This is a genomic window from Bradyrhizobium stylosanthis, assembly GCF_001641335.1.
Classification (GTDB): Bacteria; Pseudomonadota; Alphaproteobacteria; order Rhizobiales; family Xanthobacteraceae; genus Bradyrhizobium; species Bradyrhizobium stylosanthis.
In genome coordinates this window covers 115,343-173,013 of the sequence record NZ_LVEM01000008.1, presented here as the reverse complement: position 1 = coordinate 173,013, position 57,671 = coordinate 115,343, and the positions used below count along the sequence as shown (strand labels likewise).

The following is a 57,671-nucleotide window of genomic DNA, read 5'->3' as shown; positions in this document are numbered from 1 at the left end:
AAGCTGACGCGTCCGGCTTCGCTGTGGGCGTAGGCAACCGCCTTGCAGGCGTAGCTGCGCCCCGCGATCTTCAGGACGGTGCACTTACCGGACATGTGCGCGAGGATGTCGATCAGCGGCAGGCGATGCTCGATGCGCTTCGGAGCCTCCGCTCTCTGCTCCGCTGCCGGTGGGGTCCCGGGCGTCTGGGCGGCGCAAGGGGCCGCAAACGCAAAAAGCGCACCGGTGAGCAATAACCCGGGCCGCCGCCAACGTAAAAAACCCAACCGATCAATCACGCAATCCCCGCTGCCGGGTCGAGCGCCGCGGCGAAGAAAAGCCCGTCCGGCCAAACCCTTAACATGCTTGTCCCGGCCGCATAGTGACATTGAAGCCAGCACCGATCAATCGGTTGAACGAGCGGCAAAAACCCGTTTGCCTGTTTACTTAACAGCGTTGAAGCTTTACAGGGCCGGAATCGGCTGGCATCGCCCCTTTCGCTCGGCAGAGCGGCCGTCCTCCGCCAGGTCGGGCTGGTCACGCGGGCGTTGATATAATGAGTTAGGAACAACTCGTGATGCTGTGCGATAGTCTATGTTCTGCAGCTCTGGCTCGGGCCTTGCATACCTGCGGGACGGCGGCCCAAGGGGGCAGTCAGGCTGACCGACTGCATGGGATTGCGACGGGCTGCACCGGTTTCGAACGCGGAATTGAAGGGGCGATGATTGACTTGAAATCGAACGCAACCGTAATCTCGCTCACTTATGGTAGTTAAGGCCGATTCTCACATATAGAAATGGAATTTCAGGTGTCTAAGACCAAGAACAAGACGGTCGCCAGCTTCGGATCGCGCTTGAAACAGCTGCGTGAAGAGCAGTCGATGACGATCACGGAGCTGGCGAGGCGGATTGACGTCACGCCGCCCGCCATCTGGCATTGGGAAAAGCGCGGCAGGGTGCCCAAGCCCGCCACCATAAAGGCTGTGGCAAGGGTGCTTAACGTCAGCTCCGAGTTTCTCGAGAACGGTGTCCACGTCGTGAGCAGCCAGGACCAGGGGCCTCTGGATCAGCTTTCGCGGCGGCCCGACGACATGAACCTCGAGGAGCTGATCCGCGCCATCGAAGCAAAGGGCTTTTCCGTCCGGATCTCTTCGGCCCGCGATCGCGAAAACTAGAGGATGCGGGAGCCGTTTGGTTGAACCGGGCTCCCTTCTTCAATCGTCGCGAGGAGCCTCGCGCCATCCGTGCGTCGAGCACCGAGTGCTCGATATCTGACGATCCGCCGCTACCACAGGCCGTTTGTGCCGAACCCGCGAGATCGATAGAGGCTGCAACCGCCGCGTCACTCGTGTTGCATCGAAGCGCCTCGCGCTGTCCTGCAAAGGCTTCTTCGTAAGGTCCGCTCACGGAGCGCTGCGGAGCAAGCTGCCGAGGCAACGCCCGACTTGAATGATCTTTCAGCGAAATACTTGGGTACTTCCGGTGTTCGGGTCGTGCCCTTGATCGTGAATTTCCCCCGCCGAACGCGTCATCGCGCGAGTCGTGCGTTGATAAACTCAGATTAAATGTTTAGTTCCTGGTGGCAAAACGCGATAACAGGTGCGTTATTCTCGCGCCAAGGTTTTACAACTTGCGAGTGCGGCCGACGCTCGGTTTTGATGTCGCGATTCGCTAAGCATTTGATCAGATGTGCCTTGTCTGCGCGAAGCCTGATTTGATCGAAACTTCGGAATGCAACCGGAAGTAAGCACTCCAATCCACGTCAGTTGCGCGAGTAAATGCCGGCGGTAAAGCGCTTGTGGTGCGGCTACCGTCGTGTCATACTTTTGTAGTTAAGCGGAATTAAACTCCGCGTAAATTCGATTAAGTCGCCAACTCGACGTTCGAAGGAGGCGCTGCAATGAAAAAAGATTTTAGCACCTTAGACGTTTTGCATTTAGCTCATCTCCTGCCGCGTGCTGTTGAAGGCACAGACGGTCAGGTTCTCCCCGGTAGACATCGCTAATCCTTCTTCTCAAGCGCGTCTGTGCTTGAGCGTCTTCGCGTACGTCAATTTGCTGCACGCCGTTCGGTCCATTTTTTGATGGGGCATTCCGATGGGTATAGCCTGGCGCTGGAACAAGGAAGCTCACAAGCGCTCCGCGTTCGAAACCCTGCTCGACAAGGTCATTCGCGAGATCCTTCCGGGACGCGACAGCAGAAGGCGCCACTGGGGCGGCGCGGCGAAACCGGCGGCAAAACCGCGGCGGCAGAGCTTCACGCTGGAGGCGATCGAGCCGCGCCTGCTGTTGTCTGCGGATCTGACCTACGGTGCACCCGGCAGTGTTCCCGGCGGCATCACCAATGCGACCGATATCAGCAACTACGTCAGCACGCTGACGTCGACGACCTTCGTGCTGAAAGCCGAAGAGAGCAGCGGCAACGCCTTCTGGAATCTCTACGCGACCGGACTGGACGGCAATGCCTCCCCGACGCTCGCTGCAACACACCAGATCACTGCGGCCAGCGACCTCGACGTGAACATCAAGCGCGACGATCTGGGCGTCAGCAATTCGAAGCTCAGCCTGATCGACTTCATCGGCGACAAGGTGACGGTCGATACCGACAGCCTGTCGGTGCTCAACGCCAGGTTCGCCGGTACCAAGATCGACATCGACTTCGCCGGCGGCAAGGATATCGACATCGGCTCGCTGATCGGCATTCAGCTTCCGCTGCCCCTTGCGAACGACCAGGTCGTGTTGAGCGGCAACGGCGGCACCTTCAGCGGGCATGACTTCACGCTGCACAGCTCGTCGGACATCGTGAACGATTCGTCCGGCTTGCAGGTCACCGATTCGGGCGGCACGTTCGAGGTCATATCCGACTCGAAAGTCACCATCGACCAGGGTTCGGTGATCAACGCCGCGAACATCACCCTGAAGGCCGATTCGAAGAGCACTGGCGGATTGTTCCAGGGGCTGCTCGCCGACGCGAAGAGCGAAGTCACGCTTGGCGACGCGACCCTGACCGCCACCGGCGGGACGGTGCAGTTGCTCGCCCATTCCGACGCCACCTTCGTCGAGAGCGGCGACACCTATTTCAGCAACGGTCTGGCCGGTACCGCCGTGCTCAGCTTCGGCGATGCGCTGGTCGACGTGAAGTCCGGCGCGGCCGTCCACGCCAAGGATGCCATCATCGACGCGACCGTGAAGGACGACATCACGGCGAATACCAATTCCGCTTCGGCGACGGTCAAGGCCGTCGTCGTCACGGTCATCGACAATCCGGAGGTCAAGCTTGCGGGAAGCTTCGACCTGAGCGGCTCCTTCGATGCCAAGGCGTCGTCCGACATCAAGATCGTCGCGACGACCGCCCCCAAGGACGGCGGTGCCTCGACGTCCGACGCGGCGGTGGCGGTGTCCGTCGTCAAGAGCGATCCGAAAATCACGGTAACCGGCGGCAGCATCGTTGCCGGCGGCACGGTCACGATCGCGGCGGACAACAAGGTCGATGTCAATGACGCCGCAGCCGGCGACAAGGGCGGCTCGGACGGCAACGGCGCGGGCGCGACGGGGGCCGCTGTCGGCGTCACCGTCCTGTGGGGCGACACGTCGGCCGCCATCACCGGCGGGACCGTGCAGGGTGCCGGCGTCACGCTCTCTTCAACCAGCGACCGTACCGCGACGACGCTCTCCGTTGCAACCGGAGGCGGCTCCGACGACGGCAGCTCGTCCAACCAGTCCAAGCAGCGTCTTGCCGATCCCAATCCCAACAAGGCCAATGACGGCAAGTCCGTCGACAAGGCGAAGACCAGCGATGGCGATCTTCCGTTCGCCGCCGGTGTCTCCGTCGGTGTCGTCACCGGCGATACCACTGCCTCAATTATCGGCGGTTCCGTGATCGCCACCGGCGGCACCGTCATCGGGGTCACCGCCAGCGGCAAGCACACCGTGGCCACCACGGCCGACGGATCGCACAAGAGCGATAATTCAGGCACGGCCGTCGGCGTTGCCGTGGCGATCCAGGTCGTCGACAGCACGAGCTCGGGCTCGATCGGCGGCACGGCGAGCCTCACGGCCGCGCACGTTAATGTGCTGGGCGAGATGCCCACCAGCACGCTCGACGCGGAGGCGACGGCGGGCGCCAGCGGTTCCGGCATCTCTGTTGCCGGTGCGCTGTCAATCAATGTCGCGACTCTCGACGCGAGCGCGATGGTCAGTTCCGGCACGGCGGACGTTCACGGCGCGGATGTTGCGCTGACGTCCAGTTCGACGCTGAGCAATACCTCCAAGGCGCTGGGCAAGTCCGAGACCAGCGGCAACGTCGGCGTCGGCGCCGCCGTGGCCCTCAACATCGTCAACGACACCACGGTGGCGGGGATCGCGAACGGCGCGGGCCTGCTGTCCGCCCACGATCTCACGCTGTCGGCAACGGCAGTCGATACCATCGCCACCACGTCGCAGGCGGGGTCTTCCGGCGGCGTCGCGGTGTCCCCGAGCGTTGCCATCACAATTGCCAATGTCAACACCACGGCATTCATCGGAACGGGCAGCCTGCTCACGCTGACCGGCAAGCTGTCCATGACGGCGACGCAAACCGCCATCGTGACGGAGACCAACGCCAAGGCGGATGCGGCCAGTTCCGGCACCGCGGCTATCGGCGCCTCGCTCGCGCTGGCTGTCATCGATGATTCCGTGACCGCATCGATCGCGCGCAGCGTCACCGCGTCCGGCGATATCGAAGTCAGCGCAACCGGATCGGCTTCGGCCGACACCGAGGCCAGCGCCAGCGCGGCCGGCGCGAAGGACAAGGACTCCGACAGCGGTGGCGACGTCAACAAGAAAGGCGACGACCAGCTGTCCCTGGGCAACAGCCGCGCGCAAAGCGACAACGGCGGCGACGCTACGAAGACCTCCGGCAAGAGCAAGACGCCCGATGCGTCCACGGGCGACAAGGATACCGGCGGCAGCGGCAACTCCAAGGTCCAGGTGGCGGCGGCCGTCGCCATCGACATCCTCACCACGTCCTCGCAGGCACTGTTCCTCGGGACGCCTGCCATCACATCGACCGGCGGCAGGGTGTCGCTGAAGAGCTCGGCAAATACCGACGCCAAGAAGACCAAGGCAGACGGCACGGCGACCGACGCCTCGGCGGCGGGCATCGCCGCCGCGGTTGCGATCAACGTCGTCGACATTACGAACCGGGCATCGACCGGAACGGCGACGGTTGTCGCGCAAACCGGCCTCGATATCGAAGCGACGATGACCAACGTGTCGGGAGACCAGACGCACGAGATAGTCGCCGAGGCCGATTCAGGCGCGACCGGCAACGACAAGGTCAGCGTCGCCGGTGCTCTTGCCCTCAACATCGTTCACAACAACACCGAAGCGTCGGTGGCCGGCGGATCGGTCACGGTGAACGGAGGCCCGATCACGATCAAGGCCATCCACACCGAGATCGACGATGCCAAGGCCGATTCGGAAGCAGAGGGCGGCAAGGTCGGCGTGGGCGCCTCGGTGGCGCTCAATCTCCTGCTGTCGAGCCACACCACGGCGCAGATTGCGGACAATGCCAGCTTCACGGGCACCAATCTCGGGGCCGTCGAGGTCACCGCGGATTCGCACCGCACGGTCAAGACCAAGGTCGACGGCGGATCGCAGGGCGAGATCTCAGTCACGCCGGCCGTCGCATTGGCGCTCGATCTGGATGACAAGTCCGTCGCGCATATCGGCACGGGTACGGGCTCGCTCTCGGGCAGCGGAACCGTCACGGTCCAGGCCACGCACAGCGCGGACTACAACGAGACCGAGGCAAAGGTGGCGGCCGCGGGCAGCAAGGCTGCGATCGGCGCGGGTGTGTCGATTATCGTTGTCGACGGCTGGGCCACGACCGCGGACGTGAATCGCGGCGTTACTGGCAGCCAGATCACCATTCTCGCCAACTCCGATTTCGAGAGCACGGTCGTCGCCAGCGCGAGCGCCAAGGGCGGCAGCACGAGTGACAAGAAGGGCAACGAAAAGACCGACGACCAGCTCCAGAACAACAGCAACACCAGCAGCACCAATGCGCCCACGACCAATACGTCGCAGAACAGCGGTTCCGATGCCAACAGCCAGTCGAGCGGCCAATCGGGCACGGGCGGCAGCAGTGTCGGCATCGCTGCGAGCGTTGCAGTCGACGTCGTCTCAGTCAGCAACACCGCAGCGATCGGCGACAACGCCGTCGTGACGGCGACAGGCGGCTTGCTGAAGGTCAGCGCGTTGAACAATGTCGATGCCAAGGCGAAGAGCGATGCCACGGCGATCGACAAGGACGGCAGCGTCAACATTGCCGCCGCCTTCTCGCTCAATTCCGTGTCGATCTCGAATACCGCGAAGATCGGCGCGGGTGCCAACGTGACCGGAAACGGCATCACCGTCGAGGCGGTGACGCCCGATACGAATGACATCTCGTCCCGCGCGCTCTCTGCGGCGGGCAACAAGGGTGGCGATGTCGCCATCGCCGGCGTTGCCGCCATCAACGTCGTGGACTCCGAAACGCGTGCCTATACGGGCGATGGATCGCATCTGCACGGAGGCACCGGCGAGATCGACATCACGGCCCGGCACGACCTGCGGACCCAGGCGCTCGCCGCATCGGCGGGCTTCTCGGGCAGCGGCGCCGGCATCGGTGTCGCCGTCGCGATCAATGTCATCGGGACGGGCCCGGGCGGTTCGCACACGACCGCCAGCGTTGGCGATCCGGCCGGGGGCGGCACTGCGGCGACGGTCGACGGCACCGGCGCCGTGAAGGTCACTTCGCAGCACACGGTCAACCCGCTGAACGTGGACTTCAGCGATCTTCCCAGTGACATCAGCTCGAAGCTGAGCAGCGTCAACATCCCGCTGACCTCGATTGCGCTGGCGGCCGGCGGCAGCGCGGGCAGCAGCAAGCCGGGTCTTGCCGGATCGGCCAGCATCAACGTCTATAACACCACGACGCAGGCGTTCGTCGACGTCAACGCGACCGTCGGGCAGGGCGCCTCTCACAATGCGTCCCTCGATGTATCGGCCACTGATACGACGACTATCAAGTCGGCTGCCGGCTCGGCCGGTATCGGCGTGAGCGGCACCGGTATCGGCGCCGGGCTCGACCTGTCAATCGTCAGCAAGGATACGCGCGCCTATATCGGCCAGAGCGCGCACGTGACGACGACTGGCCAGACCTCGATCGTCGCAACCTCCAACGAGGACTTGCTGTCGGTTTCGGCCAACGCCGGTATCGGCGGGAGCGGACCTGGTGTGGCCGCCTCGGCCTCGGTCGAGGTGCTCAAGACGCAAACGCGCGCCTATATCGACGGCAACGCGCAGGTGACGCAGGTCGGAAGCGTCAATATCGACGCCAGCGACACCATGAGCATGGTGATGGTCGCCGGGTCCATCGGCTTCGGCAGCAGCGTGGGCGCCGGCGCAGCCATCACGACCCTCGTCCACCAAGATACGGTTGAAGCCTATATCGGCCAGAGCGCGACGGTGACGACGTCGGCAGGGGCCGGCAAGAATATCACCGTCAACGCGCATTCGACGGAAACGGAGGCTGCGATCGGCGCGGCCGGTGCCGGGTCGTCCGGAAGCTTCGCGTTCGCCGGCGCGGGCGTCATCAACATCCTGACCGAGGACACACGCGCGTTCGTCGACCGGTCTGCGACCGTCAATGCCGGCGGCAATCTCACCGTCCATGCCGACGATCAGACCAAGTTCGTGTCCGTGGCGGGCAACCTCGCCGTATCTGCCGGCGCTGCGGCCGGTGCGGGTGCGGCGGTCGCGGTGGTCAACAAGCACACCGACGCCTTCATCGAGTCCGGCGTGCACTCGACGATCGGCGGCAATATCAACGTCCAGGCAACCTCGAAGGAAACGATTACGGCCATCGGCGCCGGCATCTCGGCCAGCGGCAATGTCGCCGTGACCGTCGATGCTTCGGTCAACGTGCTGAACGTCGACACGCGCGCCTTCATCGGCGACGACCCCGATGACGGGATCGCCAGCGCCGGCGCCGGTAACGTTCACGCCGACGGATCAATCGCCATCCAGGCCGACGAACGAACCGAGCTCAATGCAATCGTGGGCGTGGTGGGCTTCTCAGGTTCCGCCGCGATTACCGCGGGTGCGGTCGTCACCGTCACCAACAAGCATACGGAAGCCTTCGTCGGCAGCAACGCCATCGTATCCGCCTCCGGAAACCAGTCGATCCATGCCGCCACGGGCCACCTCGATCCCGTCACCTCGGGCGACGGCGGGACTCAGGGCAAGATCGACACCGGCAGCATCAACGGCTCGCCCAATGCCGACACTCTCGCGGGCCAGGGGCGGGTGGTCTCGCCGACGGTCAGCAATTCCGACGCGCCGACGGTGAAGGATGACGACGGCAACGCGCGGCCGAACAACCCCAGCACCAGCAGCAGCATGCTCGGCGGCAAGGTCAAGATCGATCCGTTCGTCACCGATCAGACCGGCATCACGATCACCTCGACCAACTATGATCAGATCAACGGCCTGGCAGCCGGCCTCGCCGGCGCCGGCAGCGCGGCGGTTGCGCTCAGCGCTGTCGTGAACTCGATCAACGATACGACGACGGCGACCGTCAACGCGGGCGCGCAGGTCACGGCCACTGCCGGCAACGTCAACGTCAGTGCCGCCAGCGACGTGCACCATCTTGCGGTTGCCGCCTCCGTAGCCGTCTCGGGCGGCGGTGCAGTCGCGCCCGCTGTCGACGTGACGGTAATCAGCAACGTCACGACGGCCTCGACGGAGGCCGGCTCGCAGGTGAACGCCTTGGCGGGCGACATCGTCGTCGATGCCAATGCCAAGGAAGACATGTTGCTGGTCGGCTTCGGCATCGCCGGCGCCACGGTCGGCATCGGCGGCGCGGTCAGCGTGCTGGTCGTCAACAACACGACCACCGCGAGGATGGCCGGTTCGGCCGACGCCTGGGGTAGCATTGTCGTGCATTCGACCGACGCGACCGACATCACGATTGTCGATGGCGCGGGCGGCTTCGGGCTCGGAGGCGCGGGTGCGTCGATTGGCGTCATCAGCCTGAACAAGACGACCGAGGCTTACATCGACAGCGGGTCGGCCGCTGCGCACGCGATCGTGCATGCCGGCGGCAACGGCGCCGGCGCGACGGGGATGGTCGGCACCCTGACCGGCGGACAGAGCCCCACCGACTTCGATAGGGCGAACGTCAAGGGCGTCCTGGTCGAGGCGGAATCGCATGAGGACGTGTTCCATCTCAACGTTGCGGCCGGCGGCGGCTTCATTGGCCTGGCTGGCGGTGTGACCGTCACCACGCTCGCAGGTACGACGCACGCCTATATCGACAACGCGGACGTGAACTGGACGAACAACACCGGCACCAGCGACCAGTCGGTGTGGGTCAATGCCGCCAATGACGCACAGGTCGCGACATTCGCCGGCGGTATCGCCGGTGGCGTCGACGCGATGGCCGGTGCCGTCGACATCGGCGTGATGCGCAATAGCATCAATGCCGAGATCAAGTCCGGTGCCAACGTCGCGGCCAACCGTGACGTCAAGGTCAATGCACTCGGTATCAAGGACATCGCCAGTATCGCCGCGAGCGGTGCAGGCGGTATCATCGGACTCGCCGCGTCCGTCAGCGTGTGGTCGGTCGGCACGCAAATGGCCAGCAACTACACCGGCGACGGCGCCGCGCCGCAGCAGAATTCGCTCGCCAAGGGCGGCAGCGGCCCATCGGCCGACAGCGATGCGACGAAGCAGGGCTCGGACGCCAGCGGCAAGCTTTCCGACGCCATGAGCGGCACCGGGGGCAAGTTTGGCACCGGTGGCGTCAATCTGGGCGCAAGCACCATCCAGATTGCGGCCGGCAACAAGCTGACCACTGGCTCGAAGGTCACCTACTACAACGGCGGATCGGCAGGAATCACCAACCTCACAGACGGGAATAGCTATTTCGTCCGCGATACGGGCGATCATCAGACCTTCAAGCTGTACAATACCTTCGATGACGCCAACAACGACACCAACGCGATCTCCTTCGGCGCATCCGCAGGTGGCGCCACGCAGTCCATCGTCGGCAACGTTGGTCTCACCAACGGCAGCACCGACCCCAACACGGCTTCCAATTCGCAGGATCGTACCTCCGCGATCTCGTACCAGTCGCTGAACGGTACCGGTGGGTTCTCGACCAAGGCTCCCAGCCAAACCACGCTCGGCAACGCACTGACCGGACCGACCGTGGGTACCAACGCGGCGATCGGTGGCGGCGCCCACGTCACCGCGGTGAACGGCGACATCTCCGTGAACGCGGTGGAAAACCTGCACATGACCACGACGCAGGGCGGTATCGCCATCGGCCTCGCCGGAATCGGGGCGGGCATCGGTGTTCTGAACATCGCCTCCAACGTGTCGGCGACCGCCGGCGGCATCTTGTCCGCGGGCGGCGCACTTAATATCCATGCCGACCTCTACGAGAAGGTCGACGAGGTCGCATTCGCGGCTGTGGGCGGCGTGATCGGCATCGGCGCCGGCGTTGCCGTGATCAACGACACCAGCACGGTGACCGCAGGTCTGATCGACAGTGCGGTCGTGCACAAGGCGACGGATATCGACATTCATGCCAATGCCAAGCAGGACATCAATGTCCTGTCAGTCGGCATATCGGTCGGCGGTGTCGCGGCGGGTGCGTCCTTCACCAAGGTCGACGTGCATAACGACAGCGCGACGGACGTGCTCGCCTTCATCGGCGACAACGTGTCGATCGGACAGGGTGTCGGCGACAACGTCGGCAGCGTCACCGTCGACGCGGATTCCACTGTGCTGGTCAAGGCCAATGCCTTTGGTCTCGCGGGCGGCGGCGTCGCGCTCACCGCCAATTTCTCGTTCGTGACGGTCACGCCGGATGTGATCGCAAAGGTCGGCGACGGTGCGAACGGCGCCAACATCACGCTCAACGGCACCGGCGACCTGAAGGTCTCGGCCTCGTCGACCGACAACCTCGATGCGACCGTCACGGGCGTCAGCGTTGGCGGCTTTGCGGCTGGCCTGTCCTGGGCCAGTGTCGATGCCAGGCCCCAGGTGCGTTCGAAGCTGGTGAAGGGCAATGTCAAGGCCCGCAACGTCACCGTCGAGACCAACGCCAATGTCGGGGCGCCGGACGATTACGGATCGTCGGCGACGGCATTCGCGGGCGCCGGAGGCGTCGCGGCGGCATCAGGTGCGGTTGCGAAATCGACCAACAGCCCGATCCTCGAGACGGTGGTTGGAAGTGGCGCGACCATCGCAGGAACGGGCGAAGTCAAGATCCTGGCGGAAGGCCATGATCTGGCGGCTGCAAAGGCCAGCGGCGTCGCGATCGGATTCGCGGGGCTCGGCGGCACCTCGGCCGAGGCGCACACCGATGGCGACATCGAAGCCCATCTGGACGGCCAGGTCGTCGGCGCCAACAACACGGCAGGCGCGTCCAATCTGACGGTGCAGGGCAAGTCGGTCGATTCGGCCAATGCCGTTGCGGAAGCCGCCACCGGCGGCATGTATGCAGGCCAGTTGAACGTAACCAACGCAACCGCCAATACGACCGTCAAGGGCTACATTGCATCCACGGGCACGATCAAGGTCAGCTCCAACCTCGACGTCAACGCGCTGTCCCATCCCGAAGCGGACGCGCTGACGAAGGGCACGAGCATCGGCGGCATCAGCGTCGGCGGCTCGAAGGCGACCACGAGTCTGACGCCCGTTGCCACTGCCTATGCCATGGCGGCATCGATCGACGCAGGAGGCAGCATCACGGTCCATGCCGAAGCGACGCCCCAGGGCAAGCCGGCGCCGACCTACGCCGTGGTGGCCGGCAGCGATGCCAACAACACCGTGGAAGTCGATAATCACGGCTTGAATACGGGCGATGCTGCCGTCTTCGACGGAGCGACCCAGTCGGGCCTGACGCAGAACCGCGAGTACAGCGTCCTGTCGGTCGACGGCAACGACCTTTCGTTTGGTTCGCAGTTCAGCGGTGGTTCCAACAATGTCAACGTCGATACCGACACGATCAAGTTCGACGCGCCGCATCACTTCATCACCGGCGACAAGGTGCAGTACATCACGGCCGGCGGCACCCAGATCGGCGGCCTGACCAGCGGCAATCTGTACTGGGTCAAGGTGGTCGACGGCACGTCGATCAAGCTGACGACCTATGACCCGTCGGTCCCGGCCAACGACCCCCTGAAGAATTTCACGCCGTCCGGATCGACCATTACGGTGACCGGCACCAATTACGCGACCAACCTGCCGGTGACCTATCACGCGCCGGCCGCGATGACCTTCTCGAACCAGCAGGTCGACGTCAACGACACGACCAGCGGCGGCGTGGCGGAGCTCCACGACAACACGAATGCCAACAACATCGAGTTTATCGACACGTCCGGCACCGCCGACAACACGGGCAACGACGGCAAGCCGATCCCGTCCGGCTTCAACAACACTGATGAGGTCATCTATCACGTGACCAACGGGGCCGCCATCGGTGGCCTGAAGGACGGGACGACCTATCGCATCTCCGGTGCCGGAGGCACCAACAACAGCATCGTGCAGCTCGATGCCTACGTCAAAGATGTCGCCGTCACCTTCCACAAGAGCGGCAATAACGCCGTCAACGACACGATCACGCGCGCGTCGGGGAGCTGGAAGGATGCGGGATTTGCGATCGGACAGCAGATCACCGTCACCGGCGCAGTCGCCACCAATAACACCACCTATACGTTGGTGGACGTCACCGACGACACGTTGAAGCTCAGCGTCAACAACACCGTCACGGGCGGCGACTTCACCAAGACCATCGAGAGCAACGCAATCGCGCTGGCGCCGACCAAGGCGCAGACTCTGGCGCTGACGTTCATCAACGACGGTGCGGGCGGCAATCTCGACCAGATCCAGCGCAGCTCCGGCAGCTTCCTGGCCGACGGCTACAAGGTCGGGCAGGTGGTGTCTCTGAGCGGCGGTACCACCGCGACCGACAAGTCGACCAACAACGGCAGCTTCACCATCAGCGCGATCTCGGCGGATGGCAAAACCCTCACGCTCAAGGACACGGACAATGTCGTCGCCGCGGGCGTCTTCACCAAGTCCATTGCCGCCGACAAGGCCGCGGTGCACAGCCTCGTCAGGAGCGGCGACCTGCCGATGCAATATTCGACGGACGGCGGCCTTACCCGCTTCAATGCCGACGGACGCACCTTCTACGTCATCAATCCCGAGAACGACGATTCCTTCCAGCTCGCGCTCGCGCCGAACGGTCCGGCACTGACTCTCATTGGCCCGGATTCGCCGACCAGCAACCACAAGATCGGGCCCGAAAGCGTCGACCTGACCAGCACGGCCACCGGCAATCAGTGGATCCGCATGGACATCACCGGCAACGTGACGGGCGCGACCCTCACGGGACCGGGCGGCGTCCCGCTCTCGGTGCTGTCGCCTCCGATCGGCGACGGCAACTCCTCTGCGGTCGCGCGCGGCTCGGGCGGCGGCTTCGTCGGCGTGAACATCAACGATGGCACGATCACCGACAGCCCGACCGTCAACGCCTACATGCAGGCCGGCCTCGCGCACGCCAATCTCGACGTGTCGATCACGACCAACTCGATCACCAGCGGCAGCGCCAGCGGTGCCAACGGCACCGGCGGCCTGGTGGGCGTCGGCGGTTCGTCCGCGACCAGTGATTCGACCAACAAGAGTGAAGTGTGGGTCACCGCCGGCACGCGCATCATTGCCGGTGGCAATTTCAACCTGACATCGAACCTGTTTACGGGGGCCTCGGCCGCGGCACGGTCCACGACCGGCGGCGCCGTGGGCGTTGCCATTACGCACACCCATTCCACCGTCAACAACACCACCACTGCAAAGATGAAGGACGGCTCCGACGTCCTGGCGGGCAACACGGCGATCGTTGCGGCGACGACGGGCACCGCCCAGTCGACCAATTCGGGCTCGACCGGTATTGGCATCGGCGGCGACGGCAATGCCTATGCGACCTCGAGCTCGACCGACGAGACGACCGTGGACTTCGCCACGGCGGCGTCGCTGACGGCGCGTGCGATTCTGGCCGCGGCCACGGTGCCGTGGATGGACGTAGAGGCACGGTCGCGTGGCGACGGCGGCGGCCTGGTTGCGGTCGGCACCGGCTCGGCCGACACGACCATCAACGCCCAGAACAATGTCAATCTGCACGCCAATGCCTCGCTAATGGGTTATGAAGGCGTCGATCTGGTCGCACGCTATTACAATCCCGATCCGAATTCGGCTCCCGACCATCAGGCGGTCACGTCTGTTGCCGATGCGTTCGGCCGTGCCACGGGCCTGTTCGGCTATGTCGACGGGTCGGCCGACAACCACACGACGCTCGGGTCGACCATTCTTGGCGAGCTCCACTCGCTGGTCACGGCGGGTCCGCGAGATCCCAACGACCCGGCGCTGCAGGACATCACGGGCTATAATCACCTGGCGCTCTATTCGGACACGAAGAACGGCAAGATCGGCTTCGTCGACCATGGCGATGTGAAGCGCCGTTCGCTCGCCGCCGGCGGCAGCAGTTCGGGCCCGCAAGATCCGACGGTCACGCGCAAGATCGACTTCAGCTCCGACGTGGTGATCTTCTCCGGGCGCTCGCCCGAGCTGGTCATCAGTTCCTCCGGGAATATCGACAAGGCGGTGAACATCTCCGTGAACGGCGTGTTCGAGCCGCTGTTCGGAAGCAACGCCGTTTCGGGCGGCGTGATCAATGTCGACAACATCGTCAACGACGATCCGGGCGAGGTCTATTTCGACTCGCCGACCATCCTCGGTGGCAACGGCTCGCCGGGTGCGGGCAGCGGGACCTGGGAATTCCGGGATTCCTACCAGCAGGTGCTGATCACCAATAATTCCGGGTTCGATCTCAAGATCAACAACATCGATGTCCTCAATCGCGGTCCCAATCACCCGATCGTGGACTTCGTGCCGTACGACAACACGCCGACGATCAGCTTCAATCTGAAGCGCACCGTCACGCCGACGCGGGTGGAGATCGAGGACTTCGGCAACGCCAACTCCGTGTTGCTGCAGGGAACCATCGAGAACCCGATCGGCACGACCATCATCCGCAATGCCAACGGCAACGTTCGCGCAACCAAGCCGCGTGACCTGACCAGCGCCGATCCGAATGCGTCGCTGGTGCGCACCAACATCGTCGATATCGAGTCGGCGAATGCCGGCGTGGGTGTCGGGGGGCGGGTCAATATCGACCAGGTGGAAGCCGCGGGGTTGCCGGCTGCGACGACCTTCCTGACCGCGCGGGCCGCCACCGACGGGTCGATCTTCCTTGGTCGGAATCAATTCTTCGGCGGCGAACTGGTGCAGTATCACACCAGCGGCACGGCCATCGGCGGGCTGACGGACGGCAAATACTACGTCGTCATCACGTCGCCGGGCGATCTCTCGATCAAGCTTGCGTCCCTGTCCAATCCGGGACTGGCGCTGACGCTTGACCCGAGCACATCGACGCTGACGACCAGTCATTCGCTGACGCCTGCCCAGCGCTTCACGGTCAAGGCCGCGGGCGATGCCAATCTCGACGTGCTCGGCCGGCTGCGCGACGACACGGTCACCGACTACCGCGTCCATATCGACGCCGTGGTCACCGGCGGCACGACCAACATCATCATGCAGCCCAGCGTCGAGGAGACGGGGGTTCCGAATAGTGGCGGCGTCGAGGTGCGGTACAAGGCGCACCCGAATCCGAACGGTGAGATCTACAATACGTTCTTCAACCAGCCGATCGGCTCGCCGGTGCCGGAGAACGTCGGTGCGTTCGCCACGCTGGCGCCCAACAACACGATCAACAGCACGTACGACGTGCGCGCCTTCGATACGGACGGCAATCTGTACAGGCCCGGAATCCAGTCGAACAGCAACATCATTCTCACAGCCGCGCAGCCGACCGCTGGCGACGGCAAGATCATCAACGTCAAGGCGATCACCGAGATCGTCGGCGGCGGTGCGCCGTCGTCGAGCGATAGCCATCATGTCGATGTGCTGACCAACGGCTGGATCGACCTCGCCGAAAAGACGGACGATGTGCGCGTCGGCCGCATCATGTCGACCGCGAACGACGTGACGCTGCATTCGCCCAGGAAGATCATCGATGCGCTGAACGACGGCATCGGCTTCGAGGCCGACGTCACCGCCGTCAATATCACCATGACCGCGGGCGACAGCGGCATCACCGGCACGGCCAGCGACAAGTCCGGCACGGGCGGCATCGGAACCACTGACAACTTCCTCGAGATCAACGTTGACGAGCTCTATGGAACGGGCGCGGGCCTCGGCGTGCTGACCGCCAACGACATCGCGGTCGCCAGCAAGAACGATACGCAGGGCGTTTTCATCACCGAAGTGGTCCGAGGTACCGAGTCCCTGGGTCTGCTCGGCAGCGCTGGTGCACTGCACACGGATGCCTTCGACAAGGAGATCGACGATCTCGAAGTCAAGCTGGTCCAGACCAAGGGCGACGTGACACTCGCCACGGATCCCGGCTCGATCGTCGATGCACGCAACGGTGGCCTCGGCGGCGACACCGCCAACGTCATCGGCAATACCATCAATCTGTTCGCCGAGGGCGGCAATATCGGCAATGCGAACGGCGGCAACGACCTCGAGATCGATTCGCAGGCCTACGGCTATGGTACGATCGGCGCACGGGCGACCGGCAGCATCGATCTCAGTGAAGCCTTGCCGACGACGGCGGTCGGGACGTTCTACGCCCGCAATGCCGAGGTCGTGCTGCTGCAGGCCTTGGGGATCGCCGGCGGCGACGGCGACATCAATGGCAATATCCGCTTTACGGTGCGCGAGAGCGCCGTGCAGGGCGAAGACCTGCACCTGCTGAATTCGGGGAGCGTGCTGTTCCTCGAGAACGCGCCGGAGGCCATGGCGCATGGTCTCGTCAACACGCCCAACGGGTCGATTCTGCTGCGCGTCGCGGATAACGTGACGACGGAAGTCAATTCGCAGATCCTCGCCGCCAAGAACGTCGACATCTACGGCGATTTCCGCCGAACCGGCGAACTCTCCAGCGGCGTGGCGCAGTTCGACAGCGATACGCCGGACGATTCGCCGAAGTACGGCACCGTCATGCACCTGCGCGGCGTCATCGCGCACGGCCCGACCGCGAGCGGATATCTCACCCGGATCTTCGGCAATGCCGATACCGACCAGATCTTCTTCGACGAGACGTGGCTTGGTGGCCTGAGCGGCACGCCGTCCTCGCAAATTCCGGGCGGACAGGGCCAGACCATTCCGACCGGCTTGCTCGGACCGGCTCGCCTGATGTCGTTCTATTCCGGCGGCAATACGCGCGCCTATGGCAGCAACACGCCGACCACGACGACGGCCGGGATCGACGCGAAGGTGACGTTTGCGCCGGATCCCAATGGCGACACCATCACGCGTACGGATGGCGGCACCTTCGCCGGCTTCGCGATCGGTGATGTCATCACGGTTGATTCCGACGACGTCAACAATCCGATTGCCAACAATCGCGTCTATACCGTTACGGGCATTTCGGCGGCGGCCACCGTGCTGACCCTGAGCTCCGCCCGGGTCGTCTCGACGGCCACGAACGTCAACGTCAAGATCAAGAATACCAGGCTCAATCCGTTTGCCCCGACCGGCGACAGCGAAGACTTCTTCGTGGTCAACGAGCTCCAGTCGATGGTGTACACCCAGACCGCTGCGGCGACGGCGTCGAGCGACACGCTGACCCTCGACGGCCAGGCCGGCACCGATACCTATGTCATCAATACGACAGGTACGCAGGGAAAGACGGATGCGCAGGGAAATCCGGTCGACCTCTACAATCGCAACTACGTCATCAACGTGCTCGACAGCGGCGGGCCGACGGACGGCGTCAACAACCTCTCTGTCTACGGCAAGGACAATATCGATCCGAACTTCATCGGCGCGGGCAAGGCGTTCGACGACATCTTCCTGCTCCGCCGCACGACCGACATTCCGCGCGAGACCGGATCCCGTCCGCAGCTCTACGCGAACGAGTCGGCCTTCGTCGCCGTGCTCGACTTTGATCCGACCAAGCCCGGTACGGCCCTCACGCAGGCGCAGGCCTCTGACCAACCGGCCGACGGAAGCGTGCGCTCGGAATCTGTCCAGCGCATCAACTACGACAGTTCGGTCAACGGCCGGCTGATGGTGTTCGGGCAGGGCGGCAACGACTACTTCGCGGTCGACGACGATGCCACGACCACCACCCTGGACGGCGGTGCCGCCAACGACACCTTCCAGATTGGACAGATCTACGGCTATCAGCGCGATGCCAGCACGCATTCGGCGGGACCACTCGGCAACACGCTGGGCGGATCGATCGTCACTGCCGCGGACCTGTTCCCGCAGCTTCCGAACTCGCTCACCCCGCAGAGCATCTACGGCACGGTTGCAACGACACGCGGCTGGCTGTCCGCCGGTGCTACCTCTCCGCTGGTTGCCGAGGGCGGCAGCGGCGACGACACGTTCACGGTCTACAGCAACCAGGCGGTGCTGCGTCTCGAAGGCGACGACGGCAACGACCTCTTCACGGTCCGCGCGTTCGCGCTCGCCCAGACCGATCCCACCAGCGGCGACATCGTCTGGCTCGATCCTGTGCAGCAGATCGCGATGCCGAAGTTGACCAAGGGCTTCTCGACCGCGGCCGAGACTGCGATCCGCACCGGCGCCGGCAGCAACCAGGTGGAATACAACATCAATGCACCGGTTTCGGTCGATGGCGGCTCGGGCTTCGACAAGCTGGTGATCCTCGGTACCGAGTTCGCCGACCATATCGTCGTGACCGAAAAGGGCATCTTCGGCGCCGGTCTGACCGTCACCTACAAGAACATCGAGGTGCTCGAGGTCGATGCTCTCGAAGGCGACGACACTATCGATGTGCTGAGCACGCCGCCCGGCATGGCCGTCCGCGTCATCGGCGGATTGGGCAACGATGCCATCAATGTCGCGGGCGACGTGGCCGGTGACGTGGTGTCGCGCGACATCAACGGCACGAGCTCGACCATCAATCACCGCATCTCGACCGACGATGGCGCATACAAGCCGGTCGTTCCCGACGGCATCTCGCTCAGCGTTTCGCGTCCCGACCAGGGGCAGGTGATCATCGACGAGAACGTTCCGCACGATCTGAGCCCGAGCATCACCGACGTGACGGAAGGTAAGCTGATCAGCGGCAATCCTGCCGACGACGTCTACGGCATTCGCCTCGGGCACATCCCCGTCGTCGGAACATCCGTCTACATCACGATCTCGGCCGCGATGAACCCGGAGGAGGAGCATGTCGCGGCCGGTGCGATCGCCTCCGGCGACATCATCGACACGCTGGGACTTGGCGACAGCATCCTGCTGGCGTCCGGCAACCCGCTTGCCATGGGCGACAAGGACAAGGCCGGCCTGTTGACGCCGGCAGCCTATGCGCGCGACGTCGTGCTCAACGGCACGCTGATCCACGTGCCGGCGCGTGCCATCGTGCTCGTGTTCGACAGCAGCAATTGGGACACGGAACAGTATGTTCACGTCATGGCGGTCGACGATCAGCTCGCCGAAGGCGACCGGACCGTTGCGATCAGCCATACGGTGCTGAGCACCGATCCGACCTTCGACCACGCGATCGTGCGCAACGTCGAGGTCACGATCCACGACAACGACCAGCCCGCCGTCAAGGTGACGCAGCTCGATGCCACGGTCACGGTGCCGGACTTCGTGAAATATCCGGGCTATGGCCGGCCGGTGGACGGCGTGACCAAGGTGCTCGAGGGCACGACCGCTCCGGTCGATCCGCCGCCGATCACCTCGGTGGATGACTATTTCGCGGTCGAGCTTGCAACCCCGCCGACCGGCACCGTTCAGGTGGCGATCAATCCGCAGTATCTCGATCCGAGCGTGCCGAAGGACCTCCGCGTTTCGCTGAGCTCCACGGATGCCCGATTCCACGTTGTTCAGGCTGCGCTGCCCGACCAGGACGGCGTCTACTACATCACCTTCGGACCTGGCGACACCACGCCGGTCATCGTGACGACGCATGCGATACAGCGTCTGCCCACCGAGGATCCGCACGACACGACGATTACGGCGGCCGTGGTCGACACGATTGCCGGGCACGCGACGACGGATACCGCCTATAAGAATGCCGCTGTGGGCATCAATTATTCGGGTGTCCAGCTGACGTTCGCGCAGCATGCCACCGGCGATACCATCACCCGTGACACGGGCAGCTGGATCACCGATGGGTACAAGGCGGGCCAGAACATCATCATCTCCGGCACGCAGACCATCGCAGGCGGCCTCACCAACAACGCCTTGTTCGTCATCAAGAGCGTGGACGTGACCGGCAAGATCCTGACGCTGACCACGCGGCTGACGGTGATTCCGGCCGTCGAGAATCCCACGGCATTGCTGCCTGTGAAGTTCCGCATCAATGGCTCGGGTATCACCCAGAACATCGACGCCCAGGTCTTCGACGACGGCGCAGCGGGCCTCTTCACGCTCGAGAGCGGCGGCGCCACGTTGGTGAGCGCCGGCACGGCCACCCAGGGGCCCGGCGACCCCGACACCTACACGATGCGCCTGACGAAGGTGCCGCTGACCACGGTCAATGTCGACGTGATCACCGACGGACAGACCGACATCATCCCGGACGGCGCCCAGATCACCCTGAAGCAGACCGGCTTTACCCAGACCCTGACCCTGTTCACCAAGGGCAACATCTCGGTCGGCCAGGATCCGTCCACCAGCGTGTGGATGATCAAGCGCGCCCCGGGCTCCGAGCTCGGCAGCTTCATCGCCGACGGCTTCCTGCCGGGGCAGACCATCACGATCACCGGCACCGGCCCGGGTGGCGTGGACGGCACCTACAAGATCGATGCCGCCAAGGGATCGGTGGGCGATCAGTTCATCAAGCTGACCAACGTCGGCGGCGCGGTCCTGCCGAGCGTGTCGGGGACGTTCAACTCCACGGCCGGCCAGACCATCTCGATCACCACCGTCAAGTCGAACGGCGTCTATAACAACGGGACGGTCAAGTATACCGTCGCGGACGAGGCGTTCCTGATGTTCACCGGCAACATCACGGTGAACGGGGCGGTCATCACGCGGTCCGCCATCGGAAGCTTCATCAATGACAACTTTGCGGCGGGCGAAATCATCCGCCTGCAGCGCAATGACGGCACGATCGTGGGCGATTTCACGATCGCTGCGGGCGGCGTGACCGACACGCAACTGACGCTCACGGCTACGACCGGGCTGAGCGGGCAGGCGGGTGACCTCAAGGGCGCCGCCATCAGCAAGATGCTCGATACGCTGGTTCGCACTGACGGCTCGAGCTGGCTCGACAGCGGCTTCTTCGAAGGCCAGCTGGTGCAGATCACGAATCTGGCCGGCGGCAGCCCGGTGCTGGTGAAGATCGATCTGATCACCGGCACGGACGCCGGGAAGCTCGACAAGATGGTGCTGACCGACCATCCGGAGACCGACGGCCTGCATGGCACGGTTGTCGGACCGGTCAAGTATAGCGGCCGTCCGCCCGGAGGTTTGCTGCCGAGCACGCCCATCAACGTCAACATGGTCCAGATGGCTGCACGGGTCGAATTCGATCCGACCAATGGCACATATCCCTGGTATACGCAGGCGACGATCAAGGTGCAGGCGGATCCGTATTTCGACATCCAGCCCGGCCACGAGAACCTGCGCGCCTTCCCGAAGTCAGCTCACACGTTGAGCGGCATCAGAGGCCCGCTTGCGGTCGAGGGCGGCACGACCAGTGCCGACCGCTCGCTGGTGCAGGCCGTGCTGCTGCCCGGCGAGGCCAATGGCCCGTTCTTCAACATTCCGCCGCAGCCGCCGGAGACGCAGTCGATCGACGTGCTCAATGTCTATAGTGACGGCACCCAGGGCGCTGCCACGGGCAAGCTGACATCGACGGCGCTCACCGGCCTCAACATGAACGACGTGGGGCTCGACTTCACGGCGATACTGGGCGGAGCACATCCGTTCGGCGAGAGCGGCGTGTATCCCGGCGGCATCAGCTACGGCTCGATCGTGCTGGCGCAGGACCCGAAGTTCCCTGGCGATCCGACCAAACAAGTATTCCTGACCGACAGCAGCCATTCGACGCTCGAGGTCGTGAACATCTTCCTTGGCCAGGGCAACGACAAGCTCGACATCAACAGCACCCTCATTCCGGGCCCGGACCACAATGCCGACGGCACGATCGGTCTCGTCTCCGAGCATGGTGGGCTCACGACGATCCACGGCGGCGGCAATGCGCCGCTGCAGCTGATCGCCAACAACGGTGGCTATTTCAACACCTATGCGGGCACGCAACCCGGCACGTATCAGCTGGTGCGCTCGGATGGCCTGAAGTGGGCGCTGGACGGCTTTGCGGTCGGTCAGCAGGTGCTGCTGAACGATGGCGGCGTCGTCGGGTCGTACACGATCATTGCCATCGGCGATCCGCCGGCCGGCGAACCGGACGCCTCCCACAAGCCGGGCAGCGCCTTGACGTTGTTCCCCGCGACCGGCGCGCCGCCTCTGACGATCGGCTCCAAGCAGCTGGGCACGATCTCGGTGATCGACCAGCTCGCCGTCGTAACCGGTCAGATCCTCGGCACCCAGACGACTGGGAACCTATCGGTAGCGGGTGCAGCGGGCTTCAATCGCATCACGCGCAGTGACGGCTTGACCTGGGCAAGCCTCGGGTTTGCGGCCGGACAGCAGGTGGCATTCTCGATCGGCGGGCTCCTCGGCACACGCACGGTGCTCGGCTTCGACAACGCGACGGCGACTTCGGGCTTCGGCAGCGTGCTCATCCTCGATGGTCTGTCCCTTGGGGCAGTGGCGCCGACGTCAGGCGTGGTGGCGGTGAGCAGCCGCAACATCGTTTCGTCCAGCGCGGCAACGCCGTTTACGCTGACCAAGACCACGATCTCCCGCAGCGATGGCGGCAACTGGATCAGCGACGGCTTTGCGATCGGACAGGCCGTGACGATCGGCGGTCAGTCAGGCTACTGGCTGGTCTCTGACGACCCGACCGCGACGAAGCTGACTCTGCAGGGGGCCGATCTCACGACGCTGCCCGCGGTGCAGAAGGTCGCGATCGTCCGCATTGGCGGCGACACTATCAATGTCAATGGTAGCAGCGAGGTGGTGACCGGCAATTTCGACGTGACGGCGCCTGTCACACCGGTCGGAGGTGTCGGAGGTGATCCGGCGGGCACGACCAATCGCCTGACCCGCAACGACGGGCACACCTGGGATGGCACCGACAGCGGCGACAGCGCTTTTGCGGTCGGCCAGCAGGTGACCATCAGCGCCACGTTCAGCTTCCCGCAGGTCATCTTCGCGCGCAGCGCGACGGGCGACACGATCACGCGCAGCGGCGGCAACTGGGTAAGCGACGGGTTTACGATTGGTCAGACAATCGTCATCACCGACACGACCAGCAAGAACACCGACCCGAGCAACAGCGGCAGCTTCCTGACCAACAACGGCAGCTTCACGATTGCCAACGTAACGGCGACCGTGCTGACGCTGACGGCGGCCAACACCGTGGTGCCGACCCTGGACTTCGGCGCGACCGAACCGGCCAAGATCTCGCTCTATGGCAACTTCATCGTTACCGGTTTCGCCGATCAAGTCGGCAATACCGGCCACTTCAAGACCTTGTTGGTAAGCGGCGCCGGTCTGCCGCTTCAGACGGCCGTGCCGATGACGGTCAATGTCGACGCGCCGCTCGTCGTCTATGGCGACACGTCGCAGGACGGCGTCTGGTACAACGGCGTCGCCACACAGCAGTCGCTCGGCAAGTTCGCCAACAAGCCGCAGCCGCATATGGACAATGTGTCCTTCACATTGTCGAGCCCGTCGAGCCCGTTGGTCGGGTTCGACAATATCACCGCGCCGGCCGGCACGGTGCAGGTCAGCACCGCCTACACCGGCTTCAACACGGTCTCGGTCTCGGACGATACGTTCGGCAACCTGACGAGGGCCGATGGAACCTCGTGGGTCACGGCAGGCTTCAAGGTCAACGGCCTGGTAACGATCAATGGCGCTTCGGTCGGTACCGTGTACGGCTTCAAGTCGTCCGACCCGCTGGCGCATCCCACCGCGACCGACGTCCTCGTGCTCAACAACCTGCTGCCCGGCTATGCGGCCATCTCGAACACGTCGACCACCCAGGCGGTCAAGGAGTGGAACACCGCGTCGATCAAGCTCGGTTCCGGCCAGTTCGATCCGGGCTTCGTGCCCGAAGGTCTGATCGCGATCGGCAAGACCTACACGTCCCTGGTCTTTGCCCGCAGCGGCGGCGGCGACACGATCACCCGCAGCGATGCCGGCGGAAGCTGGATTGCCGACAAGTTTGCGATCGGGCAGAGCATCTCGATCTCCGGCACAACTTACAATGACGGCGGTGGGGGCCCGAATTACGTCATCACCGGCGTCACCGCGACCCAGCTCACCCTTGCCGCGGTCCAGCAGTTGATTCCGACCGCGCCGAGCACCTTCGAGACCGCGCGCATCAGCATCGATGTGGGCACGATCGCGGTGATCGGAACGCAGTACCAGGTCTCATTCTCCAGCTCGAGCGGGCAGTATTTCATCACCCGCGCCACCGGCAGCTGGCTTGATGACGGGTTCAAGACGCCCGTGACCCCGGACAAGGCCATCTCGATCGCGCTCTATGGCGCAACGATCGAAACCAACGACCAAGTCTACAAGGTCCTGAATGTGACGGCGACCACGCTGACCGTGGACAAGGCCGTTACGCCAGGCGGTTCCCAGTCCGTCGTCATCAGCGGCGGTCCGGTGAAGCGCGATACGCTTTATCTTGCGAACCTGCGGCCCGGCGCGCTCGCCATGCTCAACGGCGACGTTCCGCAAACCAACACGATCGTCGAACGCAATCGGCTCGGCCAGAATGCGGACTTCTTCGTCTTCCCGCTGGCCGCGCAATATCAGTTCGACGGCAACGACGTCATCGATGCGCATGGTCTGTTCGGCGGCATCGCGGACGGGCGTCTGCCGACCGTAGGCATTACGGCTTATGGCGGCCGCGGCGACGACACGATCATCGGCAGCGCGGCGAGCGACTTCCTGGCCGGCGGCTCCGGCAACGACATGATCATCGGCGGACGCGGCGGCGATCAGATCTACGGCGACTCCGGCATCAACGTAGACGTGATCCGGCGCGTGCTGCTGGTCGCCAACGCGGCCGGTACTTCGGGGGCAGTCAATGTCGACACGATCAAGGCCGGCGACGACCTGATCTACGGCGACGCGCAAGGCTCGACCAACACCAACGCATTCGGCGACTATAACGACATCATCTTCGCCGACCTCGGCGACGTGCGTCAGGACGTCTCTGGAGCACGCGATACCACCAAGCCGGTGGACCTGAAGCCGCAGCGCATCGAGACGACGGCGCGTGACATCGCGATCGTCAGCCAGTCGCGCCAGAACGGCGGAAACGACATCGTCTACGGCAACGGCGGCGAAGACGTCCTGATCGGCGGCACCGGCAACGATGCGCTCGATGGCGGCACTGATCGTGACCTCGTCTTCGGTGACAACGTCACGCTCGACCGCACCGGTCACTTCGGCAATTACTCCAATCTCCGCTTCGAGACGCTGAGCGGCACGAAGATCTACAGCACCGCACTGAGCACGGACACGCAGGCGGCCGGACTGGATTACGCCAACGGCATTCCGCAGGTCGATCCGCGCGGACACGGCGCATGGGGCGATTACCTCGTCACCATGTACGACACGCTGCCCGACCTGACCAAGTCGGTGGCCGTCTCGAAGTCCTTTGGCGATGACTACATTGCGGGCGGTTCCCAGGACGACATGATCTTCGGTCAGTCCGGCAATGACACGGCCCAGGGCGACGGATCGATCGACTATGTCTCGCACATCCTGGTCGACAACAACCTTGGCGCAATGCTCGTGAGCTCGAACGACAAGCTGGGCGGACGCGTCGGGGTGTACCAGACCGGGACCAATATCGCTGGCAATCTGTTCCGCGGCTCGGATAATAGCCTGCTGCTGCGCCCGTCATTCGACAGCACGGCCGATGGCCAGGACTACATCGAAGGTAACGCCGGAAACGACCTGCTGCTTGGCAACCAGAACCAGGATGACCTGGTCGGCGGCAACTCCGACATGTTCAGCCTCAAGGATCCGACGTTCAACATTTCCCAGAGCCTGCGCCCGGACGACTCGGACCTGATCTTCGGCGGTTCCGGCGTGGCAGTGGCGCGCAACGGCGCCGGTGACGGCGCAAGCGATGCGAACGGCAACATTACGACGAGCGCAAGCGGTCACGCGAATGACTCGGACGCGATCGTCGGCGATAACGGCGACATCATCCGCCTGGTCGGTGTCAAGGGTATCGTCGCGGATCCGGTCGGTCTCAGGACAGTCGCCAGCTTCACGATGAACGCCGATCTCACCACGACCGCGATCGCGACCACGGTGCAGAGCTTCAACGGCTACCTGCGCTTCAATTACGATACCAGCACCGCGGAAGGGACGGCTTACGACGACGTGGCCAAGATCGTGGTTCGTGCCGTGCGGCTGCTCGACTATTCGCCGGGCGGACCGGACGTCAACGGAGCCGATCCCATCAACCCGTCGATTGCTAAGAACGACATCGGCGCTGCCGACGAAGTTCATGGCGAGTCCGGCGACGACTTCATCTACGGCGAGCTCGGCAACGACTGGCTGTACGGCGAAGGCCAGAACGATGACATCATCGGTGGTTACGGCAACGACTGGATTTCAGGCGGCACCGGCGATGACGGCATCATCGGCGACGACGGCCGGATCTATACCAGCCGCAACAGCCTGAGCGCCGACCCGACCAACATCTCCAAGTACACGAAGAGCGCCGGCGAACCGCTCAACGGCATTGCTCCGCTGCTCTCCGCGGATCCCGATCCCAAGTACAGCAACGGCAACGCGCTGAACGAGTACATCTATACGCCGGGCAACATGCAGACCGACACGATCAACGTGAGCGGCGCATTGAAGAAGACCGTTGACCTGACGCCCTTCAGCGTGGATACGACCTTCAACGGAACCAAGGACGACTTCGCGCTCCTCAGCACGAAGAACAACGGCGCCGCGAGCGACGGCAAGACGAGGTCGCATAGCGACGACATCATCTTCGGCGGCCTGGGCAGCGACTGGATCCATGGCGGGTCGGGGGATGATGCAATTTCGGGCGCCGAGGCGCTGAAGCTCTCCTTTACGCAGATACAGAACCCACTGACCCTCGATCTGACAGGCACTGCCGAGACCGACTACGGCCATCCGTTCAATCCCGGCGACGCGCTGCGCTTCAATCCGGTGGATCCCGACGGCAAGTTCACCCATCCGCACATCGCGAACCGTACGGGCGAGTTCGCGCTGTATGACGAAAACAACCCGATGCGGAAGATTCTCCTCAATGCGGACGGGACTGCCAGCAGCACGGGTACCGGCCTCGAGTGGTTCCTGAACTTCGACCAGACCGAGGGCGTTCTGCGGCCCGGCGGCACGACGCCAGGCAACCAGCCCGTGACGTACGGGCCGGTCCGCGACGACGGCAACGACGATATCTTCGGCGACAACGGCAACGACTGGATCGTCGGTGGCACGGGTCGCGACCACACCTATGGCGGCTGGGGCAACGATCTGCTCAATGCCGACGATGACCTGACGACGGCAGGCGGGCTCAACAACGTTCCGGAAACCGCGCCGACCTATGAGGATCGGGCCTACGGCGGAGCCGGGAAGGACGTTCTGATCGCCAACACGGGCGGCGACCGGTTGATCGACTGGGTCGGCGAGTACAACAGCTATCTCGTGCCGTTCTCCGAGTTCGGCATGGCCACGGTCAGCCGCACGATGCAGCCGTTCCTGCACCACTTCCTGTATGCGGAATCGCTGAGCGACGGCGTTGATGCCACGCGTTATTCCGACCTGAACAGCGGCGCGCTGCCGCCGGTGCCGACCAAGGTCAATGACCCGAACCCGGGCCGTAACGGCGAGCCGGCCGGAGAGCTTGGTCTGGTACTGCAGCAGGATGACGCCTGGCACGCCCAGACCGGTGCGCCGACCGATCCGCAGGCCGGCAACACCCCGGGCACGCAGCGCGACGTGCTGCGGAGCGCGAGCTTCACGGGCAATGGCGGACCGACAGGCATGTTCGCGGCCGCCGGCTCGTGGAGCGTCGTCAGCGCCTCGTACTCGAACAGCCAGAGTTCGGCCAGCGGCGACAACATCAGCCTGTTCGATCTCGATACCTGGCTGCCGACCTATTATGAGGTGCCGGTGACCTTGAAGGTTGGCAGCGGCGGGTCGAACCAGAACAGCTATGTGATCTTCGACTATCAGGCGCCGGACAATTTCAAGTACGCCGGCATCGACGTCACTCACAACACGATCGAGATCGGCCAGCGCTCGGCGTCGGGATGGACGGATCTCGCGACGCTGTCGGTCAAGGGACTCGGCGTCAACAAGCAGACTGCATTCATGTTGGCGGCGAACTATATGACCGCGACGGTCACCTTCAACGGCTATTCGCTGTCGTACACGTTTGCCGGCCCGCTCAATACCGGCATGCTGGGTCTTGGGACCAACAGCTCCCTGACCAATTTCACCACCTATTCGGTGCAGCGGCTTCCGTTCACGCCCACTTACTCGGTCCTCGAAGACCTCTCGGACGGCGTCGCGAACAAGTTCGTGGCGCAGACCGGGACATGGACCACCACCAGCGGGACGAGCGGCCGTTACTTTGCGGTGCCGCCGGCGAACGATGCCGCCTTGTCCACCAGGCCGCTGGCAGTGGCGCCGCTGTCGTATGTCGAGTACTCGGCAACGGTGAATGCGAGCAAGGCCGGTGCGTCGGCAGGGCTCACCTTCGCGTACACGTCGACCAATGACTTCCTCTATGCCGGCATCGTCGCCGGAACCAACCAGGTCGTGCTGGGACATCGCAGCAACGGCACCTGGTACGTCGACGCCGTCGCAAGCACCACCATCACGGCCGGGACCGACTACAATCTGCTCGTCGCCCTGTCCGAGAGCGTAGGCAATAGCGTCAACGTCGTGCTGAACGGCAAGAGTGTCCTGAGCTTCAAGTATAACTTCCTGGTGCACGACGGCGGTCTGGGGCTCTACGCCCGCAACGGCAACGCGTCCTTCGACAACGTGCTGATCCGCGGTGACGATATCGCCTATGCCGGCGGCGGTACGCCGCAGGCGGCTGCGCTCGCGGCGCCTCCGGCAACGGACGTCGCCGTTGTTGCGGCCGATCAGCTGGCGGCCATCGTCGCCGCTGCGAAGCAGGCTTGGGCCGCCGCGCTCGGGTCGGACGACCCGCGTCTGTTGATCCTCGATCAGGTCACGGTGCTGATGGCCGACCTGCCGGATCAGCTGCTGGGCGCGACGACGGGCTACACGATCGTTCTCGATCCCAATGCAGCCGGTTGGGGTTGGTTCGTCGACCCGACACCCGGCGACAACCGGGAGTTCTCGATCAGGCTGTCCGGCGAAGTCTCCGAAGCGGCATCGTCGAGCCCGGCTGCCGGACACATGGACCTGCTCTCGACGCTCGTCCATGAGATGGGCAATGCGATGGGAATGCCGGAAGATCTCGGCGACGACGTGGCCGGGATGACCCTGCGCGCCGGCGAAAGGCGGCTGCCGGAGCCTGCCGGCCATCCGGCACCCGCTTCCGCGGCGGTGCTGCAGAGCACGCCTGCCGCGCAAGTCACGCCGCAGATGACGCTGATCCCGCTTGGGCCGGTAACGGCCACGATCGCGCCGCCGGTACCTGCGGTCGCCAAGGAGGATGAGCCCAGCGGTATCACGCTGATCTCGAACATCCTCCTGAGCCCGATCGCAAGCGCATCGCAGAATGGCGAGGTCCACAGGTCCGTCGGCACAGCCGAGGATCTCGGCAAGTCATTCGTCGCGCTGTCGGCAAGCCTGACGGGTGGCAACCCGAAGAGTTCTACGGTGCAGCAAGATGATCTCTCTTCGCCGGAGCATCACTCCTCGCGGAATATCAATAGCGCGAAGGAGACGACGAGCATAAACTGGCAGAACAGTCTCGATGCCGTTGAGCATCTCGCCTCAGGACCTTCGAACGGTTCGCAGGAGTGGCTCGACGACTTCCTGAACCACGTAGGGCAGGACAAGGCCCAGTGGAATCCGAACGCGAGTCTCCGCGTACGCCCATTGTCGATTAATAATGCGGGCCATGCCTGAGCCCGAAATTGCAAGGGAAGGAGCTTTGTAATGACTGCGCAACTGTTGATCTACGAAACCGTTATTCCGTTGTCCGCCGCGCGTCATCGCGGTTGCGCGGTCGAGATGGCCAGGAACTATGGCTTCAGCAGCAAGACCAATTCGGTGCCTCTGATGGCGGTCGAGTTTCCCGCCGCAGCATCCGAATATGCGATCGTGTTTGCCGGCACCAAGGACAACGTCATGCCGGCCGTCATTCTCGGCGTACGGGACAGCGAGAACCTGTTCCTGTCGGCGGATTCCAAGTGGGACGGCAAGTATGTCCCCGCCTTCCTGCGTCGCTATCCGTTCGTGTTCTCGACCAGCTCCGACGGCGAACGGTTCGTTCTCTGCATCGACGAGGACTATTCGGGATTCAATCGTGACGGTCGCGGACAGAAACTGTTCGACGACGACAACAAGCCGACCCAGTATGTCCAGAACATCCTGACATTCCTGCAGGAATATCAGACCCAGTTCAATCGCACCCAGGCCTTCTGCAACAAGGTGCGCGAGCTGGATCTGCTCGAGCCGATGCAGGCCCAAGTCGAACTCCCATCGGGCGAAAAGCTCTCGCTCGCGGGGTTCATGGCGGTGAACCGGGAGAAGCTGAAGGCACTGTCCGGCGAAAAGCTCGCCGAGCTGGCCAAGACGGACGAGCTCGAGCTGCTCTATCTTCACCTTCAGTCGATGCGCAACTTCCAGGCTCTTCCGTCGCGCCTCGCGGTCGTGAAGGGGGCAGCTCCGCCGGCGGTCGAACCTGGCGACGCCGCGGAGGCGGAATCAGGCGATCGCCTGAATGGGGCGAGAGCATCCGCCTAGAGAGCGGATCACATCGTGCCCCCGTGTGATTGCGACGCCTCATCGGCGATTCCGTCGCGCGCGCCGCGATGCTGTCCGCTATGGCAGCATCGCGGGCATAGCTCCGAGAGCGATGAGTAGCCATGACCACTGCGTCCCCGATCTATTCCTTCACCGAGGACGCAGCGCGGGCGGAGTCGATAGCCTGGGCTAAATTTTCGGCGGCCAAGGACAGTTCCGAGTTTTGCGCGAGCTGGCTTGCAATCCTTTGCATGCAGGTCGAACGGGTGGGCGGGGGGCTCCTGTTGCTGGGGCCCGACAAGGACGGCGGCTACGTGCCGGCGGCGGTGTGGCCGCACCCCGGCCTTGACATGCAATATCTCAGCCCGGCCGCCGAACGGGCTCTGACCGAGCGCCGCGGAATCGTGCTGCCCTCGGAGGGGCTTGGCGCTTTGCGCGAGCACCACGCCTTTATCGGCTACCCGATCGAAGTGTCCGGCACACTGCATGGGGTGGTGGTGCTCGATATCGGGCCCGGCCCGGAAGCTGCGTTGCAGCGGGCCTTGCGGCTGTTGCATTGGGCGAGCGCCTGGCTGATCGACCAGTTCCGCAAGGGCGCGCTGGAGGAGCGCGACGCGCGGCTCGCGCGAATGGGGCTCGCCATGGATATCGTGGCGACGGCCATGCAGGAGCGGCATTTCTCGGCAGCAGCGCTAGCTGTCGCCAACGAACTTGCAGGCCGCCTGGCCTGCGATCGGGTGAGCGTGGGGCTCGAGCGTTCAGGCAGCGTCCAGGTGAAGGCGATCTCGCATACGGCGACGTTCGATCCCAAGATGGACCTTGGCCGGCGCATCGGCAACGCCATGGACGAGGTGCTCGACCTCGACGTCGCGCTCGTGTTTCCCCCGCGTGACGACGTGGAGAGCGCGGCACTCGCGCATGCCGATCTCGCACGCGAGTACAGGGACGTTGCGATCTGCTCAGTGCCGCTTACGGATGACGGACACGCGACCGGCGTCTTGACCCTGGAGCGGACGGCGGGCGAGCCGTTCGATATCGAGACCATCGAGTTGTGCAAGACGGTTGGCGCGCTGCTTGGTCCGATCCTGAAGCTCAAGCGAGACAGCGAGCGCGGCGTCCTGCGCCATGCCGGAACCTCCTTGCATCATGGCCTGGAGCTCCTGTTCGGGCCACGCCATCCCGGCGCTAAGCTCATCGCGCTTTCGCTGGTCGGCGTCATCCTGTTCTTCAGTGTCGCGACGGGGACGTATCGCGTCGCGGCGAAGACGGTGATCGAGGGGGCCGTGCAGCGGATCGCCGCGGCCCCGTTCGACGGGTATATCGCGCAAAGCTTCGTCCGGGCAGGCGACACCGTGCATGCCGGGCAGGTGCTGTGCAAGCTCGACGACCGGGAGCTCAAGCTCGAACAGACGCGGTTGTCGTCGGAGCGCGAGCAGCTCGACCGCAAATATCGGCAGGCGCTGGCGGCACAAGAGCGCGCGAACATGACGATCCTGCAGGCCCAGATCGAACAGGTCGACGCCATGCTGTCGCTGGTCACCGACAAGCTCGCTCGCGCCACGCTGCTGGCTCCCTTCGATGGCGTCGTCGTCGCAGGCGACCTGCACCAGCTTCTCGGAACGCCGGTCGAATTGGGCAAGATGCTCTTCACGGTCGCGCCATTGGACAGCTATCGCGTCATCCTGCAGGTCGAGGAACGTGACATCTCCTACGTGAAGCTCGCTCAACAGGGCGAACTCACGCTCTCGGGCATCCCGCACCGGAGGATGGACTTCTCGGTCGAGCAGATGACGCCGGTTTCGACTGCCCAGGAGGGCCGCAACTATTTCCGGGTCGAGGCGCGGCTCTACAATGCATCCGAACGCGTTCGGCCGGGCATGGAGGGTGTAGGAAAGGTCGATGTCGGTGAGCGCAAGCTGATCTGGATATGGACCCATAATTTCACCGACTGGGTCCGTCTGTCGATTTGGAAATGGCTGTTCTGATTGCGAGGTCGTGGTGAACGCGCCGTTGCTCAGCAATTGGTGGTATCGTGTCGCGGCGCGAAAGCCAAAGCTGCGCTCGCACGCGCGACTTCATCGGCACATCTACCGCGGCGAAGTCTGGTACCTTTTGCAGGACCCCGCCTCGTCGCGGGTGCATCGATTCAGCCCTTCGGCCCGGTTGATCGTCTCGCTCATGGACGGGACGCATTCCGTCGAGCAGTTGTGGGAGCTCGCGAACAGGCATCTGGGCGAGGACGCACCCAGCCAGGACGAGCTCATCCATCTGCTGGGCCAGCTGCACGCCGCCGACCTGTTGGAAAGCGACGTCACGCCTGACGTCGCCGAGCTTTTTACCCGCAGCGAGCGCGAGCAAAGGGCGCGCCATTTGCGCTCCTATGGCAATCCGATGGCGATCCGCATCCCGCTGTTCGATCCGGATCGGCTGCTCAATCGCTGGGCGGGTCTCGTACGGTTTGTCTGGAGCGGCTGGGGGGCCCTCGCGTGGCTGGCGTTCGTGCTTCCGGCTTTCATTCTGATCTGGCCGCATTGGCCGGAGCTCAGCCACAATTTCAGCGACCGCGTATTGGCGATCGACAATCTGTTCATCATTTATCTGGTCTTTCCCGCGATCAAGGCGTTGCACGAACTGGGGCACGCCTCCGCCACCAAGGCCGGCGGTGGAGAGGTCCACGATCTCGGCATCATTCTGCTGGTCTTGCTGCCGGTTCCCTACGTCGATGCCTCGGCCGCCACCGTTTTCAGGTCCAAGTATCGGCGTGCGCTTGTCGGTGCCGCCGGCATGGGCGTCGAGCTCTTCGTCGCGGCGATTGCGTTCTACCTGTGGCTCCTGGTCGAGCCGGGTCTGGTGCGAGCGATCCTGTTTAACGTCATGCTGATCGCGAGCGTGTCGACGCTTCTGTTCAACGGCAATCCGCTGCTTCGCTACGATGCCTATTACATCCTCGTGGATCTCATCGAGATTCCGAATCTGGCGGCGCGGTCGTCGCGTTACTGGGGCTATCTGCTCGAGCGATACCTGCTCGGCGTCTCCGATCTGGAGCGCCCTGAGGCCTCCGGCATGGAGCGGGTATGGTTCTTCTTCTACGGCCTGGCGTCGACGCTCTATCGCATCATGGTGACGATCTTCATCGCGTTGTTCATCGCGGGACAATTCTTCTTCATTGGTGTCATTCTTGCGGTCTGGGCGGTGGCGGCGATGGCGATCCTGCCGATTACAAAGGCGGTGCGGCATCTCCTTGAGAACCCCCGCCTGCGCAAGCATCGCGCCCGTTCCGTCACGATCGCGGCCGGACTGGTGTTTGGCCTGGCTTTCTTTCTGATCGCCGTCCCGATGCCCTACCATTCCAGCGTGGAGGGAGTGCTGTGGCTGCCCGAAGAAGCAATGGTACGCGCCGCCTCGAACGGCTTCGTTCACGAACTTCTGGTCACGCCGGGAACGCTGGTCACCCAAGGGGACCCGCTGATTCAGAGTCGGGAGCCGACGCTTGTCGCGCAATTGCGCAGGAACGAGGCCAAGGTGGCTGAGCTGCAGGCCGAGTATGCGGCGCAATTCGTGTCGGACCGTGCAAAGGCGCAGATTATTCGCGACAAGCTCGAACTCGAACGCGCAAATCTGGGCCTTGCCCGCGAGCGCGCGTCTGATCTCGTAGCGCGCGCCCGCAGCGATGGCGTGTTCGTCGTGCCACAGATGGTCGATATGCCCGGCCGCTACTACCGTCGGGGCGAGCTCCTCGGCTACGTGGTCGGAAACGCGACGCCGCTGGCGCGTGTCGTCGTGCCGCAGGAGGCGGTGGACAGGGTACGCCTGACCACCGATCGCATCCAGGTCCGCCCGGTGGACCAGCCGCGCCTGGTCCTGGAGGGACGCGTGTTGCGTGCGGTGCCCGCCGGCGGCGAATATTTGCCGAGCGCGGCACTGGGCGTGGATGGCGGCGGCGATTTCGTGATTGATCCGCGCGATGCGAAGGGGCCGAAGACGCTGCAGCGGACCTTTCAATTCGACATTGAGCTTCAAGGTCTGGAGGCGGTGGACCATTTCGGCCAGCACGTCTTCGTCCGGTTCGAACACCGGATGGAGCCTTTGGCCGTGCAATGGTATCGCAGCGTCAGGCTGCTATTGTTGACGAACTTCCATGTCTAAGAGCGTTATGGAACTCGATCACCGCGACCTGGCGGTTGGCCGTCCCTATCCAGAGCGCGCGGACCGCGAGCCGGCGGTGCATGATCGGCTGGCCGAATATCTGGCGAAGGGCCTGATCCAGGGCCCGTTCAGGCGGCTGCGGGACCCAGTTCGCGCCTTGATGCCCATCGTCGAGTACGCCGCGGCGCATGAGAACGCATTGCGGATCCTGAGCGACGAGGAGCTGCGCCTGCAGGCGTCCGCCATCCGCGCGAAACTGCGCAATTCGGGCTTTGCACCGCCTCTGGTCGGCCGATGCTTTGCGCTGGTGCGGGAGGCTGCGACACGGACCATCGGTCAGCGGCACTATGACGTGCAGCTGATTGCGGGATTCGGGCTACTGAAGGGCAGACTGGTGGAGATGGCGACCGGAGAAGGCAAGACCATCGCTGCGACGCTGCCTGCAGCGACCGTCGCGCTTGCCGGGTATCCCGTGCACCTCATTACCGTCAACGACTATCTTGCCCAGCGCGATGCAGGCGAGATGAGGGCGCTCTATGAATTCCTGGGCCTGAGCGTGGGCGCCGTGGTGCAGGGCATGTCGAGAGCCGAGCGGCGACGAGCCTATGCGAGCTCGGTGACGTATTGCACCAACAAGGAGCTTGCATTCGACTATCTGCGCGACCGTGTCGCCCTGACGCACCGAAGCAGCAGTCTGCACCTTTCGCTCGGGCGATTGCGCGGCAGCCTGCAGCGCGACGAGGACCTCGTGCTGCGCGGGCTCTATTTCGGCATCGTCGATGAAGCCGACAGTATCTTCATCGATGAAGCGCGTACGCCCCTGATCCTCTCATCGTCGACGGGGGCAGGCGAGGAGAGGCTGCAATGCGAGCAGGGCCTCCGGTTCGCGAGCACTCTGGTCGCGGGAAAGCACTTTCAGATCGATCTCGCTGAGCGAAATCTGGTGCTGACCGAGGAGGGGCGCCGGGAGCTCGGCGAGCTGACTGAAGGGCTGCAAGGCGTCTGGAGTTCGGTTCGCGCTCGCGAGGAGCTGGTGACCCAGGCTCTCACCGCGATGATGCTGTTCAACCGCGACCAGCACTATGTCGTCATCGACGGCAAGGTCCAGATCGTGGACGAGTCGACGGGACGCGTGATGCCGGACCGTTCATGGGAGCGCGGCTTGCATCAGCTCATCGAGGTCAAGGAAGGTTGCGAGCTGACCGACCGCCGCGAGACGCTCGCGCGCATCACCTATCAACGGCTGTTTCGGCGCTATATTCGCCTGTCCGGGATGACGGGGACCGCCCATGAGGTCGCGCGGGAGATCAAGTCGGTGTACGGCCTCGATGTCGTTCGCATCCCGCTGAACCGGCCCTCGCAGCGCCGCGTGGCGCTTCCTCTCGTATGTACAACCTCGGCTCAGAAGCTGCGGATCATTGCCGACAGGGTGGAGCGGCTGGCGATGGCCGAAGGCCGGGCGGTGTTGATCGGCACGCGCTCCGTGGGCGCCTCGGAGGAGATCAGTGCCGCCTTGAACGCACGTGGCATTGCGCATGCGCTGTTGAATGCGAAGCAGGACAAGGATGAGGCCGACGTGGTCGCGGCGGCCGGTGAGCCTGCGCGGGTGACGGTTGCGACGAACATGGCGGGCCGCGGTACCGATATCCGTCTCGGCGCCGGCGTCGCCGCGCGAGGCGGCCTGCATGTGATCCTGACCGAGTACCACGACTCCCGGCGGGTCGATCGCCAATTGTTCGGTCGCTGCGCCCGGCAGGGCGATCCCGGCAGTTGCGAGGCCATCGTTTCACTTCAGGACGATCTGTTTGTCATCCATGCCGGAGGGATGACGCGCCTGCTTGCAAGGCTCGTTGGCGGCGGTGTTCCAATTCCGTCGCGGCTCTACCAGCCGCTGCGTTGGCTGGCGCAGTTCCAGGCGGAACGACGACACGGCTACGTGCGCGTGCAGAACGTGAAGCAAGATCGCCGGCTTGACCGAGTGCTTGCATTTTCGGGGAGAGGAGAATGAAACGAATCCAGGCCTCTGAGTGCGCCCCCGTCCCTCGGGCACGGCCTCTCGATTTCGGCGCGTCGCTCGCAGTCTCGGGCGTTCGTTGCAGGGGACTTGCGGTTCTGGCCCTTGCAATTCTCGCTGGAGCGGGATGTGCCAATGCCCAGGAGAGGAAGTTGCAGGGGCAATTCGACTGTCTGATCCAGCCGAAAATGGTGCTCAAGCTCGGGACGTCCGTGCCGGGTCTCCTGAGCGAGATGCTGGTTGACCGTGGCGACATCATCAAGAAGGGGGACGTGGTCGCACGGCTGGAGTCCGGAGTGGAGCAAGCGGCGGTTTCGCTGGCGAAGGCCCGGGCCGAAAACGAGGCAACGGTCCGCTCGAGCGTCGCCAAGCTCGAGTTTCAGCGCCGGAAGGACGAACGATCCAAGCTGCTGCGCAGGAACGACTCGGTTTCGGCGGCGGTAGCCGACGAAGCGGAGACGAGTGCGCGGGTAGCCGAGCAGGACGTCGAGGAAGCCAAGGTCAATCTTGCGATCGCGGGGCTCGAATTGGCGCGCGCCAATGAAGTGCTGAAGCTTCGTACCATCCGTAGCCCGATCGATGGTGTGGTCGTCGAGCGCAAGCTCGGCCCGGGCGAATACGCATTCGATCAGGCGCATCTCCTGACGGTTTCGCAGATCAATCCGCTGTTGGTCGAGGTTTATGTTCCCCTCGGTCAATTCGGAAAGATTCGCGTGGGGGCATCTGCGGAAGTCTACCCCGAGGATCCTGTCGGAGGCCGGTACGACGCCCTCGTCACGGTCGTCGATCAGGTGTTTGACGCGGCCAGCGGGACGATTGGTGTTCGCCTTGAACTGCCAAATCCGAACTACGCGCTTCCTGCCGGACTCAAATGCCGAGTCCGTTTCCCCGGTATCGGCTGACACGAGTACAGAGACGGAGATCAGGTCAATTCTATCCGAGAGCAAATTCCGACCGCACCGTTCGGCGATCGTATCGAAAGGTTGCAAGATGCTGGAAGGTACAATCAAGACATATCACGGCGACAGGGCATTCGGCTTCATCAGGCCGGATTCCGGTGACACCGACGTTTTCTTTCATCTCAAATCGTTCTCGCCCGGCGTCACCCCTGAGGCCGGTACACGGGTTTGCTTCAATCTGGCGCCCGATCAGCGGTCCGGAAAGCGGCAGGCTGTCAGCGTCAGGGTCGTGGCGAACGTGCATAGCGCGCCGGTCCTGACGCGATATGTCCGGTCGCCGCGCCTGCCGCGCTAGCTCGGATGCCTGGTGGTGCCCATGGGCACCACCTCATGCACGCGATGACATTGAGGAGGCCATCATGCTCAGTCGTCTTCGAAAGCTCGTTTTCAGCATTCAACACCGCGCGCCGACGGTCCGCTTCACCGAGAGCATTCGCCGCGTCAATCGTTTGGCGCGCCTGATGTCCATGATGCAGCGACGACCTCCTCGCAAGGTCGAGCAGGGTTGACGATGCCGGCTGATCTTGAAAGAGCCGGCATTGTCGAGCGGGAGACCATCGTCCGTCGGCTCCTGCGACGCGCGGCTGGACGGGCCCGTAGCTCGCAAAGGCGGGCGGCTGAGGTCCCCTTCGGCCGTGAGAATGACCCCAATCTTGAATTTCAGGACGGCCCGGCAGTGGGCGGGCTGGGATGGCTTGTCGGGGCCTTGACGGTGTTTCTCATTCTTCATGCCGCGTGGGTAAGGCTGGGTGTGTTGTAGGCGGGTTGGCCGCCTGTCGATGGTGGCGCCGCCACGGCCGATCGACGCTTTACCCAGGGCCCGCGCGATGCGGTGTGCCTTCGCGAGTAGGTGATCACAGCAAAGCGGCTCGTGCGCGTGACGCAGGTGAAGCTTGCGACCGTACCCCTACGGACTTCCGCCGCGAGGGCGAATCTGGCCTATTGCGTTCGAAGCGTGCGTCCGTAGGGGATTGGCGGAGCAGCGTTTGGACGATCTGGACCGCAAGATTGAGCTGCTCAAGACGTCGCTCGCAGCGACGTGGAGTGATCTCGCCAAATCCTCAGGCTCCGCCGACGACAAGTGCCAGATGCGCGCGCAAGCAAAGCGCTGCAGCGAGGAGCTGAGGCGCTGCCTTCTGATCGCCGAGGCGAAACAGACCCGCGAGCACGCCAAGGCTCTGTCCGATCAGGACGGGCGTACGCTGCCAAAACCAAACTTCCGTTTGCTCTCGACCGACGCCGCGGCGGAGGCAGCAGGCCCGGGATAAAGGGCCCTTAACGGGCGACGCCTTCCAGGCCACACACCATTAAATAGTCAGTTATGATGACCTAATTCGAGGGACTCGAAACCGTCCGGAAACCCGTTTCCGTCAACGCCGACATCACGCTGAAACGTCGATGGACCAACCTGTTATCGCTTTGAGTGATGGGGATTTAAGTCTCGAGCGATGGGGATTTATCATGTGGGCAATTCTTAACGACCTGTACCGCGAATATTGCCTGGCACGCGTGACCGAGATGCGGAAGTTCGAACTGACGCATTGAGGCGGTCGCCCGGCCATTCCAAGGCAAGCTTATGTGTGCGGGCCGACCGGCGAGGATAAGGATCATTCCACCAGGTCAATCGGTCTTGACCCGCCGGCGACGCTAAACGGCGCCTAAACGCCCGCGGCAACCGATTTCGGCGCCGGCTCGCGCCACCACGACGACCCGGCGCGCGCCAGAATCAGCATCCAGACGATTAAGGTCGCTCCGAGTCCCGTTGGCGTGCTCGTCAGGAACGAGAGAACGAGTGCGAGCGTGCTGGCCAGCGCAGCAAGCTCGTAGCTGCGGAAGCCGCTCCTCAATCCCATGCGAAATAGGAACGCGACGGAAATCGTCAGGATCAACATGTCGTAGATGGCAATATAAGGGGTGACCAACAGCGTGCCTGCAGCTAGGGCGGCAGCCTTCAAACCATAGGGTACGCGGCTGCGCCACATCAGTACGAGAACCAGCGTCGTGCTCAGAACGAGGATAAGCTGGAGCATCCAGGCGAGCTGCTCGGTGCCGCCAAAATGACGCACCAGAGAGTAGAGACTCATCAATTTCCACCAACTGAACCTACCATCGATCAAGATCACGTTCGAGGAGTGCGACAGCCAGTAGAAAAATGCCACCCAACTCGCCGTTCCAAAGGCCAGTGCCGAGATGAGCACCATCGCGATAGTCGTCACGGTGGCGCTAACGAATACGCGCCAATGTCCCGCCGCCATCAACACAACGGGAAACAGCAGCCCAAATTGTGGTTTGTAGGTCAATAGACCAAGGCAGATGCCTGCGAGTCCCGGGCGCACCGGAATGAGATAGAGCGTGCCGCCAATCAAAGCAGCGGTCAAAAATCCGGTCTGCCCGACCAGCGCATTGAAAAAAACGATCGGCACGGCGAGTGCGAGCAGTACGCCAAGGTTGTGACCGACGATTGCCCGCACCACCGCAACATACGGCATTAAGCTGACAACACTCCATCCGAAATACGCTGCACCATAGGGCAGCAGCGCCATGAGTGATGCGACGAAGAGGAATGGTGGCGGGTAGTGCCAGGGTAAACTACCGACGAAATCCTGCCCCAGGGCCGCAACCTCGATTTGCCTAAGGATCTCCCAGTCAAACGCTTGTGCTGGCAAGCCTTCGAGCGCGAGGCGCCCGGCGGCCCAAAAGCTGACGAAATCCGCCGGGATGCCGAATCCGTCGCGGTCGTAGATCCAGGTCCGCGAAATATAAGCGATCAGGCAAGCCGTCAGATTGGTCGCGGACAGCACAAAAAGCACTGCAAAGAGCATCCTCCGAGAGAAAGCGGAGACCTTGGTTGGCGCCGAGGCGGTTTCTTGGGACGAGCGAACCATGGCAAGATCCGGTGCTCTAGGAAACAATCGGAGCGGGGCGCGCGTACAGCGGACAAATTCGGGCGATGCGGGTGATCAAGTCGCGGGAAAACTGAAACTCGTTCCGCCGATAGACAGGGGAGAGCGTAAACCCACTCAGACAGAAGAATAGATCAACGGAAGCGTGCCACATGAAAAAGGTGTTGGGTCCGGCGGACGAAAGCCGTTGAAGCTGGGCCAAGCCGATGGTCGTTCCAGCCACGCCACGAAGCCCCGTTAGTGCCCGCAGCTCCGGCGGCGGACCGCTACTCCAAGTCTCCCCGGACTCCATTCAGCCCTTCCTGCGACATAGCCAGGCTACGCGATCCATCTGCTGCTATCGACGATGATGGTGGGGCGATTAATCAGTTTTAATACTGGACGTTGCTTCCAGAAGCCTAAGATGACAATGATTAGCTTTCAAGGATGCTAATTATGTCGTTAGGCATTGGTTCGCAACAAATGGATGCGAATAGCGTAAAGACAGAGAGCCTTCCGAGCAGTGATCATCTTCGGGCCTGGCTACCGTTGATCTTGGCCACGACGGCCTATTTGATTCTCATCGGCAAAATCAGCGACGTATTGCGGGATACCGATACGTATTGGCACGTTGTGGTCGGCGAATGGATCATTGATCATCGTGCCGTACCTCGTGTTGACCCGTTTTCCTTTACGAAGCACGGCGCGCCCTGGATCACCAGCGCGTGGTTGTCGGAAGTCCTCTATTATCTTGCATTCAAACTGGCAGGGTGGCTGGGCCCTGCGCTTCTAGCTGCGTTGTCGGCTTCGACGGCGTTCTTCCTGCTTGCCCGTTGTCTGCTCAGAAGACTGCCGAACGTGCCGGTTACGATTCTGGTGAGTGCCGGCATAGCCATGACGGTGCACCACATCCTGGCCCGGCCGCACGTGTTGATCTTTCCCCTGATGGTGCTGTGGGTCGACGGTCTGCTTCGGGCTGCCGACGCGCGCCGAGTGCCTCCATTGTCCTTTGTTCTGATCATCACACTGTGGGCGAATCTCCATGGGAGCTTCACGTTGGGCGTGGCCATGATCGCTCCGTTTGCCCTTGAGGCGGCTTGGAACGCGGACAAATCGACCCGCTTGACGGTCGCGCTGCATTGGTTCCGATTTGGGGCGTTGGCGCTCGGGGCCGGCTGCGTGACGCCGTATGGGATCGAGTCCATCCTGGTTACAACACGGATTTTGAGCCTTGGGTCGATGCTCTCGACAATTGGCGAGTGGAGGCCGATAGATTTCGGCTCTCTACACCCATTTACAGTTTGCCTGCTTGGTGGTGCTGCCTACGCGCTCTACAGCGGGTTCAAGTTGCCCTTTATCAGGATGGCTGCACTGCTCGCGCTCGTCTACGAAACTCTCGCTCATCAGCGGTACGTCGACGTTTTTGCAATGGTTGCCCCATTCCTTATTGCTGGCCCGTTGGCGCAGCACATCTTGCGGCAGGAACCCCGAAAAGCCATCCCGGCAAGGACGACGCATATCATCACGTTTTTTGCGGTCCTATCGATCATCACCAGTGTGATCGTTGTGACGAAGGATCGAACGTTTCCACTTGTTCCGGTTGTTGCAGTGGAGAAGCTCAAAGAGCTGAAGGCAGAACGCGTCCTGAATGACTACTACTTCGGCGGATACTTGATCTTCCAGCGCATGCCGCCGTTCATCGATTCGCGCGCCGAATTGTATGGCCCGGAGTTTCTCAGCCGCTACATGCGAGTAGTCTCACTCGAGGATCTGCCGGATTTCATCAGATTGCTCGATGAATACAAAATCGATTCAACACTGCTCTTCCCTGCGACTCCGGCTGTCGGGATGCTCGACCGGTTGCCTGATTGGGAGCGCGCGTATTCCGACAATGTGGCTGTCGTCCACGTTCGGCGTACGCATCCAGAAGGCGCGGCGTCCCCGAAATAGCGGGCATCTGCAGACCCGGGGCGAAAGTCGGCCGCAACGCCCGATCGCCCCGCCAGGAAGTCTTAATCCGGGTTATTTGGAGTATTTAATTACCGCTGCGGATTTCCCTCCGGGTTACTGGACGGCATCGGAGCTGTAGCGCCGCTCCTTGGTCGGTCGCCTAAAAATCGGATAATCCGATTTCTGCGAATTGGCCGCGCAGGTCCAAATCGGAATAAAAGATGTTCGGTGCGTAAAAAGTCCGGCAATGCCGTTGACGGTTCTTGAGAGGTCGGCACAACGTCCTCGGCCGCTGATTTACGAGTGCCTCGGCAACCGGCAAAGCGCCGCGAAATGCGGCAAATCGGCCTCTTTCTCCGGTTCCGATGACCCCGTAGGACTACAGGTTAGCCCTTCTGAAGTAAGGTTAATTAAGGATTAGCAGGTGACAAAGATTTACGTCGGTATATAAATTTTAAATTGTTGGCATTGGCTCTGATCGGCCGACATAGGCTTCGTGTATTAATCTTAGTAAAAGGAATTTCCCATGTTGAAGTTTTACATCAAGGCCACGGAAGCTCTGAAGCACCTCCGCTCCGACAACGCGGGTGTGGTGTCGTTTGAATACGTGATCGTCGCCGCTTGTGTCGTCGCTGCGGTTGGTCTTGCGTTCGGTGCCGGCGGAACCGGTCCGATCTCGAGCGCCCTGAGCGCCGCGATCTCGAGCATCTCCGCGAAGGTCATTTCTGCGGTTGGATAAGGACCGATCCGGGCGAGAGGACGGGGTCAGGGATTGTGGCCCTGTCTTCTTTGAACCGGAGGGCGACCGCCTGGCGGCAATGTCGGTCGAATCAATTGTGCCACCAACCAGTCTACCGAAGACCTCGGCGGCAGGCATTCCGACAGGACGAGTCATCGACGGTGCGGGCGGCGTCGTTCGTTCCGAACCGCGTCGGCCAGGAAGCTGAACTCAACTGAAGAGGTGTCACGTGTTAAGGCATTTTGTCGAAGTTAGCGAAGCTCTGAAGCGTCTTCGCGAAAATGAGGGCGGCGTGGTGTCGTTTGAGTACGTCATCGTTGCCGCGTGTATCGTCGCCGCGGTCGGGCTTGCGTTCGGTGCCGGCGGGACCGGTCCGATCTCGAGCGCGCTGAGCGCAGCAATCTCGGCCATCTCTGCAAAGGTTATTGCTGCCGTCGGATAGTATGGCGGCAGCTTCAGTGAATTTCATTCGATGATGGATTGGACGCCGACTGCATACTGATTTCCCGTTGGCGTTCAGTTCATCAAGGTTGCATTGACGGATGCAGGGCCCGCCATAGGCGCCACTGCGATTTGTATTGTTTTTACGGCCGCCGTGGCCCGTTCTAATTGGGCCTCTTTAAGGCCGCTTTATTAGACGTGCTTGGGGTTTGTGCCTGATGAGTTGGATCGTCTCCATAGCCTCGATTCTGCAGATCCTGCTGCTTCTGTATGTCGCCACCATGGACGTCGCGACACGTTTAATCAGCAATGAGATTTGTCTGACCCTGGCGGTCTTGGGGATGGCCAGTCATTTGACCAATCCTGCCGGCATCGCCGGGTCGCTCTTCATCGCGTCGGTTCTGTTTGCGGTGCTGTTCGTTCTCTACCAACGAGGATCGATCGGCGGTGGCGATGTCAAGTTGCTGGTCGTGCTGGCGCTTGGCCTGCCGTGGATGGGCGTCGTTCAGTTGCTGGCGATCACGGCTCTGGCAGGCGGGGTTCTTGCACTGGTGCACGTGATAATGCGGAGCCTGCCTCATCCCGGACTGGCGCCGGTCGGATCGTCGCTGCTGCGTCGCGTCTATGCGGTCGAGCGCTGGCGTCATTTGCGGCGCGCGCCGCTTCCTTATGGAGTCGCCATAGCCTGCGGCGGTATCGGAGCGATTTTTAACAGGGGTTTTTGACATGTCATCGGCTTTGCGGCTTTCGATCATTGCGGTGTTGGTTCTTGCGATCACGGCGCTGGGCCTCATCGCCTTCAACCTGAGCACGCCCAAGGCAACGGCGACGACGGAAGTCGTTCAGCCAGTCGCAAAGGTCTTGGGATACTATGTGGCGGCGCGGCCATTGCCGCGAGGGACCCTGGCCCGAGACGAAGATTTCGCCGTGCGCTCGGTGCAGGCTGAGCAGGTTCCGGCGGATGCGATCCTGGAAACTCCCGACGCCAAGGCGTCGCTTGCCGGTTCGCTCGTGCGCAAGTTCGTCGAGGCCGGCAATGCGATCACCCTCCAAGACATCGTGCGCCCCCAGGATCGGGGTTTCCTTGCGAGTGTGCTGGCGCCCGACAGCCGCGCCATCAGCATCAGGGTTGACGAAGAGTCCGGGGTGTCGGGCCTGATCAGGCCGGGCGATCAAGTGGACGTCCTGCTGACCCAGTTGTTCGAGAAGGCGGACCCTTCGCGTCGCGCGCTGACAGAAACCGTGCTCCGCAACGTTCGGATCATCGCGATCGACCAGGAAATCGCGCAGGGCGGGCGAGGCATCGCCACTGCTATGGGCAAACCCGCCCAGACGGTGTCGCTGGAGCTCACGCCTGAGCAGGTGCAGAGAATCACGGTCGCCAAGCAACTCGGAAAGCTCTCGCTTTCGGTCAGGGCCGCCATCGACAAGCGCGATAGTGTCGATTCTGGCGTCATGTCTAGCTGCGATGTGTCGCCGGAGCTCGCCCGCCAGAACGCCATTGCCGGCCAGACCACTGCAGTGGTGGTCTATTCTGGCGGTGAAGCCAAGCAGTTCACGGTCAGGAAGCAGGTCACGGGCGCCGGCAATGCAAGCGTCAACTGCGATGGGCAGGATGTTGCCCGCCAGGCCGCCGTCGTATCGGCCGGCGGCTCTGGCAATTCGGCGGAGAAGCGATGATGATGAACATGGCAGTCGTGAATCCGCCTGAAGCACCATCCGTCGTCACGCGCGACCGCATCGTCTGCTTCGTCAACGACGAGGATAGCGCCGCGGCTTTGCGCAAGGGTCTCGACGGCGCCCACCTGTCGCTGAGACGCGGCACAATTCGCAACGCCGTACGGATGCTCGAGGCCGACACGGACCTGTTCGCACTGGTCGCAGACATCAGTGGGTACGATGATCCGTTTGCCGAATTGGAAAGGTTGGCCAGCGTCTGTCCGCCTGATGTCCGGGTCGCATTGATCGGAGAGAGCAGGGAGATCGGCTTCTACCGCGAGCTCATGGACATCGGCGTGACCGAGTACCTGCCGCGGCCGCTCACGCGGGATATGGTGCTGGATCTGCTGCGCCCGAAGCTGCTCGGCGGCGAGGCGCCGGCCCAGCCGGATCGCGGCGGGCATGTGATCTCGATCTGCGGCGCGCAGGGCGGAGCCGGAGCGACAAGTATTGCCATCAATCTTGCGCTGCATCTGGCGGAGACGACGAAGGCCAAGGTCGCGCTGCTCGACCTCCATCTGCAGAACGGCGAAACTGCCGTGATGCTGGGGGTCCGGCCGGGACCGGGACTGCGCATAGCGCTGGAAAACCCGATGCGTGCGGACACGCTGTTCCTCGAGCGCTCGGCAATTGAAATCAACGATCGGGTCAGCCTGATCTCCGCGGACGAGGAACTGGATGCGCAGCTCAACATCACCGAAGCCGGCGTGAGACACGTCCTGGGCCTGCTGCGTCAACGGTTCAACTACATCGTCGTCGACGTGCCCGTGCCGTTTCCTCCCTCGATCTATCCGGTGATCAGTCTTGCTCGTCACGTCCTGGTGCTGCTGGAAGCGGAGGTGACGGGGCTCCGCAACGCGCACGCGCTTCGCACCGCCGTCACCAACATTGCCGGCAAGGACCGGGTCTTCACTCTGCTCAATCGCGCCAATCGTGCCGGGGGCCTTCCCAAGGCGACGATTGTCAAGGCCCTGGGCGCCGAACCGGACATGGTGATCCCTGATCTCGGGAAAGGGATGACCCAGGCGGTCAACCTCGGCATTCCCGCGCTCAAGCACGTCTCGGGACTGCGACGTCACCTCAAGCCGATCGTGCGAGAGATTACGGGGGTGGGGGGCGAGCGCAAGGGACGGCTCAGGAGGTTGCTCGGGCTATGAAAAAGTTCGGGAGACGCCCAGACGAGTCGCCCATGGTTGATTTGTCCGCGCTGACAGGGAGCTTGCGCGGGTCGACGGAAAACGCGCCTTCGCCGGCCGTGGATTCGCCGGCATTGGCAGCAGACACGCCTTCGCCTCCAGACCTGCCCGCACCGAACGCTCGACCTCCTTCCCTGAGTCTGGGTTCGGCTGCACCGGCGCCGGGCCTCGCCCCGAAGTGGGGCAACGAACCATCGCTTCATCATCCCGTAATGCTCAACTCGCTGCGAGACCGGGTCATGGAGCAGATCGATCCGTCGGCCGCGGCGACCGTTTCGCGCGACGTGCTGCGGCGCCAGATCGAGGAAATCATCCATGGGATCGCCAACGACGAACGGCTGGAACTGTCCGGCCGCGAGCAGATCCAGCTAGCGGACGATATCGCGGACGACATGACCGGATACGGGCCACTCCGTCCGCTTCTGATCGACGAAACGATCAACGACATCATGATCAACGGCCCCAACAACGTCTATGTCGAGCGCAGCGGCAAGCTGGAGCGGGTCGCCGTACGATTCCGCGACAACGATCACATCACCTCGGTCGCCCAGAAGATCGCCGCGCAGGTCGGGCGGCGCGTCGACGAATCCAGTCCCATGGTCGATTGCCGCCTGCCCGATGGCAGCCGCGTCAACATCATTCTGCCGCCGCTCGCGATCCACAGCCCCTGCATCTCCATTCGAAAATTCCCGAGCCGTCGCCTCGATCTGGCTGGCCTGATCGCGAACGGCTCGATGACGCCGGCGATCGGAAAATTGCTGGAGATCGCCTCGCGGGCGCGGCTCAACGTTCTCGTGTCCGGAGGTACCGGCTCCGGCAAGACGACGCTGCTGAACGCCATGAGCCAGTTCATCGATCACAGCGAACGCATCGTCACGATCGAGGATGCGGCGGAATTGCAGCTGCAACAGCCGCACGTGATCAGCCTGGAGACCCGGCCGCCCAGCCTGGAAGGCACCGGGCAGGTGACGCAACGCGATCTGCTCTGGAACGCCCTGCGCATGCGTCCCGACCGCATCGTCGTCGGCGAAGTCCGTAGCGCCGAGGCATTCGACATGCTGCAGGCAATGAACACCGGCCATGACGGATCGATTTCCACGGTGCACGCCAACAGCACCCGGGACGCCCTGACCCGCATCGAGAACATGGTGCAGATGGGGCAGGTCAATCTGCCGTCGCGGGCGATCAGGTCGCAGATCGTTGCCGCGCTCGACATCATCGTCCAGGTCGAACGCATGCGCGATGGCCAGCGCCGGATCATCCAGGTCAGCGAGGTAATCGGCCTCGAAGGCGACGTCATTACCACCAACGACATTGCGGCTTTCGAGTATCAGGAAGAGGACACTCACGGCCGGATATTGGGAACCTACAAGTCGACCCACGCGCTTCCAAAGTTCAAGAGCCGTCTTGCCTATTACGGGCTTCAGCAAGCCTGGACCGATGCGTTGAGGCAAATATGATTCCGAACTACGTGATCGCGATCGTTCTGGCCCTGCTGCTCTGCGCGACGGGCGTCGCGCTGTGGCTCGACAGGCGGGAACGGCGCATGAACCGCCAGCTCTCGATCGCTCTGCAGACCTCGCCGACCGCCAGCCTGACCTCGATCCGCCGGACCGAGACCGGGGCCCGCTCGATGCTGCTGTACCGTCTGGCGAACTACAATCCGGACATCGTTCACGTCTTGCATCCGGTCTATGTGCTGCTTGTGGGTGCGCTCGCGGCATTGGCCGTATTTTATGCCAATCAGCTGTTCGGGTTTTCGACGTCCGACGTGTCCATCGCGGCTGCGATCGTCGCGGTATTGGTGGTGCGTGGTCTGTTTGGATGGCAGCGACGGCGGTTCTCCAATCGCCTCTTCCGGCAATTGCCGGATACGATCCAGCTGGTCACCAGCACAGTCCGCGCTGGTCTGCCGGTCAACGAAGCATTTCGCACCATCGCTCGCGAGATGCCGGAGCCGACTGCGGGGCAGTTCGCCATCGTTTGCAGCCAGATTGGCCTCGGCGTGGCGCCGGAGGACGCCGTGGAGGCCGTCTACCGGCGGACGCAGGTTGCGGAATACGCGATGTTTTCGGTGACGCTCGCGGTGCAATTGAAATCCGGCGGCAGCCTGGCCGAGACTTTGCAGATCCTGGCGGAAACCGTGAGTCAGCGCGTCGCACTGGCCGCCCGTGCGAAGGCGCTGGCAGGAGAGGTCATTTTCTCCTCGCGCGCGCTGTCATTGTCACCTTTGATCATCGGTGGGTTGCTGTACGCGGTCAATCCGCAATCGATCAATCTTCTGTTTCTCGATCCGACCGGAAACATGCTGCTGGCCTACGCGGTCGGCTCGGTCGTCCTCGGGCACTTTGTCATACGTTGGATGATCCAGAGGGAGACATCGTTATGACTGCCGGCATGAGTGTCGCAGCCCTCATGGTCATCGCTGTTGCGGTGACGCTCCTGCTGGTGATTCGCGAAATCCACTTTCGCACGCTGAACGCGCGCGTTTCCAATGCGGTGCTCGGCATTTCCGACCGGTCGACGCGGTCCCAGGACATGGTCGGCTGGTTCTCGTCGATCGGCATGCGGTACCGAAAGTTCTATGCTGAGGAGAATCTCGACGAGCTGCGGACGGTTCTTCAATCGGCTGGATTCAACCATCACCGCGTCTTGCCGATCTGGATCGGAGTCAAGATCGTCAGCACGGTCTTGTTCCCGATCGTTTTCTTCCTTTTTGCACAACTGTCAGGAGCGCCGCTGGCCAGCGCGTTGATGATCGCCCTGTTCGGCGTGGCCATCGGGATCATGGGGCCGCGGCTGGTACTGCTGGTGATGAAGCGGCGTTTCGATGCCGCGGTTCGGTCGGGCACGCCCGATACGATCGACCTGCTGGTCGTGTGCGCTGAAGCGGGCATGGGCCTGGAAAGCGCCCTCCAGCGGGTCGCCGAGGAGATGAGCCAGACCAATCCGGCCATCTCGCGCGTTCTGCGCGGTTTGCTCGACGACCTGCGGGTCCTGCCGAGCCGCGCCGAGGCGTTCGAGAAACTGGCATCCACCTCGGAAGGGCTTCGCCGCTTCGGCATCATGGTCAGCCAGAGCCTGCAATACGGAACGCCGCTCGGCCAGGCGCTGCGTACCATCGCGGCCGATCTGCGGCGGGAGCGGATCACCGGCCTCGAGGAGCGGGCTCACAAGCTCGGTGCCAAGCTCACGGTACCGATGGTGTTGTTCCTGCTGCCGGCGATGTTCGTCATTCTCGGCGGCAGTTCATTCCTACATCTCATTCGTTCCTTCAAGGGGCTCTAGCCACGAACGCAGCGTCATGAGTGAAGTTCGTACAGGCAGGCACAGGAGCGGCAAGCGCTCTTTCATCGGTGATCAGCGCGGTGCTGCCGCGTTCGAAATGGCGATCATCTACCTTGTTCTGGTGTTCAGTCTGCTGCTGCCGTTGGCCGATCTGGCGATTGCCGGCTTCAGGTTCATTTCGGCGCATCAGGCGCTTCGCGACATGGGGCAGCGGACTCAATATTCCCCGCCGGGCGACGTGACCAGCGCCTCCGACATTGCGGCATGGAAAAGCGCGCTGCCCAGCACGATCAGCGGATTTGCGATTACGCCGCAGGTCTACTGCGGTTCTCCCGGAACGGTGGCTCCCTGCAGTTCGGGGGCGGCATCGATCGTGAAGTACTACACCTTCTCGACCACCTTTACGTTGACGCCCATGGTGCTCGGCTCGGCGCTGTGCACATCCTGTACCATCACTTACACCCAGCGATTTCAGTAGGAGGACGCCATGCGCAAACTGGCTCACTGCCGTCGCGGCTCCGTCGCCTTCGCAACGGTGATTGCGCTGGTACCGCTGATCGGGTTTGTCGCTCTCGGGGCCGAGGCGGGGTCGTGGTACGTGACCAAGCAGAACGCACAGAATGCCGCCGACGCAGCGGCCTATTCGGGCGGCTTGTCGCTCGCATGTTCGCTCAACTCAGTAGCCGAGAGCGACTGCGATAGAACGCAGGATTACATCTACCGCGGCAAGCAAATGGCCGCGCAGAACAAGTTCTGCAATTCCAGCGGCGACCCGGTCTATCCGGGCTCGACTTGCGGTACGGCGCAGGCCAGTACCACGCAAACCGTGTCAATCGATCGAGGAACCTACTCTGCCGGCGCCTGGACCAGTTCATCAACCGGCATGCATGTGCTTGCGACAGTGGCGCAGCAGCAGCCGGGATATCTTGCGCAGATACTTGGCATGTCCGCCGTCACCATCCGGTCGTCCGCGGTTGTCGAGATCCAGAATCCAGCGCCGATATGCGCGTTTGGATTGGGACCTGGAAGCGATGCGCTCACGATCGGCGGCAGCAGCGCCATCACGGGCAGCGGCTGCGCGATGATGTCGAACACCAACGTCAAGTACAACGGCACCGCGAGTTTCAGCGGCTCGGGCTGGTCTGTGAATGCAGTGGACGGCTGTAAGGCGTCATCGGGACATTGTGCCCTTACCGGTGCGGGGTACAATTACAACACGCTTACGGCAAAGAATCCACTGTCGGTGCTGGATTCGAAATCGTTCAATTCAAGGTCGAGCCCCGTATCAAGCCCATGCAACGCGCAGGGCAAAGTCACCAATGGAAACACCTGCAATCTGACCGCAAACAGCGCTAGCGGGGTTTACAGCGATCTGACGGTAAATTCCGGCGGGACACTGAATCTCGCACCAGGAACCTACTTTTTCTACAATGCGACGATAAATTGGGGGGGCAATGTCAGCTGCCCAACCTGCACCGGCACATCAGGCGTAACGCTCGTATTGCTCGGAACCACTTCGAACCTCACTATCAGTGGCGGTACGGTTAACCTCTCGGCCGGCACGACCAATTCGTTTGATACTGATCTGAACGGTATCTTGATTGACGATCAGGCAAACAACACCAACGCGAACAAGATTGCAGTAAGCATAGGCGGCAGCAATACGTCGACCTTGGGCGGTGCAATGTATTTCCCGCATGCCAATGTGTCGTACGGCGGGACGGCTCAAAGTGCGAACACACAATGTACGGAAGTGATCGCGGCTTCGCTCACGATCAACGGCAATACCTATCTGAGTTCGTCCGGTTGTACGTCCAACACCTTGGGCAAAACCAAGGTCGTTGCGATGGTGCGCTGATGAAAAGGCTCGACCAGCGCGGCTCGGCGGCGTTCGAGTTCTGCCTCGTCGCCGTGTTCTTTTTCACATTCGTGTTCGCGATCTTCGATCTCGGACGCTATGCGATCACCATGCAATTGTTGCGCGCACTCGCCAGTGACGGTGCCAGGGCGACGATGATTAAGTGCTACACGCCTCAGGTGACGCAGGGTTTGTCGCCGTCTGGCTGCACCAGTGTCAGCACCTACTATACCAGTACCTATCTGACGTCGGTGCCGAGCATCATGGGGCTCACGCCGACATTGAGCGCGAGCGACAGCGGTTCCGTCCTGACCATTACGGCGACGCTGCCCGGATTCTCGATGATGACCCCGACGTGGAGCGGATTGAATTCGACGCCGACTGCGAGCACGTCGATCCCCTATTAGGCCGTTGTAATGAGATACCGTCACCCGAATCGTGTCTTTCGCCAGCGCCCGGCCAAGTCAGGGGATGGCGGGTTTAACGGAAAAGAATGTTATTTGCGGCCCAATAAGCACCGGGGAGTCAGCCGTCGGCCGAGGGAACCAACGGCTCGGGTTCCACAAAGTGGTGCTCGTGGGCAACATTTGGCGACTTTTTCGCGGATTGACGTGGGATATGAGGGCTCTCGCCTTGCAGCGGAAGCGCCAGGGGGACGATGATCGCAACGCAGGGAGTCTGAGGGGATAAACTCAGCCTGACGATTTTTACGTAGACGATTTGTGCAACCCCCGGGTGTCGTTCGGGGAAAGTCGTTTGCCCGCCAAGTGTGCATTGCGGGATGGCCGCGGATCGCGGTGAGGGGGACTGGGAATGGGTGGCGTCCGCATTTCGACCCAGGGGAAGGCGAAGCTCGCGGCCGTGAGCGCGCTGCTGCTTGGTGCCGTCCTTGTCGGTCCCTGCGCTAACCGTGCCGACGCGGCCGATCGGCGGAGCTCCGGCGGAGGCGTCTTCGTCAGCGAAACGAGCGACGTCCAGCGGGTCAAGGTCACCGTCAACAAATCGCGCACCTTCAGGGTCGAAACGCCCTTTTCCACCATCGTCGCGGGCTCGACCGACATCATCGACGTGAAGTCCCTGAGCGATCATCAGATCTACATCCAGGGCAAGCAGCCCGGCACCACCAACGTCATTCTGCTCGATTCCTCGATGAAGCAGATCGGCATCCTCGATGTCGAGGTCACGATCGACATCGGCAATTTGCAGCAGAACATTCAGTCCTCGACCGGCATCCGCGGCATCCGCGTCACGGCCTCCGAGGGACAGGTGATCGTGAGCGGAACGGCCCCCGACGCGGTCGCCGCCCAGCGTGCGATTGAGATCGCGACCAGCACCGTTCCGAAGGGCAGCGTCGTCGTCAATGCCATGAGCGTGACAGGACCGCAGCAGGTGATGCTCGAGGTGCGTTTCCTCGAGGTCAACCGGTCTGCCGGGCGCGAGCTGGGAATGAATCTCTATGGCGCCAATGCCAGCGGATCGAACATTGGCAATACCGGGCTCGGAGGAGCCACTTCCATCAATCCCGCCAGCGGTCGCGTGCCGACGCCAAACATGGGGCCGCCTCCCGGCTCGATTCCTCTGCTCGGTACTGCGGGGACGTTGGCGGCGACGGCAACGGGAGCGGCCGCCGTCCCGTTTGGAAGCCTCCTGACCAGCATCCTCCGAACCAGCAGCGGCGCTTCGATCGATCTGCTCGTGACTGCACTGGAGACGAAGGGTCTGGTGCGTCGGCTTGCAGAGCCGAACCTGATGGCACTGTCGGGTGAATCAGCGCGGTTTTTGGCTGGTGGCGAATTCCCGGTGCCGGTGGCTTCGACGGCGGGCACTGCCGGCCTGGTGCCGACTGTCACCATCCAGTTCAAGACGTTCGGTGTTGAGCTGGGCTTCGTCCCTACGGTGCTTTCGCGCGGCGTGATCAATCTGCGCGTCGAGCCGTCCGTCAGCGAACTCGATTTCACCAACGCGGTGACGATCGCCGGGACGACAATTCCGGCCCTGAGCAGCCGCAACGCCCGCACCACGGTCGAATTGCGTGACGGCCAGAGCTTTGCCATCGCGGGTCTGCTTCAAACCCGTAACCGGCAGGATATTTCGCAATTGCCCTGGATCGGGTCGGTGCCGGTGCTTGGCACACTGTTTCGTTCCTCGTCCTACCAGCAACAGGAAACCGATCTCGTCATCATCGTGACGCCGCGCCTGGTCGCGCCGGCGGCGCCCGGCCAGCAACTGGCCTCGCCGCTGGATTCGCGCATGCCGGCCAACGACGTCGATTTCTTCCTCAACGGCCAGATGGAAGTGAAGAAGCGCTACAACGACTACGTCAGTTCTGGTGGTGAGCTGAAGGGACCGTATGGCCACATCATCGCGCCCGAAGCGCGCCTGCCCGCGCCGCCGGCGGTCGTGACCGACCAGCCCGTCGTCAAGACACTCAACTGAAGGAGGACCGTTATGACATGCACGACGTTACTCGCGGTCTTCACGCTCGGGGCTTGCAACGGCCTGGCCGGCAATGACGAGATGGACCGCTACTTTCAGCGGTCCGATACCATTACGCTGAGCGCCGGCGACGCCAAGCAAGTCAATGCCGTCACCCACACGATCCATCCCTGGCCGAGAGGTGTCGGCGATCGCAGAATCGTTGTTCAGGCGACGAAGACCGACCGTGCCATCACGCGTTACCGTAGCGGTACGCCACCGCGCGATCCGCTGCCGGCGTTCGGCGGAACCACGCCAGCAGATGGGCATCCTCCAATAGGCACTGCCGGCGCAACAGCGGCGGTCGTGGACGCAGGCGGCAGCGTCGTTCAAGGTACGGGTGCCGCCCTCGCAGGCGCAGGCATCCGATGAGTTTGATGGTTGATTTATTGCCGGTGCTGCGACGGGGATAAAGGTTATGAGGCGCCTTCTTCTATGGCTGGGCTGCGCATTGCTGGCCACAGCCTTGGCAGCTTGCGAAACGGTGCAGGAAGCCACCGTGCGCGACGCTGCCGTGGTCGCGCCCGTTGCTCCCGCCGGTCCTGACCCCGTGCAGGAGCCCACCGACGTCAAATACTATCCCTCCGACGAACCGACGCGGATGGGCCTGGAACACTTCAACCGCGGCAATTACGGAATCGCCAATCGCTATTTCAGGGACGCCGTCGAGAAGGCGCCGAAGGACGTGACGGCCTGGATCGGCCTTGCAGCAAGCTACGATCGGATCCGCCGCTTTGATCTTGCCGATCAGGCTTATGCGCAGGCGATCCGCCTCGGCGGCGAAACCGTGCAGGTTCTGAACGACCAGGGCTATTCCTACATGCTGCGTGGCAACCTGCATGCGGCGCGACGGAAGTTCGAGAAGGCATACTCGCTGGATCCCGGCAATCCGGTCATCGCGAACAATCTCGAGCTTCTCAACGGCAGCCGCCGGTTCATCGAGAGGCCGCCGAACAATCAGCCGTGAATCATAAACCGGATTTTATGCCTGTTTCGGGCTGATCTAGCCCACCCCGGCGCGTTCCAGTGGAACCCTTAAGACAAGTTCAACGTTTTTAACGTATGGCTTGTCACATGAACCGGCTGTTTAAATTGCAATTTCTCGGGCCGTTGGCACTTTTTGCCGCCACGCTGAGCGCCGAGTTGGCCGCCCGCGCGCTCGAATATGCGCCGAGCTCCGAGATACTCTGGTTCATCAATCTCAAGCTGTTCGGCATCTTCCAGCGCAGCGACGCCTATCTGAGCTACTTCGTCAGCGTTGACGGGTTTCAGCTGTTCGGGCTTGCGCTTCCGATCTTCGTGCTTGCCTGCCTCGGGCTCGTAGCCAGGTCGCGGCCGCTCTTCACGATCGCAACGCATCTGAGCGCGGCCTACGCCGTTTTCCTGGTAGCATCCTGGCAAGTCGGTATGCCCACCCTCAGGCAGGCCTCGCTTGGAACGATCGCCGTCCCGTCGGGTGGCCTGTTCGTGATGGCCACCATCCTTGGCACCTGCATGTTGTCCTTTGCGATCACGCATCTGCTCTATTTCCGTGCAGTTCACCATGAAATCGGAGCCCTGGTTCGTCGGTTGCGAAGAGCTCGCATCGTCCACGAGCCCAACTAATTCATCGCAGAACCCTTTGGCGCGACGGCATTTTGCGTCTCGCGTTGAGCATTGATCGAAGCTGCGGGTCGTGAATCACGACCGTGCCCCGGACGAGATGGTCGAGGATCGACGGCGCTCGATCTTGACAAGCATCAAAGCAGAAATAACGATCCCGCCCCGTCGCGTTGAGACGGACCGCACTTGGTTCGGGTTTGGCCGAAGGTAGCGAATGAGTACAGATAAGTTGCAGGCGTTGAGCGATACCATTGCCGGCATACTCAACGAGCCGCCATCACGTGCCACTTATTTCGACCCTGAGCCTCATGACGAGGCGGCGGCCGGCGAACGCGCCGCAAAGGCCTTTGACGACCTTGCGCATGGCATTGACGCTCCGAAGGGAAGCTTCGGAAAGCTGAGCTCCCGCGATGCCGGCATTTCACGACATCCGGCGCCTGAAGTGCAAATTGAAAGCCCGCGCAGAGCTTCGGACCACGTCAATGTTGCGGCGGGCCCGGGACAACCATCGAAGCTGGAAGCCGCAAGCCTCCAGCGCGACCCGCAGGCACCGGGCGTCGACATGGTTCGCCCGGCTGTTTCGGGCGGTCGGATTTCGCTGCGCCGCTGGGGTGTGTTCGTCCTGGCGGCGATCGTGCTGGCTGCCGGACTTGGTGCCGCTGCTGTTGTCTGGTTAAGGCCGTCCGGAGACGCCGCGAAGGCGAATTCGCAAGCCTCGCCTGCGATCGCGGCTGTGTCAGCGGCTTTACCGCCAGAGTTGGCGCCGTTGCTGCAGTCGATGTCGCACGATCTCGCAAGTCTGAGAGGAGATATCGAGCAGCTCAGGCGTGGTCGCGAACAGATGGCTCGCGACAGCGCGAACTTTGGCGAACAGCTCAGGGCCAGCCAGGATCAATTGGGCCGCTCCGTCGCCAGGCTTTCCGATCAAGTGAAGGCCGGTCAGGAATTGGCGGAGCGCGACAATGCGAACGCAGCCGAGCAGATCAAGGCAGTCAGGGATCAACTGATCCGTCTGGAGCAGAATGCGGCGCCCAAGAAGCTCGCGCCTCCGCCGCCGCGGACGGCAGCTCCCGCTGCGCCGGCTCCCGCCCCAACGGCCTCATCGCCGCAGGCCGCAACGCAGCCGGCGGCCGCAAAGCCAAAGCCGACGCCGACTCGGGCGGCTCCGCCAGCGGCCATGACCGCACCGCCTGCGCGTTGACCAGAGGTTCCTCTGGTGGGCCGGGCCGTCCTGGCGCCCTAGACCGAC

28 protein-coding genes (1 of these 28 cut by a window edge) are annotated in these 57,671 nt (G+C 62.9%); 26 read left to right on the top strand and 2 right to left on the bottom strand.

The window, feature by feature from the left end; all coding sequences use genetic code 11:
* A protein-coding gene (locus A7X65_RS38495) for a hypothetical protein (RefSeq protein WP_063694619.1) crosses the window boundary here: on the bottom strand, window positions 1–266 show its beginning. 349 nt of this gene lie to the left of the window's left edge; the window shows 266 of its 615 coding nt (coding positions 1–266); it begins with the start codon at window positions 264–266; its stop codon lies off the left edge, out of view.
* Window positions 267–787: 521 nt separating this feature from the next.
* Here A7X65_RS38495 and A7X65_RS38490 point away from each other — a divergent pair.
* The 9 genes from A7X65_RS38490 (at window position 788) to A7X65_RS38445 (ending at window position 39,540) form a co-directional block, all read left to right on the top strand.
* Window positions 788–1,153 carry a helix-turn-helix domain-containing protein gene (locus A7X65_RS38490; RefSeq protein WP_167358339.1) on the top strand — a complete coding sequence of 122 codons (366 nt, stop codon included), beginning with the start codon at window positions 788–790 and terminating at the stop codon, window positions 1,151–1,153.
* Between the two features lie 921 nt (window positions 1,154–2,074).
* Entirely contained in the window at window positions 2,075–30,313 is a 28,239-nt protein-coding gene (locus A7X65_RS38485) for an LEPR-XLL domain-containing protein (protein WP_063694617.1), read from the top strand.
* 30 nt (window positions 30,314–30,343) lie between these two features.
* Window positions 30,344–31,153 (top strand): SapC family protein, encoded by an 810-nt coding sequence (locus A7X65_RS38480; protein WP_063694616.1) that lies wholly within the window; start codon window positions 30,344–30,346, stop codon window positions 31,151–31,153.
* 122 nt (window positions 31,154–31,275) lie between these two features.
* Window positions 31,276–33,138, top strand: coding sequence for a GAF domain-containing protein (locus tag A7X65_RS38475; protein ID WP_063694615.1), 1,863 nt, complete (start codon window positions 31,276–31,278; stop codon window positions 33,136–33,138).
* A gap of 13 nt (window positions 33,139–33,151) precedes the next feature.
* Entirely contained in the window at window positions 33,152–35,299 is a 2,148-nt protein-coding gene (locus A7X65_RS38470; protein ID WP_063694640.1) for a hypothetical protein, read from the top strand.
* Window positions 35,300–35,306: 7 nt separating this feature from the next.
* The gene (locus A7X65_RS38465; protein ID WP_082885210.1) at window positions 35,307–37,307 is read left to right on the top strand and encodes a preprotein translocase subunit SecA; all 2,001 of its coding nucleotides are present in this window, start codon (window positions 35,307–35,309) and stop codon (window positions 37,305–37,307) included.
* Between the two features lie 158 nt (window positions 37,308–37,465).
* Window positions 37,466–38,215 (top strand): efflux RND transporter periplasmic adaptor subunit, encoded by a 750-nt coding sequence (locus A7X65_RS38460; protein WP_208608647.1) that lies wholly within the window; start codon window positions 37,466–37,468, stop codon window positions 38,213–38,215.
* Between the two features lie 88 nt (window positions 38,216–38,303).
* Window positions 38,304–38,567, top strand: coding sequence for a cold shock domain-containing protein (locus A7X65_RS38455; protein ID WP_063694613.1), 264 nt, complete (start codon window positions 38,304–38,306; stop codon window positions 38,565–38,567).
* 676 nt (window positions 38,568–39,243) lie between these two features.
* Window positions 39,244–39,540, top strand: a complete 297-nt coding sequence (locus A7X65_RS38445) for a hypothetical protein (protein WP_145662754.1) — start codon at window positions 39,244–39,246, stop codon at window positions 39,538–39,540.
* 390 nt (window positions 39,541–39,930) lie between these two features.
* On the opposite strand, the gene A7X65_RS38440 is transcribed toward A7X65_RS38445, so the two are convergent.
* A complete protein-coding gene (locus A7X65_RS38440) occupies window positions 39,931–41,157 on the bottom strand; it encodes a glycosyltransferase family 87 protein (protein WP_063694610.1) in 1,227 nt (408 codons plus the stop codon).
* 453 nt (window positions 41,158–41,610) lie between these two features.
* Here A7X65_RS38440 and A7X65_RS38435 point away from each other — a divergent pair, with 453 nt between their 5' ends.
* From A7X65_RS38435 to A7X65_RS38360, 17 genes are all read left to right on the top strand, one after another.
* Window positions 41,611–43,104: a hypothetical protein gene (locus A7X65_RS38435; protein ID WP_245324064.1), complete on the top strand. Its 1,494-nt coding sequence runs from the start codon at window positions 41,611–41,613 to the stop codon at window positions 43,102–43,104.
* Window positions 43,105–43,630: 526 nt separating this feature from the next.
* The gene (locus tag A7X65_RS38430; protein WP_063694609.1) at window positions 43,631–43,843 is read left to right on the top strand and encodes a hypothetical protein; all 213 of its coding nucleotides are present in this window, start codon (window positions 43,631–43,633) and stop codon (window positions 43,841–43,843) included.
* A 229-nt stretch (window positions 43,844–44,072) separates the two neighbouring features.
* Window positions 44,073–44,285, top strand: coding sequence for a hypothetical protein (locus A7X65_RS38425; RefSeq protein ID WP_063694608.1), 213 nt, complete (start codon window positions 44,073–44,075; stop codon window positions 44,283–44,285).
* 217 nt (window positions 44,286–44,502) lie between these two features.
* Window positions 44,503–45,009 carry an A24 family peptidase gene (locus tag A7X65_RS38420; RefSeq protein ID WP_063694607.1) on the top strand — a complete coding sequence of 169 codons (507 nt, stop codon included), beginning with the start codon at window positions 44,503–44,505 and terminating at the stop codon, window positions 45,007–45,009.
* Between the two features lies 1 nt (window position 45,010).
* Window positions 45,011–45,964 (top strand): Flp pilus assembly protein CpaB, encoded by a 954-nt coding sequence (gene cpaB, locus A7X65_RS38415; RefSeq protein ID WP_063694606.1) that lies wholly within the window; start codon window positions 45,011–45,013, stop codon window positions 45,962–45,964.
* Window positions 45,961–47,160 (top strand): CpaE/TadZ family protein, encoded by a 1,200-nt coding sequence (locus A7X65_RS38410; protein WP_245324063.1) that lies wholly within the window; start codon window positions 45,961–45,963, stop codon window positions 47,158–47,160. The genes cpaB and A7X65_RS38410 overlap by 4 nt, the downstream gene beginning before the upstream one ends.
* Complete coding sequence (locus A7X65_RS38405; protein ID WP_430643942.1) at window positions 47,157–48,659, top strand: TadA family conjugal transfer-associated ATPase; 1,503 nt, start codon at window positions 47,157–47,159, stop codon at window positions 48,657–48,659. The genes A7X65_RS38410 and A7X65_RS38405 overlap by 4 nt, the downstream gene beginning before the upstream one ends.
* Window positions 48,656–49,588 (top strand): type II secretion system F family protein, encoded by a 933-nt coding sequence (locus A7X65_RS38400; protein WP_063694605.1) that lies wholly within the window; start codon window positions 48,656–48,658, stop codon window positions 49,586–49,588. The genes A7X65_RS38405 and A7X65_RS38400 overlap by 4 nt, the downstream gene beginning before the upstream one ends.
* Window positions 49,585–50,487, top strand: a complete 903-nt coding sequence (locus A7X65_RS38395; protein WP_063694604.1) for a type II secretion system F family protein — start codon at window positions 49,585–49,587, stop codon at window positions 50,485–50,487. The genes A7X65_RS38400 and A7X65_RS38395 overlap by 4 nt, the downstream gene beginning before the upstream one ends.
* Before the next feature lie 16 nt (window positions 50,488–50,503).
* Window positions 50,504–50,965, top strand: coding sequence for a hypothetical protein (locus A7X65_RS38390; protein WP_063694603.1), 462 nt, complete (start codon window positions 50,504–50,506; stop codon window positions 50,963–50,965).
* 9 nt (window positions 50,966–50,974) lie between these two features.
* On the top strand, window positions 50,975–52,345 hold the full coding sequence (locus A7X65_RS38385) for a pilus assembly protein TadG-related protein (protein ID WP_063694602.1): 1,371 nt from the start codon (window positions 50,975–50,977) through the stop codon (window positions 52,343–52,345).
* Window positions 52,345–52,752, top strand: a complete 408-nt coding sequence (locus A7X65_RS38380) for a TadE/TadG family type IV pilus assembly protein (protein WP_245324061.1) — start codon at window positions 52,345–52,347, stop codon at window positions 52,750–52,752. The genes A7X65_RS38385 and A7X65_RS38380 overlap by 1 nt, the downstream gene beginning before the upstream one ends.
* 406 nt (window positions 52,753–53,158) lie before the next feature.
* Complete coding sequence (locus A7X65_RS38375) at window positions 53,159–54,781, top strand: type II and III secretion system protein family protein (protein WP_063694601.1); 1,623 nt, start codon at window positions 53,159–53,161, stop codon at window positions 54,779–54,781.
* A 12-nt stretch (window positions 54,782–54,793) separates the two neighbouring features.
* Window positions 54,794–55,192, top strand: coding sequence for a hypothetical protein (locus tag A7X65_RS43460; protein WP_245324060.1), 399 nt, complete (start codon window positions 54,794–54,796; stop codon window positions 55,190–55,192).
* A gap of 127 nt (window positions 55,193–55,319) precedes the next feature.
* Window positions 55,320–55,787: a tetratricopeptide repeat protein gene (locus tag A7X65_RS38370; RefSeq protein ID WP_245324059.1), complete on the top strand. Its 468-nt coding sequence runs from the start codon at window positions 55,320–55,322 to the stop codon at window positions 55,785–55,787.
* Window positions 55,788–55,894: 107 nt separating this feature from the next.
* Window positions 55,895–56,425 carry a hypothetical protein gene (locus A7X65_RS38365; RefSeq protein WP_245324058.1) on the top strand — a complete coding sequence of 177 codons (531 nt, stop codon included), beginning with the start codon at window positions 55,895–55,897 and terminating at the stop codon, window positions 56,423–56,425.
* 211 nt (window positions 56,426–56,636) lie between these two features.
* Complete coding sequence (locus A7X65_RS38360; protein WP_063694599.1) at window positions 56,637–57,623, top strand: hypothetical protein; 987 nt, start codon at window positions 56,637–56,639, stop codon at window positions 57,621–57,623.
* Window positions 57,624–57,671: the final 48 nt, after the last annotated feature.

Excerpts from the sequence above, each read along its gene's own strand:
- A7X65_RS38485 (WP_063694617.1), top strand. The coding sequence starts at position 2,075 with ATGGGTATAGCCTGGCGCTGGAACAAGGAAGCTCACAAGCGCTCCGCG.
- A7X65_RS38480 (WP_063694616.1), top strand. The coding sequence starts at position 30,344 with ATGACTGCGCAACTGTTGATCTACGAAACCGTTATTCCGTTGTCCGCC.
- A7X65_RS38475 (WP_063694615.1), top strand. The coding sequence starts at position 31,276 with ATGACCACTGCGTCCCCGATCTATTCCTTCACCGAGGACGCAGCGCGG.
- A7X65_RS38465 (WP_082885210.1), top strand. The coding sequence starts at position 35,307 with ATGGAACTCGATCACCGCGACCTGGCGGTTGGCCGTCCCTATCCAGAG.
- A7X65_RS38455 (WP_063694613.1), top strand. The coding sequence starts at position 38,304 with ATGCTGGAAGGTACAATCAAGACATATCACGGCGACAGGGCATTCGGC.
- A7X65_RS38440 (WP_063694610.1), bottom strand. The coding sequence starts at position 41,157 with ATGGTTCGCTCGTCCCAAGAAACCGCCTCGGCGCCAACCAAGGTCTCC.
- A7X65_RS38435 (WP_245324064.1), top strand. The coding sequence starts at position 41,611 with ATGTCGTTAGGCATTGGTTCGCAACAAATGGATGCGAATAGCGTAAAG.
- A7X65_RS38430 (WP_063694609.1), top strand. The coding sequence starts at position 43,631 with ATGTTGAAGTTTTACATCAAGGCCACGGAAGCTCTGAAGCACCTCCGC.
- A7X65_RS38420 (WP_063694607.1), top strand. The coding sequence starts at position 44,503 with ATGAGTTGGATCGTCTCCATAGCCTCGATTCTGCAGATCCTGCTGCTT.
- cpaB (WP_063694606.1), top strand. The coding sequence starts at position 45,011 with ATGTCATCGGCTTTGCGGCTTTCGATCATTGCGGTGTTGGTTCTTGCG.
- A7X65_RS38410 (WP_245324063.1), top strand. The coding sequence starts at position 45,961 with ATGATGATGAACATGGCAGTCGTGAATCCGCCTGAAGCACCATCCGTC.
- A7X65_RS38405 (WP_430643942.1), top strand. The coding sequence starts at position 47,157 with ATGAAAAAGTTCGGGAGACGCCCAGACGAGTCGCCCATGGTTGATTTG.
- A7X65_RS38400 (WP_063694605.1), top strand. The coding sequence starts at position 48,656 with ATGATTCCGAACTACGTGATCGCGATCGTTCTGGCCCTGCTGCTCTGC.
- A7X65_RS38395 (WP_063694604.1), top strand. The coding sequence starts at position 49,585 with ATGACTGCCGGCATGAGTGTCGCAGCCCTCATGGTCATCGCTGTTGCG.
- A7X65_RS38390 (WP_063694603.1), top strand. The coding sequence starts at position 50,504 with ATGAGTGAAGTTCGTACAGGCAGGCACAGGAGCGGCAAGCGCTCTTTC.
- A7X65_RS38385 (WP_063694602.1), top strand. The coding sequence starts at position 50,975 with ATGCGCAAACTGGCTCACTGCCGTCGCGGCTCCGTCGCCTTCGCAACG.
- A7X65_RS38380 (WP_245324061.1), top strand. The coding sequence starts at position 52,345 with ATGAAAAGGCTCGACCAGCGCGGCTCGGCGGCGTTCGAGTTCTGCCTC.
- A7X65_RS38375 (WP_063694601.1), top strand. The coding sequence starts at position 53,159 with ATGGGTGGCGTCCGCATTTCGACCCAGGGGAAGGCGAAGCTCGCGGCC.
- A7X65_RS43460 (WP_245324060.1), top strand. The coding sequence starts at position 54,794 with ATGACATGCACGACGTTACTCGCGGTCTTCACGCTCGGGGCTTGCAAC.
- A7X65_RS38365 (WP_245324058.1), top strand. The coding sequence starts at position 55,895 with ATGAACCGGCTGTTTAAATTGCAATTTCTCGGGCCGTTGGCACTTTTT.
- A7X65_RS38360 (WP_063694599.1), top strand. The coding sequence starts at position 56,637 with ATGAGTACAGATAAGTTGCAGGCGTTGAGCGATACCATTGCCGGCATA.